A 56,676-nucleotide genomic window follows, 5' to 3' on the forward strand; every position below is an offset into this window, starting at 1 on the left:
TACAGGGAATTCGTATAGTGCCTCCCTAAGCACATTCATCACATCGCTGTCCCTCATGCTCTCGACACTCATTGCGAGGACAGGAATATCGTATTTTTCATTCAGCTGCTGCTTCAGCCTTTCTGTATCAGGATGATACGGCTGAACAGTGTTGATTACCATGATGAACGGTTTGCCGACTTCTTTGAGCTCGTCTATTACTCTTTCTTCTGCTTCGATGTAGTCCGCTCTCGGAATTTCTCCGATGGTTCCGTCTGTAGTCACTACAACACCGATTGTAGAATGCTCCTGAATCACTTTCCGCGTGCCGATTTCCGCGGCTTCATGGAATGGGATCGGTTCTTCATACCATGGAGTTGTAATCATTCTCGGTCCATTTTCATCTTCATATCCTTTGGCACCAGGCACAGTATAGCCTACACAATCGACAAGGCGGATGTTTACTTCCAGACCATCCTCCACATGAACGCTTACAGCCTGGTTCGGTACAAATTTAGGCTCTGTTGTCATGATCGTTCTTCCTGCTGCACTTTGAGGCAGTTCATCCTGGGCACGCGCTTTATCTGCCTCACTGCCGATGTTCGGAAGAACCACCAGTTCCATAAACTTCTTGATAAATGTGGATTTGCCTGTTCTCACTGCTCCGACAACACCCAGATAAATATCTCCGCCGGTGCGTTCTGCAATATCTTTAAAAATATCTACCTTTTCCAAGCGATCCCCTCCCGGTTCACCTATATTGGGATACCCCGATTTTTTTCACATTAGTAAGGACACTATATGTCTATGACGTTGTCCTAATTGTTTATGACTGCCAGGGAAAAATTTTATTGCTTTTAAGGCTGCCGCCGGCCAAATGTCATTCAGCCCATTTCTCCGAATTCGGCTCCTTGCAGCAAAAAACCCTTCCTATGAAGTTTATGGTTCACAGGAAGGGTTCATGACTTATTCATTCAGAAAAACAGGCTCGTTTTTCTCATTTACTGTGTATGCTTTTGAAAAAGCAGGAACGAATACAGAATCATCCGTTAAAAGCGTTCTGATATCCGTACCTTCTTCAGGTTTCGCACCCGTTTCCTTCAGTTTCAGGCTTAGATCAATCCGGTAATCCACAAAGATTTCCCCGCTGCTCCCGATCAGAAGCGGCAGCAGATGGTCTGTATAGGGGCTTTGAACGGAAGGAGCGTCCTTAAGCCCGAGTTTCCCGTAATCCAGTGTGAATACCCCAGGCTGCAGGACTTCTTTGTATGGAGGATACCGGTTTGACTCGAGGTAGGCCGTAAGCCTGATCCTGAGATCTCTTATTTTCTCGGCTGTTCTCAGATCAATCAGCTTTACTTCCGGTTTCTTTTCAGCATTAATGAGCACATACTGATAAATCCCGCCGCTTTCGTAGGCAGTGCCCGGGGCCTCAGGGAGAAGGGATGGAACCAGCTTTGAAAAATCTACAGGGTATTTTTCATAAACCGGTGTGTTCATGTCTTTATTCTTTATCGGAAGCAGTCCTCCTGAATCCTCTCTGAACCTGTCTACTGCATCCTGAACACTCTCCAGCTGCTGATCATAGGGAATAGCATTCTGGGCCAGCTTCGCTTCCGGATACAGGCAGCCGCTAAGGAGAAGAATCAGGAGCACCATTCCTGCTCCGGCAAGTTGTTTCATTGTTCTCACCTCTATTTAGATACCGGTCCGCTGAATACAACGAAAACCATCAGTAACCCGGCTGAAATCATAAAAACATAGGCAGCGGCTGAAACGATAAACTTAAGCACTCCGTTCCTGATCTTGTATCTGCTCAAGTAAATGGATAAAACGGCAATAAACATGAAAGCGATCGAAGAAAGGGCAATCCACATTTTGATAAGTCCCGGGGTCATCGGTTTACCTCCCATATAGGATGTGAGCGGTTACATAGGCTTGTCCAAAAAAAGCTGCGATTAAACTGAAGCAAAGAGGGGGCTTCTTTGCTTCAGCAGTCAAAAAGACTATCGATCCCAGCCAAGTAATACAACTCTGCAAATTGCTGCAGTTTATTTTATGTCTACCATCAGTCAGCGGCCTTCCTTAATGCCTATTTTGAAAAGATAAAGGGGATGGCCTTTGTGCTCCTTTGTATATCCTATGAGAGGAGCTCCCATTTGGAAGCATGACTACGTCAGCCGGTTTTCCATTATATTCACAAGGTCTTCCATTTCATGGGTTCTGCCCCTGCCCATCAGGGAATCAACCGCTGTTTTCGGATGCTGGTTATGGAAAAGCACCTGGTACAATGCTTCTGCAATCGGCATTTTCACCTCATATTTTTCAGCAAGCTGATGAGCCGCTTTTGCTGTCCGGACACCTTCTACCACCATTCCCATGCTGTCCAGTACTTCCTGGAGCTCATGGCCTTTTCCGAGCAGATTGCCGGCTCTCCAGTTGCGTGAATGGACACTTGTGCAGGTGACAATTAAATCGCCGATTCCGGTTAAGCCGGAAAAAGTCAGGGGATTTCCTCCCATTGCACTCCCGAGCCTTGCTATCTCAGCAAGACCGCGGGTAATGAGCGCTGCTTTTGCATTGTCTCCGTAACCTAGGCCGTCTGTAATTCCAGCAGCAAGAGCAATGACATTCTTCAGGGCTCCTCCCATTTCTACCCCGATTATATCAGGGTTTGTGTACACCCGGAAATGCTGGTTCATAAAAAGTTCCTGAACATATTCAGCCGCTTCCGGGTTCAGAGAAGAGGAAGTTACCGTTGTCGGGTGCCTCAAACTGACTTCCTCGGCATGGCTCGGCCCTGAGAGAACGACGAGATCTTTCATCAGCTCCTCAGGCATTTCTTCAGTGAGAATCTCGGATACTCTTTTTAAAGAATCGGGCTCGATGCCTTTGCACACATGAACAACGGTCACCGGCTCTTTCAAATGCTTCCGGACTTCTCCCATCACTTCGCGGATTGCTTTAGAAGGAACTGCCACTACAAGAACAGCAGCATCCTCTGCAGCTTCCTTCAGCTGATGAAAAGCCCGGATGCCATCAGGAAGACCGATATCCGGCAAGTATTTGCTGTTTTGCCTGCGCTCGTTAATCTCATCCGCAAGGCTTTTCCGGTGGCTCCAAAGCCTGACATCATGTCCATTATCTGCAAGCACTAAAGCGAGGGCCGTCCCCCAGCTTCCTGCACCTAAAATTGCGGCCTTTTTCATCCGTAATCCCCCATTTCAAAACCGGTTTATTTTCGGGCTCTGGCAAATATTTTAATCGGTGTCCCTTCAAAGCCGAAAGCTTCGCGGATCCTGTTTTCCAAAAACCGCTCATATGAAAAGTGCATCAGTTCCGGTTCGTTTACGAACACTGCGAAAGCCGGCGGTTTGACAGCAACCTGCGCAGCATAGAAAATTTTAAGCCTTTTCCCTTTGTCTGATGGCGTCGGGTTCATCGCGACAGCATCCATGATGACTTCATTGAGGATATTTGTCTGCACGCGCTGTGAATGGTTTTCACTTACTTTAATGATTTCCGGTACAAGCGTATGGATTCTTTTCTTTGTTTTAGCAGATAAAAAGACGACAGGTGCATAACTAAGGAACAAAAAGTGCTCGCGGATGTTCTGCTCGAACAACTTCATTGTTTTTTCGTCTTTTTCCACAACATCCCACTTATTCACGACGATGATGACTGCTTTGCCTGCTTCGTGGGCATAGCCGGCAATTTTTTTGTCCTGCTCGATGATTCCTTCTTCCCCATTGATGACGACCAAAACCACATCCGAGCGGTCAATTGCTTTCAGTGCACGCAGAACACTGTATTTTTCAGTTGTTTCATATACTTTGCCTTTTTTGCGCATTCCCGCGGTATCGATGATGACGTATTCCTGCCCGTTATGCTTAAAAGTTGTATCTACTGCATCTCTCGTCGTACCGGCGATATCACTGACGATGACACGTTCTTCTCCGAGCATGGCATTTACAAGCGAGGATTTCCCGACATTCGGTCTGCCGATCAAACTGAATTTAATGATTTCTTCATCATAATCCGTCTGGCTGATGCCGGCAAAGTGCTGAACTACATCATCCAGCATGTCACCGAGCCCGATGCCGTGTGAGCCCGAAATCGGGAACGGATTGCCGAAGCCCAATGAATAAAAATCATACATCGCTTCGCGCATATCCGGATTATCGATCTTGTTCACGGCCAGAACGACAGGTTTTTTGGTGCGGTAAAGAATTTTGGCCACTTCTTCATCAGCAGCCGTAACCCCTTCTCTTCCGTTCGTCATGAAGATGATCACATCGGCTTCATCTATGGCAATCTCAGCCTGATGACGGATTTGGGCGAGGAAAGGCTCATCTCCTATATCAATGCCGCCTGTGTCGATGATGTTAAACTCATAGTTGAGCCACTCACCTGTGTTATAAATTCGGTCTCTTGTTACTCCAGGGCGGTCTTCTACAATGGAGACTCTTTCCCCTACGATACGGTTAAAAATCGTGGATTTCCCGACGTTGGGGCGCCCCACGATCGCTACTACCGGTTTTGCCATTTGTAATTACATCCTTTCAGCACGATCCTGCATATAAGCCAGCTTCTATAGGCTTGTTTTTCTTGTATTTATAAATGTATTCATTCATTCAGGCTCCCGCCCGGTCCGCTTCGGGCCCATGAATAAGCGAAAGCCCGCTGATCATCTGTTCATACACGTGCATTCTCATGAAATAAACCCTTCCGTAAGAAGGGTGTCCAAACTTATCATATCAGCTTTTAACGGAATAAACAATTCATTGCGGAGCTCTTCTTTATACGATCCTGCTCTGTTTCACCTTCTGTTTAGGAAGGGACTGGCTGCCGGCCTTAGATAAACGCAGTGCAGCATTCCCTAGACAGCAGCCTGCAGCGCCAAGCATCATAAAGTCCAAAAATTCAGTCCGGCCGAGGAGTGCCTGTCCGGAGACCGGCAGAATAATCCACTCATAAAGCATTTCTCCGTAGCAGCTGCCCAGCACAAAGAGGGAGATTTTCGAACGATAATCCCTGCCGGCTGCAAAAGATGCTCCAAAAATGGCAATGAACAGCATGTAAAAAGGGCTCCATGCAAACCAGACCGGATCGAACATCTGCATCAGCTTTAATCCGGCATACCCCGCACTGATCCCGCCCGCTGCCAAAACGAACCGGAAGGAGCGGTGATTCCCGCTGTATACCGCCGTCCCTATTCCTGCAGCCCATAAAAGAAAAAAGGCTCCTGTCGCCTCACCAATCGGCAATACAGCATGGAATTCTGCACAAATCATTAAAATCAGCAAATAAAATGAGACAAGTGTTCTTAAAGATGATTTCCGCATGAAAAAGGCAGCGGAAATCCAAAGCGCCCAGCATACCCAATAAAAAATGATACCATCCATCCTCTTCTCCGCCTTTCTTTAGCAGTATGGTGGATGACGGTCATTTTTAAACACCGGTGCGATGCAGGATTTATTTTTTAATGGAAGCACAAACTAAACCATCGGAAGGAGGGTGTTAAGATGGGAAAAGACAGACAGGAAAAGAAACTAAAAGCAAGCAGACGGATAGAATCAGACAGAGATCAGTCCATAGAGAACAACGGTGCTACAGCACTTGAAGGAAGAAAGAGCAAAAAATAAAAAAAACCTTCTTCCTGACAGGAAGATTCATCCTGTCAGGAAGAAAGGCTAAGATCTGCGGCTGTACCGCGCAGTCGATATTCCCCGTTCAGTGAGCCAGTGATGAGTCGGGCCGGACAGGATGAGAGGCACTTGTTGAAGGTCCGTAACCGTCGCCGCTCCGAGCGCACACATGATCCACTTGAGTTCAAGGTGGAGAGCTTTCAGTTCTTCTTCGAGACCCTCTTCTCCCTTTTCTGTATAAGCAGAAAGGATGGTGCCCGCCATACCTGCAGCAGAAGCGCCAAGCGCGATTGCCTTCGCCGCATCGAGTGCATTCTGAATCCCTCCGGAACCTAAAATACTTGCTGCCTCTGATCCACTGCAGCCTTCTGCGATGGAAGCTGCAGAAGGAATACCCCAGGAGTTGAACATATCAAGCGTACGGCTCCGTCTGGCATTTTCTATCCTGGAAAAATTCGTTCCGCCATATCCCCCGATGTCAATGGCTGTTACCCCAATGCCTTCGAGCTTCGCCACGGTATGTGTATCCATTCCGAAGCCGGTTTCTTTCACGATAACAGGCACATCCACTTTACGGATGATCTGCTCAATGCGCCCGAGAGCCCCGGTGAAATCCCGGTCCCCTTCAGGCATAACCAGCTCCTGGATCACATTCAGGTGAATCTGGATGGCATCTGCTTCAATCATATCCACAGCCTGCTGTGCCTGATCAGGAGTCGCTTCACTCCCGAGATTGGCAAAGATAAGCCCTTTCGGATTGACCTTTCTGACCACTTCGTACGTGGAACGTTCTGACGGGTCTTTGACCGCTGCCATCTGCGAGCCAACTGCGACAGCCATCCCATATCGGGCCGCTGCAGCGGAAAGGGCGCCATTGATTTCTTCTGTTTTCTTTCCTCCGCCTCCGGTCATCGCGTTGATGAAAATAGGCGAACTTATTGAAAGTTCGCCTATCTTAGAAGAATAATCGATTTCTTCAACGGATGAATCCGGCAGACTGTTGTGTACAAAGACTATATCATCAAATCCGCTGTCCCTGCTTTGGCCCGTGGCCAAAGCGTGATCGATATGATCAAGTTTGCGTTTCGCTCTGCTCAACATTCATCACCAAAATCATTTAAGTTTTTTAAGCTGGTCGCCAATCATATCACCGAGAGAAAATCCGGAAGATTCCTCTTTAGGCTGATAATTTTTATAATCAGACTCGTCAGCTTTCTGCTTCGGTTCTTCGAGTTCTTTCATGCTCAGGCTGATGCGCTGTTCGTTTTCGTTCACATCAAGCACCTTAACCTGAACCTGCTGCCCTTCATCAAGCACTTCCTGAGGTGTGCCGATGTGCTTGTTTGAGATCTGCGAAATGTGGACAAGTCCCTCTACTCCAGGCAGAATTTCAACAAACGCTCCAAAGCTCACAAGCCTTTTAACAGTTCCTTCTTTCACATCTCCAGCTTTCACCTTCTCAGAGATGCTGGACCAAGGTCCCGGGAGTGTTTCTTTAATAGATAGAGAGATTCGTTCATTGTCCCTGTCCACTGACAGAACTTTAACAGAGACCTTCTGGCCTTCTTCCACTACATCTGACGGTTTATCAACATGTGTGTGGGAGAGCTGGGAGATATGCACCAGTCCATCAACACCGCCGATGTCCACAAATGCTCCGAAATCGGTCAGACGCTGGACTGTTCCTTCAAGAACCTGTTCTGCCTGAAGAGATTCAAGCAGCTCCTGCTTACGGTCTGTAGATTCCTTCTCAATAACAGCTCTGTGAGAGAGAATGACACGGTTTTTCTCCCGGTCAAGCTCCACTACCATTAAGGAGAGGGTCTTTCCTTTATAATCGGAGAAATCCTCTACAAAGTGTGTTTCTACTAAAGAAGCCGGAATAAAGCCGCGGACACCAAGATCTACTACAAGTCCGCCTTTAACCACATCTTTGATTTCGGCTTCGAATACGCTTTTTTCTTCATATTTCTTTTCAAGGTCATCCCATGCTCTGTCTGCATCGACAGCACGCTTGGAAAGAATGATGGCTTCATCTTCCACTTTAGATACCTTCAGTTCCAGTTCATCGTTTTCCTTCACAGCATCCGTGGCCTTTTCGATATGAAGGCTGGAAAGTTCACTGATTGGGATGATCCCAGTGTGCTTGCAGTTTTCAAGATCCACGATCACCTGTTTTTCTTCCACTTTTGTTACGGTACCCTTCACAATTTCCCCTACTTCAGGTACATTCACTTCGACGTCATTCATTTCCCCATTGTTCATTTCATCTACCATTCCATTTACCTCCTTGGTCAAAACCTGCGCAACTTTGATAATATGTATGGTATTCCATTCAATTTTAATGAATGAAATGAAAACCCCTCTTTATACTAACTTCTAATAAATGCTACTTTTTGTCAAGTTAAAAGGGTAATTTATCGATGTTTTTCGAGCAATTCCCCAATTTGATTCATTATGACCAGGGTCATCTCATCCGCTGAGACTTTCTTCTCCCGGTATTCATTTACATTCAGCGGTTTGCCGAAATAAATATGCACTCTCCTGAATGGTTTATACGGTCCGATCACCGCACACGGCATCACGACAGCATCTGAGCGGAGGGCGAAAAAGCCTGCACCCGCAAGCCCCTTGCCAAGCTTGCCGTCTTTACTCCTTGTTCCCTCCGGAAACAATCCTAAAACCTCTCCATCCTTCAAAACCTTTAATCCTTTTCTGAGTGCCTCGCGGTCGCTTAGACCCCGTTTGACGGGAAAAGCTCCTACATTATCCAGGATTTTCCCTAAAACCGGGATTTTAAAAAGCTCTTCCTTTGCCATGAAGTGAACCTTCCTCGGTGTGCATGCACCCACGATGGGAGGATCCAGATTATCAATATGATTGCTGCAGAGAAGGACAGCGCCTGTTTTCGGAAAATTTTCTTTTCCATGGACTTTCATCCTGTATACGGGTTTAAAAAGGGTAAGGATCAGCCCTTTCCCAAAGTTATATAATGACATTTTTATCAGAGCCTTTCTTCCATCAATTGTTTGATACGGACGACTACATCTTCGATCGAGAGGGAAGTTGTATCAATTTCTACAGCATCCTCTGCTTTTCTAAGGGGAGAAATCTCCCTCTCAGAATCCAGTTTATCTCTTCTTGCGATGTCCTTTTCAAGGAGGGATAAATCAGATTCATACCCACGGCTGAGATTTTCCTCATGTCTTCTTTTCGCACGCTCTTCTACTGAAGCGAGCAGAAAAACCTTTACATCTGCATGCGGGAGTACATGGGTCCCAATATCCCTTCCGTCCATTACGACCCCGCCTGAAGAGGCCATTTCCTGCTGTCTTTTGACCATTTCCGCACGGACCCTGCCATGCATGGATACGGCTGATACATGGTCCGTGACCGCACTTGTGCGGATTGCTTCCGAGACATCTTCACCGTTTACGAGTACCAGCTGCTGCGTACCTGAAGGAACGAGGGAAATTTCCATTTCCTGAAGCAGTTCCATCAAATCCTTCTCATTTTCAGGGTCTGCTCCTGACTGGATGGCTTTTAGCGTTAAAGCACGGTACATCGCTCCCGTATCAATATAAATATAAGAAAATTCCTTTGCTACTTGTTTTGCAACGGTGCTTTTGCCTGCTGCGGCAGGTCCATCTATTGCTACCGATAGTCTTTTATTCATGGTTTGTCTCCTTCTGAGAGTAATAGATTAGAATACAGTTCGCAGCAGTGAACAGGCTTTTAGCCTGCATGAAAGATTATTTGAACGTCTCCAGCCATTCAGGAACTGTCATCCTGTTGACCCCTTCATAGCGGATCGCTTTTGAAAGATAAGGCTTTATGCCTGTATGCTGGAGGACTGCCTGTGCTGCAATGAGGACAGCCAAATGAAAAATAATCAATCCCCATACCAGTTTTTCTGCCCGTTTCATAAATGCCAGCTCCCTGCCTGTTTAGTAAACCGTTTGAAGACCATTCCGGAAAATGGCCCGGCTCTACTAAAAAGTATGGCAGCGGATCGGGCTTCTTATTCAGCAGGCACTTCTTTTTTCCTGTTTAGAATCTGCTGATCGAAACAAAAGCGGACGATTTTCTGCTGTGCTGTTTCTGCTGCATCTGTGAATTTAATGGTTGCTTTACGGACTCCGGAAGAGTCTTCAAGGATCCGGATCAATTCGGACTCGACTGTTACATACTGAATGGCAGAGTCCTGCATCGGCAGTGCCATCCAGACCAGGAGCTTTTCCCCCTCAGGGATGGTCAGCCCATATGGCAGAACAATTCCCGCTCCCCCGGCGCTTATGTCTGATGTTACACTGACAAAAGGCTCAAATGATCCCCCGGGTGAATGGACAGCTACATTCACATCTGTTTCAATGCGGACGTACTGCCTTCTTTGGATCTTGACAATATCCCTTTCCATCGGTTTTTTAAGCAGGATAACGGGGATATTCTCCTTTTTCCTTCCCATGACGGCTGTATCGAACCGGTATGGATTCTGATCTGCTCCTGAAGCCAGACAGGAAAGAAGCATTCCATCAGTAAAAAAAGCGGTTTTCCCTGTTTTCTCATTTAAGGGATAGTCAATGGAAAAAGTATCATCATCTATGGAAACAATTCTGCATTTATATTGTTCACCCGGCTGATTCAGCGGTTCAAGTGTAAGAGTACTCCCGATTATAAGCATGCCATCACTCTTTCAATTTGCTTATTCTGTATAATTTCCCACTCCTAATTAAATCATGGAATAGGAAAAAGGAAAAGCCCCTGGCTTTCCCTTTTTCACGGTTACATCTTCTTAAAAATCGGTTCGGCATTTTTTAATTTTTCAACTTTTTCTTCCATGCCGCTGTCAGCATTGATAAACATTCTGAACGTGTCGTCTTCGATTGTTCCCAGGAACTCGTAGCACAGGACTTCTTCTCCAAGCTCATTCGTGATCAATGCCAGTCTGCTTTCCTGAATCATCACTTTCCGGCTGATCTTTTCCCGGGCTTGTTCTTCTTTCAGCTTAGGCTTCGGCATGTCACGTTTTCGATGGGCTGCCAGGAAGTCTTTTGCCGAGAAGCCGACAATCTGCCCATCATCCATCGCCACTTTGATTCTTACCGTATCCGGGTAAAGGAGAATGCCGTTTTCGTTCGGTACATAAGAGAAAACACCAGTCTGATCATACTGGGCACTTTCACTCAGCACCAAGTCTTCGGTTTCGAATCCATGCTCCTTCAAGAAAGATACGGCATTATTGGATGCATCATTTAAACTGATGTTTGCTTCTTTAATATCCCGGCTTTGAATCAGCCAGATCGGGTAGCCGCCCTTTTTGGTAATATCCATATTGAGCTCGGCTTTATGTTTTTTATCGTACATGCTTACACTGTAAAATTCGTAGCCTGCCCCTTTTCCGCTATTCGTTACCTTCAGCTTATCAACTTCTGTAGAAGCGAACTCCTTCGCTTTTTGCTTCGCCTGTTCCGGAGTAATATCTTCGCCTTTCAGATGTTCAAAGCCTTTCTTTTCAGTCTTGAGGGACGTGAAGCTCGGACCGAAATCGGTTTCTGAATAAGCACTGACGTTGTTTTCAACGGTCTTGAAGCCATCTACGATCGTATTGTCCTGCTGTTTTTCTCCTGAAGCTAATGCAAGTTCTACATCCATCCAGCGCAGGTTGTTATCAAGGACCATACTCTGGACGTTCCTCAATTCATTCTGGATATCTTCTGATTTTTGATAAAGAGCCTGCAGAGAAGCATATTCATCCTTGGAAAGCGGTTCGTTTTCCAGGTCTCTGATGGCTGCGCGGTAGCTGAAGTCTCCGATGCTTGCCAGGAACTCCTCCGTTTTATTAAATGGCAGAAGGGTCAGCGGCAGCTGTCCTACATCATTATGAGCTTCCGAAGTGATCCTCCACACCTCTGCAAGTGCCGGAGATAGAGATTCTCTTGAATTCATCGCGAGAGTTGTTCCTATTTTGTCATGCAGCTGATCCATCTGGTAGGAAAGATCATGAAAAGCACGCTGATAATTGTTTTCCGCATGAATGAGCACTGCATTTTTTTCCTGGTGCTCTTTGTAGCCCCAGTACCCGGTTCCAGCAACACCTATGGCCAGAAATGCGATTATTATGACTCGTATCATAAGCTATCCCCCCCTTTTAGTTGCAGAAAATATGCTTTCCGATTTTTTTGATTTGAGGTCTTCCCCAGATCCAGCCGCTCGTTGCCGTATCAGGGTTGAAGTAATATTGAGCATTTTCCGATGGATCCCAGCCATTGATTGCATCGAGAACTGCCTTTCTGGCCTGATCATTCGGTTCCAGCCAGATCTGCCCATCCGCTACAGCGGTGAAGGCACCCGGTTCAAAAATGACCCCTGAGGCCGTATCAGGGAAAGTAGGGCTCTCGACCCGATTTAATATGACAGCCGCCACGGCTACCTGGCCGATATACGGTTCTCCCCGCGCTTCCCCATAAACCGCATTGGACATCAGCTTAATATCATTTTGGGAAAAACCGGCCGGCATATTAACCGCTGTATTCTTCGATTTTCCGCCGCCTGCTTGATTTTGACCGCCTTCCGGCTTTTTGGCTCCGGCTTCCGGCTTTTTCTCTCCGCCTGCAGGGGCCTTGGCCGTTTTACGTTCTTTCTTTTCAAATTCGGTTCTCATTTTAGAGCGTCTTTCCTTTGACGGTCCCGTCTGCTTTTCGAGCGGCATTCCGCCGTAATGGGTAAAATCTTTTCCTTTTGCAAGCTGCAGGTGAACAAATCGGGCGTTAAAATCAGACTGTCCGGCAAGCTTTTTCTTTGTCGTGAATCCGACAAGCCCATCCACATTTTCCAATCCGTAGTCAGATTGAAAATTCTTCACTGCCCAGTATGTACTCCAGCCGTACACACCATCAATTTTCCCGTGGTAATACCCTATATACTGAAGACGGGCCTGCAATTCAATCACATCATCACCAATCGCTCCGCGCTGGATGACCTGCTGTGTGAATGCTTTTGCGGCCGGCTGGTTTGGACCGGCAACTAAGGCCGCGAAAATGAAGGTAATTGAGAAAAGTACCATCCATGCCATTCGATTCAATTTCATGATGCTGCCTCCCTAAGTTATGGATCAATTTTGCTAGTTGTATTTTTTGTAGAGGATGGCATTTTATTCATGCGGATTGTAAGAGAATAAAAAAAAGCCCGGAAATCCGGACAATTAAAGGGATCTGGCAAGACGCGCCTGTTTAGCTTTATGAAGGGCGAACCACCAAAGGCCAAGCATAAACGGCAGCATGATCAGCGGCCAGTATTTATAGGTGAAGAGGATGTAATCATACACCCCATGGAGAACGACAGGTATGAAAAGGCTGAGCATAAGCCACCTTTTTTTATCCTTTGAATCTTCGGTGAATTTGCTTCGGCCCAAATAATACCCCATAATTATCCCGAAAATCGCATGACTTGATACCGGAAACACCGCTCTTCCTATAGCGAATTCAAGACCATTCGCAAAAAGAAACAGAATATTCTCAAGCGTGGCAAACCCAAGGGAAATGGCACTTCCGTATACGATACCATCGTAGTGCTCATCAAAATGGACATGAGGATAGATGGCCACAATGAAAATAAACCATTTAAAGAATTCCTCCAGAAAACCGTAGGCAAAGAAGACGCGGAGGAATTCGCTGGAAATCAAATTCTCCACATCGATTATGTATTGGATAAACATAAGGGGAAACACAAGGATCATACCGAAAATAAAGGCTCTTAACACCATATAAACAGGCTCTGTGTCGAACTGATCCTTTAAATAGAAATAGCATAGTATGGCCAGCCCGGGAGCGATTCCTGCCGATACGGCTGCGATCATGAATAATGCCTCTTTTCACTTTTTGTCAATAGTATCCATTCTCATCGTAACATGAAATTCTGTTTCTGAACATGGTCTTGAGGCTTAGAACCGGTCAAAATCCTCCTGGCTGGCCATCCCTTTGCTTGAGAGAAGAACAGCGAGTTTAATCCGTGCTTTTTTGCTGTCATAATCTCCGCCGAGAAGGACACCCTTCCGCTGTAGATCCTCCGCACTGCCTGTATAGCTGTAAGTGGCATGCACTTTCCCTTCCTCTGCGCTGGTTGTGACTACGATAGTGACACCTGCTTTTACCGCCCTTTCAATTGCAGGAACCATCAACGGCGCCACCTGGCCGCGTCCCACTCCCTCGATAACAATTCCTTTTGCACCCGCCTGTACAGAGGCGTCAATAAACAAACCGTCCTGTCCCGTATGGGTTTTAATCAGATCTACACGCGGAACCGGATTCAATAATCGGTGCTGATCCCGTCTGATCGGTTTCTGGTAGACCGAAACTGTATCATTATCGATGATCCCCATATAGCCATATCCAAAAGACTCAAATCCCTGAAGATTGGATGCATGGACCTTTTTGACATATTTCGCAGAGTAAATTCTTTCATTGAATACCACGACAGCGCCTGCTTCAGCCAGTGCATCATCGGCCGCTGCATAAATGGAATTTCTGAGATTGGAATAGACATCTGTCCCTACATCATGCGGAGCTCTCTGTGAGCCGGTGATCACGACCGGCCGTTTATCTTCAATCGTTAAATCGAGAAAATAAGAGGTCTCCTCGAGACTGTCCGTACCATGGGTGACCACGATTCCGGAAACCGCCGGATCAAGGAATTCCTTTTCGATCACTTCTTTCAGACTGCACATTTTTTCCACCGTAATATGCATGCTTGGAACCTTCATGACATCGATGACCCGCACTTCAATTTCCTCAGGAAGCCTGCATAATGCCGCAAGCTCTTCCCCGGACAGCTCACCTGATGAAAGAAGTCCCTCTGCGATTTCTTTACTGGCAATCGTTCCGCCTGTTGTTAAAAGCAATACCTTTTTCTTCATTCACTTTTCTCCTTCCGGATTGCCTCAGCAATCATCCCTCCATGAAATCTCCCGTTTTCAATAAAGATTTCGTTGGCATTGTTTCCGGCAGCTATGACCCCTGCAATATAGATGCCCGAAACATTCGTCTCCATTGTCTGCGGATCAAACATTGGTCTTCCTGATTCTAGATCCGATTCAATGCCCATTTCCTTTAAAAAACGGTGATCCGGGTGATACCCGGTCATCGCGAACACAAAATCATTCGGAATTTTCTTCACTGTTTCACCGACTGTGTATTGAAGCTCTTTTTCAGTGATGGCTGATGCGCACGCTCCAAATTCCATCGTGACGGTTCCGTTCCTCACAAGTGCATCAAATTCCGGCAGGATCCATGGTTTCACGCTTTTGGAATACTCCGTTCCCCTGTACAGCACCGTAACCCTTGCCCCTGCCTTTACAAGTTCAAGCGCCGCATCTACGCTTGAATTTTTGCCGCCGATCACAGCTACATCCTGGTCAAAATAAGGGTGGCCTTCTTTGAAATAATGGAAAACTTTCGGAAGGTCCTCTCCCGGAATGCCCATGTAGTTCGGATGATCATAGTAGCCGGTCGCGATAATGACCCGCTCTGTAGAATAGATCCCCTTGGCTGTTTCTACAGTAAAGGAATCCGGACCCTGCTTCGTAACCTTGCCGACTTTTTCAAAAGAGCGGATGCGCAGGTTTTTTCGTTTTGCCACAGACCGGTAATAAGCAAGAGCCTGATTCCTGACAGGTTTGCGGTTTTCAGTTATGAATGCAACATCGCCGATCTCGAGCTTTTCACTTGAACTGAAAAACGTCTGGTGGGTTGGATAATGATAAATGGCATTTACAATGTTTCCTTTTTCAATGATCAGCGGATCGATGCCGGTATTCTTAAGAGCTATGGCAGCGGCAAGGCCGCACGGGCCGCCGCCAACAATAATCACTTCTTCTTTAGACATTTCCTTCACTCCTGTTTCAATTGATCCGCACATGTTTTAAAAGCCGTGCTTTATTTTCTGTGGTGCGTCCAATATTATGCAGTCTGCTGCCCGCTGAAGCTGGTCCCCTTAAAATGGCGGCAGCTGGTCCCCTTAAAATGACGGCAGCTGGTCCATTTTGAACAGGGCGGCAATCTCCTTCAGAAAATCGTTACAAACCGAATATAAAAATCTCCTATCTAATGATAGGAGATTTCCAGTCTGCTTGCAATGAATTAAATCCAGCCTCTGAACCTGCTTGCTTCAGCCGTTTTGCGTACGCCGACCATATAAGCGGCAAGCCTCATGTCCACTCTTCTGTTCTGGGAAGTTTCATAGATGCTGTTGAAAGACTTAACCATTACTTTTTCCAGCTTTTCTTCCACTTCTTCCTCAGTCCAGTAATAGCCCTGATTGTTCTGAACCCATTCAAAATAGGAAACCGTAACCCCTCCGGCACTTGCGAGCACATCCGGAACGAGCAGAATGCCTCTGTCATTCAATATCTGAGTCGCTTCAAGTGTTGTCGGGCCGTTCGCTGCCTCCACGACAATGGAAGCTCTGATATTGTGGGCGTTTTCCTCTGTAATCTGATTTTCAATCGCTGCAGGAACAAGAATATCACAGTCGAGCTCAAGAAGTTCCTGATTCGTAATCGTGTCATTAAACAGCTTCGTGACTGTTCCAAAACTGTCTCTGCGATCCAGAAGATAATCGATGTCAAGTCCGTTCGCATCATACAGTCCGCCATACGCATCCGAGATGCCTACCACTTTCGCTCCGGCATCATGCATAAATTTTGACAGGAAGCTTCCGGCATTTCCAAACCCCTGAACGACCACTCTCGCACCCTGAAGCTCTATCCCCTTCCGTTTGGCTGCTTCATGGATACAGATGGTCACTCCTTTGGCTGTTGCTGATTCCCTTCCGTGGGATCCTCCAAGCACGAGCGGTTTTCCTGTAATAAACCCGGGGGAGTTAAATTCATCGATCCTGCTGTATTCATCCATCATCCAGGCCATAATCTGTGAATTGGTGAACACGTCCGGAGCCGGAATATCTTTTGTAGGCCCTACAATCTGGCTGATTGCACGGACATAGCCCCGGCTGAGCCGCTCGAGCTCCCTGAACGACATGTCACGCGGATCGCAGACGATCCCGCCCTTACCGCCGCCGTATGGAAGATCCACAATCCCGCACTTAAGACTCATCCATATTGAAAGCGCTTTAACTTCTGTTTCTGTAACATTCGGGTGGAAGCGTATGCCGCCCTTCGTCGGTCCTACCGCATCATTATGCTGCGCTCTGTAGCCGGTGAAAATTTTAACGGATCCGTCATCCATTTTGACCGGAATTTTAACTGTCATCATTCGAATTGGTTCTTTAAGCAACTCATAAACTTCTTCAGGATAGCCCAGCTTTTCCAGGGCTTTATGTATCACCGTTTGGGTCGATTTCAAGACATCATGCTTTCCGTGATTACTCTCGGTGTTTTTCCCGGCTACCATAAGTAAACCTCCTAGTGTCAATCAATTGATATAGACGGCCTTTCAGACAATAGTATACACCTTCACTACTGTTATGCCTAGTGATATCGACGGTTTTGAGGGGAATTTTTGGCATCATTGTGCAAGCGGCTCCAAATGGTGAAATGTTTTGATTTTAAGCAATTTTCTGTCCAATTCCACCCTGATAATGTAAAGATTCCGCCGCCGGCACCCACCTCTTCTTTATGGAGGACTTGACGAACGGCACCGTCGTTCAGGACACTGCTATACAGCGGCAGCGAGCTTCTATTCACCTGGGCAGCCCACCTGGTTAGAAGGCAATTGAAAAACCCCCGGCCTGATGCGCGGGGGTCCATTCTATATACCGGACTGTGTGAACAGCCCTTTTTATCATTGAAAATAGTCATTCAGCTGGCGGACGGCTTCTTCAGCCATAATCTGCTTGCCATATTCCTGCAGCCGGTGGAGTGTTAAAGTAGTGGAGCTTCCATATTCAGCAAGGACGGCGATAACCGTTTCAATCTCAGCCGGTGCATAATCGTCCAAATGCAGAAAATATCTCTCCTGATAGTGATAAACAGCTCCCTGGGTAAGTCCTATTAAGTTCAATGCTTTTGATAATTGAATGAGGTCTTCAAAGGATTGGAGCTCATAGAGGATATCTATGCTCTCGTCCAGTTTGACCTGCATTTCAATGTAATCATCCGCATATTCTTCTTCCTCTTCTTCCACTTCTTCCGTGCTTTTTGTTACAATAACTACCATCCCTTGTGCCTGGAGAGAAAACACTTCCACAGCAAGAGATCCGTGAGCATCAAAGCCGAGTTCAAGACTTGCTTCATTCATCATATCCTTGAATAGCTGATGCACCTTGAATGAATCCTTCCACAGGTCTTCCTTCGTAAGACCGCGATCCATCAGATCGTCAATCGTAAGAAATATTTTGATTTTGTTGTAATTAAGGCGCTCCAATCGCATCTCTTTCCCTCCTGCCGTAAAACCCTTACCATGTAATTATTCTATGATATACAAGTAAGATGGTTCGTTATTTTGTTAACAGTTTACAACGGCAGCAAAAAATAGACAAGTTTATTCACCTTTACATAGCGAGCCTTGTTTTCAGCCACATTTCCCATTCATGATTGGAGTCTCCGAGCAGGGTTTCCGTATAATCCGCCCTTTTCGTTTCATCGATAAACTGAAAGGCTCCCCCTCCAAGACCGATCTGCAGATCCGGGAACCGGCCTCGCAGCTCATCTACAGCAGCGAACGTCCTGTCTGCATTTTGCGGAAGCGTACAGGACATGAACAGGAACTTAGGCTTTACTTCCTCAAGGACAACGGACAGGTCCTTCTCCGCTATGCTTGACCCTAAATAAATGACTTCAAAGCCTCTTCTTCTCAGGAAAAGAGTGAAAATGAGGAGTCCCATCTCGTGCCATTCCCCCGGACCGCATACCGCGATTACTTTTGGAAGAAGCCCGTTCACCGGCAGGGTATGAAGGATCATCCCTATTCTTGAGCGCAGAAATGATGTTGCGAAGTGTTCATGGGCAGTCGTTATTTTTCCTTGCTCCCATAGATCTCCAACCCTCATAAGCACCTTGCCGAGTATATCGATCATGACTTTATCAATGGAATAAAGACTGAATGCACGGTTCATCAATTCATGGGCAAGATTTTCATCAAATGACAGCAGTGCCTTCAGCAGATCATCCATCAATTCTGCTGAGCGGTCCGTTTCTTTTTCCAATTCAGGAACTCCATCATGTACAGGAAGACCGGTATCTTCAAGGAGATTGACCGCCTGACTGATTGAAAAGCCCTTATTCACTTTTTGTATAAGCCATTTAAGGATACGGACATGGTCTTCTGTATACAGACGGTGACCGGATTCATTCCGTACAGGGGCGATCATCTGATAGCGCCTTTCCCATGCACGCAAAGTGCCAGGCTGTATTCCAAGCATCTTTGAAACGGCTTTAATATTGTATTTACCTTCTTCTGGATTTGGCATTGTCAATCCTCCATCACAGCACAATGACACTTGTTCAGCATCACTTCTTCCTTTAAATTATATCCAACCGGGCTCCTTGTGTAAACTTTGTATAAGTATTGTTAATGATTTTTCTTTCCTGTGATGGTTATGAAGTGGGCTTCTGCCGGAGCATTGAGCCTCAAAGGGAGCTGGGTTGTCCCATATCCATTGCTGATCAGCTGATCACCGAAGGCCCGCCGGTGCAATTTGCCTTTTTCATATAATCCGAATCCGAAAAGCCTTATCTGTCCGCCGTGTGTGTGCCCGGATAGAACGAGACGGACATCGGACTGTTCATTCAGCTGCCGGTGAATGTCAGGATTGTGGCAGAGAACGATGCGGAAATCCGCCGGCTGCTTGAGGCAGGCCTCCAGACGATCCCACCCAAACTTCATTTCGTCGATTCCAGCGATATGTATTCTTTTCCCGGAAGCGGAAGGAACTTCGTAAGACTCGTTTCTGAGCAGAACAGTTTTTTCTTCAGCCAGAATCCTCTCCAGATTTGGCAGACCGGCCTCCGGGTCATTGTTTCCATACACCATCACCACTTGTCCAATCTTGCCTAATTTTTTCAGGTTATCCCTCGTTCTTTCGAGCGGGACCCCCTTTTCGGTGAGATCCCCTCCGATGCAAATAACGTCAGGCTTTTGAGGCAAGCCTCTGAGCAGTTTATCAGAAATGCTCCGCCTATGGATATCTGATATGAAAAGAATAGTCAAGGTTCCGTGCTCTGCCGGAAAATCAGCATATTCGAGGTTCAGCCTTCTAAGCCTGTTCCTGTGCGCCTCCCAAAACATATAGCATAAAAAAAGCAATGCAGCTATAGCTGCTGCTGCTGCAATCTTCATCGTTTCACCTGTCTTTGCTATCATTTGCTTTCATAAAACAGATTAATGCCGAACTCACTTTTCATTACTTGAAATACGGCTATCCTTTTTTTCCAATGATAAGGCTGAGGCCACAGTTCTCCGCTTTTCCGGATCACTTCACAGCGAAGCGTATGAAATTCCTTCTCTGCTTTTTCTTCCTTCTTTTTTAAAAAAAGTGCCGTTGCGTACGCTCCTGCAATCGCAGTGAGGAAGTAAAGATGAAGGGATTCATCGACAAAACGGGAAAGTACTGCAGGCAGACTGTTTCCGCTTGTGAGTACAACCGCATTATAAAAATACACCATAAAACCGATCATCAACCCGAAAGAGGCCAGCTGAAGCAGCAGGACTTTTCTTTTCAGATCATCGAATTTTCTTTTCTTGTCTACAAGTCCCTGAAGCATCCGCTTCGTCGGCTCATCTGTGACCGGCTCCAGAAGCTTTATTGTTTCTTCCATTTCATTCTCGCCCCCATCTGTCCTAAAGCCTATGCTGAATCATATTCACAAGGCAGACAGGGTATGAGGCCGGGAAGCTAAAAAAATCTCCGTTCACTTGAACGAAGATTATCACTGCCTGAGCGGGATTTCAAGTACTTGTCCGGTATAGACCTCATTTTCCTGCAGATGATTGTATTCTTTTATAATGGCTTCGCCTTCCCGGCTTTTATAATATTTTAATGAGATCCTGAACAGGTTTTCTTCAGGCTTGACGATATGCTTCACTACTTTTGCAGCTGAATCTGGCTTTTGCTTTGATTCAGGTTTTTGCTCTTCCGCAGCTTTCTTTTCCGCCTCTCTCTGCTGTTCCTCACGCTTTTGCTGAGCTTCTTTCTGCTCCTGCGCAAGTTTCTGCTGAGCTTCCTTCTCCTCCTGCTGCTGCTTCAGCTTCTTCTCTTCAGCTTCCTGCCGGCGGGTTTCTTCTTTTTGTTTTTGCTGCTCCATTGCTATACGGTTCTCGTCGTCTTTTTCTTCTGAAGAGGTGCCGGCGGAATCCCCTTTAGTGTCCTGCTCTGAATTAGATGATGATTCTTCCGGGGGAAGGTCTTCCTGCTGTATTTCGTCTTCTCTGTTGTTATCGATAATGATCGACTCGTAATCTTTTAATTTCTGGCCATCATCCAGCGTCGTTCCGTTTTTACCATAATAGTAAGTAAAAGACAGCAGAAAAATCGGGAGCAGGATAAAACAAAGAGCCAGAAGGCTGATGAGCGGGTATTTCAGCTTGATTTTCTTTCCGTCTTCTTTTTCCTGCCTTTTGTTCTTATGAATCTCGCTTCTGGAAGGGTAAGTGCCCGCTTCCTTTCTTTCAGCCCGCCTTTGAAGTCTTGATTTTTCCGCATGATCCGGAGGAGTTGTTTGTTTGTTCATGGCGATTTGGATTCACCTCTGCTTACATACTTTAATCGAATTTGGATCCCAAAGAAAAGGTCAATGATAAAATGGGCCGTCACAGCAGCAAGAAGGCTTCCTGTGTATTCAAACAGGATCCCGATGAACAGGCTGATTGCCGTGACCATTATAAACAGCAGCAGTTTCGACAAGTAGCGGATATGCAGCACTGAAAAAATGATCGCCGAAGCAGCAAGACCAAATTCAGACTGCAGGACCCCCCTGAAAAGCCACTCTTCCACGATGGAGATCATGGCAGTCATTGCCGCTATATGTGGAATGGTGCAGCTCCTGAAAAGTTTTTCGTTAATGCCCCCGTCATCGTATAAGCCGTCAGGAGCGATTTTCTCCACAGCCCTGTCTGCAAGAATCACAACAGCTGCAGCACAAATTCCGATGATTACAGAAGCCCAGGAAGGGTTCATCATTTCAGCAGGAACAAGCCATCCTCCGAGGAAAAAGAAGGATCCGAGAAGTCCGAGCACTGCCAATACGGCTTGTGTTATATACAGCTGACTGACCATTTCCCTGTCGGTCATGGCGTGGATGATGCGTTCATGGTTTTTGAACAATCGGTTCACTCACTTTAAACATCCTTCCAAGCTCACTTCTCCAATGATTTTCTTGATCGTGCTTATGCTGGTCTGTATGGCTGCTTTCAAAATAAAAGGATTCATCTGCTCCGCAGCTGCTGCAGCAATATTTGTCGAAGTCGGGGCGGAGTGTTCCTTCTCCAAAATAATTCAAAATACCGGTTCTTTTGCAAACATCTGTCGAATACCATTTTATCATATTCATTAATTTTTCGGTCTTATTTTGCTGCCGTTCGTTTATTTTCCTGCGGATGGCTTCTTCTTTCTCTTCCCTGGTCAAGTCATCCAAAAAACGCAGATGGTGAAGAATAAAGCGTTCATGCGTCTCTTCTATTACAAGCCTTGGCGACAAGCTGTCTTCCTCTGCTGACAGAAACGCCTTTAGCTCATCTTCTGCCGGAAACTCCTTTTCAATCATAAAAAGGGGAAGCTGGATGTCTTCGCGGTCATAAAGGGTGATCGCAGCGGCAGGCATTCCGTCTCTGCCTGCTCTGCCGATTTCCTGAAGATAAGCGTCCATCCTTGCCGCAAGGTGGAAATGGATAACATATCGGATATCCTGTTTGTTCACTCCCATTCCAAAAGCGCTCGTACAGCAGACAAGATCCAGCTGGCCGTTTAAATACTGCTGCTGAATCAGCATCCGCTGCTCCTTCTCCATTCCGCCATGGTAGTAGGCTGTCCTGCTGACCCCTTTCTCCTTAAGAAAAGCGGACAGCTTCTCCGTCCACTGGCGCCCTGAACAATAAATCAGACCGGGTCCCTTCAAACTTCGGACATAATAGGACAGCTGTCCGAGTTTTTCCTCAAGCCCCGAAACTTCTTTTACAAACATTGCGATATTTGGCCGGTTCACAGAATGCAAATGTTGGGCTGCATCCGGTATATGGAGCGATTCCTTTATATCGCTGACTACATCGCTCGTTGCCGTTGCAGTTAATGCCAGACACGGGGCTTCATTCATCATTTGCCGGGCTTCTCCGATCAGGGAATAATCCGGCCGGAAATCGTGCCCCCATTGAGAAATGCAATGGGCTTCATCAACTGCCAAAAGCCCCACACGGATTTGCTTTAGAGCCTTGATCACAGCCGCACTGTTCAAACTTTCCGGCGACAGGAAAATGAACCTGTAGTCTGAGAGCCGGCTGAGCGCTTTTTGCTTTTCTTCGTAATCAAGAAAGCTATTCAAGGCGATCACATTTTTTTCTCCATTCATTTTCAGCTGGGCAACCTGGTCCTCCATCAGTGCGAGCAGCGGAGAAATAATAACAGCTGCTCCCTTTAGCAGGTACGCCGGCAGCTGATAGCAAAGTGATTTTCCGCCACCGGTCGGAAGCATGGCAACCACATCCCTGCCTGAGACAAGATCTCTGATAATTTCCTCCTGTCCTTCACGGAAGGAGGTATAGCCTGTATATTTTTTCAGGGCATGCTCAAGCTCCATCCCGGTCACTCCTTTACTGATGCCATGCACAGCCTGATTTGAAAATAAGAGTATTTGCTGCCAAAATGCTCTTTGATCTTCTTAAGCTGCCGCGAATCGATTTCCCTTATAGCGTGAGCAATTTCTGCTTGATCCTGCTCGCTAATGTAGGGCTTAAAATCGAATTCCGGATCGTGTGTGGCAATTTCTACGATATGGTCCTCGATTGTACTGCCTTTCAAATTCCGGACTCTTCCTGCTGTTTCCTTATCTAATCCCTGCTTTAAAAGCCTGCGGGTCTTTTCAGCCGTCAATGTAAGGGGCAGCGAGCCGGATTCCCGGACTGAAAGCCCCGATAGAAGCGGATATCGGGACGGTTCCAGCTCGTTCAGGAGACTATGGACGATGCTCCAGAAGCAAAGCTCTGTATAAACCGGATCCATTCCCCTTTTTTCTCCGAGCTGAACATAGGTTAAGCCGGCCCGTTCAGGTGAAGTGAGCCGGTAAACAAAAAGTTCTGCACCAGAGTCCCCGTAAGCGGACAGAAATTGATCCAGTTCCCTGTAAAGCTGACGGGAAAGATCCTGTTTGCTCATGCGCAGTTTGGACAGCATCCCCTTGACCCATTGCTGTGTATCTTCATCAGATGTTACAGGCATGAATCTTGAGCTGCTGGTGACCAAGTGGGTAACCGTCTGCACAAGCAGGGAAAGCCTGCTCCATGCAGACCGGGCCTCACTTCCATACTTCCACCCGTTCAGCCCGGCCGGGACCGGCATCCGTAAAGCCGCATCTTTGAGAATGGCTTTTCCCCGCTCCGTAAGTGTGCAATCCCTTCTAATCCATTGATGGTCTTCCAGATAGCGGCTGGCCGTGTCAATCGTTTCCCGGGATACATGCGGAAAAAGGGAAAAGAAGGAGGACACACCGAAAAGATTCATATCCTGAAGAGTCTGCGAAGTTTTTTTGCCGCGAAGCAGATGATACACGGCGGAAACAGATCTTTCTCCGTTGAATTTATCCAGGCACAGCAATGTAATGTATGAATATCCTGTAACAGTCACTCTCGCTCACCAGCTCTTTTTAAAAAGTCAGTCATCTATTGACTATTTTAGCAGAAATGAATCGGTCCGTGGATGTTTAAAGCCTGCAGGGGAGGGTACCGTAAATATAGAAAACGCGGTTGTGATAAGGATTCTCAATGTTTTTTGTTATTGAAAAGTTTATGCAACATCTATACAATAGGTATAAGTTAAGGACTTCACATCCATCGCGGTGGGCAGCCGATGCCGATTCGCTGCCGTCCTAAGAATGATCAGGAGGTATTCATTTATGGCTAAATACACAATTGTTGATAAAGACACTTGCATTGCTTGCGGTGCCTGCGGAGCTGCTGCACCGGATATTTATGATTATGATGACGAAGGAATTGCGTTTGTAACTTTGGACGAGAACCAGGGGATTGTTGAAATTCCTGAAGTCTTGGAAGAAGATATGATGGATGCCTATGAAGGCTGCCCTACTGATTCCATTAAGATTGCAGATGAACCGTTCGAGGGCGACGCCCTGAAATTCGAATAGACTGCAGCAAAATCCCCCCTGCCAGATGCAGGGGGGATTTTTTTGCATTCTTCTATAATCAGCTGGTCTGGACGGATTTTTGGTCAAACCATGCTTTCATTCTTATATAAACCATTGTAAACACGGCAGAGATGAGGAAGCCTTTTATCAAGTTAAACGGCAGAATTCCAATCACGATAAATTGATAAATTTCTGCAGCATTCATCTTCGGCATTCCCATCAGGTACGTGTATACAGGAAGAGCAACAAAATAGTTGAAGACAGACATGAGAACTGCCATGCTGAGCGTTCCGGCTGCCAAGCCAGCCATGAGGCCCTTTACAGTCTGTGTTCTTTTATAAATAAACCATGCAGGCAGGATCAGCAGCGCTGCCGCAATAAAGTTGGAAAGCTGATCAATCGGCACCCCTGTTCCGCTGCCCTGAAGAAAATAATGCAGGACATTTTTGAGTGCTTCAACTGTAAGAGCTGCACCCGGTCCAAACAGGATCAAAGCAGCAAGTGCCGGGATATCACTAAAATCAATTTTCAAAAATGCACTTCCCGGATATGGAATCTCAAGAAGCATTAGCAAAAATGCCATACTGCTCAATACTGCTGTTGTGACCGTTCTAGTCAATTTGTTCTGAATCATGCTGAATCTCTCCTTTTCTGATCTCTCTCTTGAAAAGAAGGGCTGCTGACGGCTGCAAAAAACCCCCTGCTTAATAAGCAGAGGGAGTCGATGTGCAATCCGAATAGACACTGTAAACCGAAGTTTTCAGCGCTGAGCCACCATCTTCTCCCATCCAGACTATACTGTCGGCTCTGGATTCGCACCAGATCCTGCCCATTACAGGCTCGCGGGCTTAGAGGATGAAACCTCATCACCGCCGGTAGGGAATTTCACCCTGCCCCGAAGAATGATCATATTTTATTTTGTATTCCCAGTAATTATATAGGGTTTAAATCTGTTTGTATAGAAAAATGTTTTGAAGGACACTTCTTCAACTTTTTTATAAAAGTAACCGCTTTCACACTTTACCGCACTGATTCATATTGTTAAACTATTCTCAATATCATAAATTATCGAATAACAATAGGCCGGAGGAGATCAAATGTTTAAAATACTTGTTTCAGATCCAATCAGCAGAGATGGACTAGAACCATTATTGGAAGCAGACAACATTGAAATCGTTCAGAAAAAGGCATCAGAAGAAGAAGACCTCACCCAATATGATGCTCTTTTTGTAAGAAGTGCCACGAAAGTGACAGCAGAGCTCATGAACCAGATGCCGAATCTTAAAATTATCGCGAGGGCCGGGGTTGGGGTTGATAATATTGATGTGGAACAGGCAACGAGAAAAGGCATTATCGTCATCAATGCCCCGGACGGGAATACAATATCCACTGCAGAGCACACATTCGCAATGATTGCTTCACTGGTACGCCACATCCCGCAGGCGAACATGTCGGTTAAAAACCGTGAATGGAAGCGCACTGCCTTTGTCGGCAGTGAGCTGTACGGTAAAACACTGGGAATCGTCGGCCTGGGGAGAATTGGTACAGAACTCGCTGGCCGCGCGAAAGCTTTCGGGATGAGAGTGGCTGTATTTGATCCCTTCTTGACGAAGGAGCGCTCTGAAAAAATCGGAGTTGAAAAACACAGTTTGGACGAACTGCTTTCTAGTGCAGATATCATTACCGTTCATACCCCGCTCACGAAAGAAACGAAAGGCATTCTGAATCACGAAACAATCGGCAGGACTAAAGAGGGTGTATACCTCGTAAACTGCGCCCGGGGCGGAATCATCGATGAAGAGGCACTTTGTACATATCTTGAGAACGGCCATGTACGCGGGGTCGCACTCGATGTTTTTGAAGTAGAACCACCTGAGCATACGCGTCTGCTTGAGTTTGAACAGGTCATTGCAACCCCCCACCTCGGTGCGTCAACGAAGGAAGCACAGCTGAATGTAGCCTATCAGGTATCTCAGGAAGTACTGCTGTTTGTACAGGGAAAACAGGTGACGACCTCCATTAACCTGCCGGCGATGTCCGAGGAAGCTTACCGGAAGGTGGCGCCGTATGACGGACTTGCCCAGCGTATCGGAACATTTCTTTCCCAGCTGATGAATGAACCGATCCGGAGCATTGAGGTTGAGTATGAAGGAAGCGCGGCGGAAATCGAAACGTCTTATGTCACGAAAAGCCTGATCGCCTCTTTCCTCAAGCAGCGCATGGATATCAATATCAATACAGTGAACGCCGGTGTATTGGCAAGGGAACGTGGTATTCAATTTATTGAAAAAGTATCGGACCGCCATTCAGGCTACTCCAGCAGTATGACGGTCACGATTAACGGCGAGCATTCTTCATCTGAAATTAAAGGAACGTTCATTCCCCATTTCGGTGAACGAATCATCTCCATTAATGGTTTTTCCATTGATTTTCATCCATCAGGCCATCTGCTGTTCGTCCAGCATACGGATGTTCCCGGTGTTATTGGAAATGTCGGAAAAATCCTTGGAGACCATGCAGTGAACATTGCCACCATGCAGGTGGGCCGCAAGGAAAAAGGCGGAGAGGCCATCATGATGCTCTCCTTTGATAAGCCGCTGGAAGAGACCACCCTCTCCAGCCTGAAGGGGCTTGAAGAAATCGTCACGATCAAAGCGATCGAATTGTAAATCAAAAGCAGCAATAAAAAAACAGGGAGACGCCGCAGTGTGCGTTTCCCTGTTTTTTATTGAATGATTTCGTTTTATGTACAGGATCCCCTGCTTATCCGATTGGCACCGGCGTCCTCTCACCCTTCGAGAACGTCATGATCGTTTCATACCCGGTCTTCTTCGCAAGGGCAACTGCCTGGTCATAATCCGCTCCTACATCCTGCGGCTGATGCGCATCTGATGACAGAACGATCGGTACTCCCTTGTCGAAGCAAAGCTTTAGCAGCCTTTCATCCGGATACAGTTTGTTTACCGGCTTACGCAATCCGGCCGTGCTGATTTCTACGCATGTTTTACTCCGGGAGAGCGCCTCGGCAGCCCGTTCAAATTGCTGCATCAGAAATTCTTCATCTTCAGGAATGTAGTTAAAAATTTTCACAAGATCCAGGTGCCCGATTATATCAAACAGATTGGATTCCGCAAGCGTAACTACCTGGTCGTAATATTTCGTGTATGTATCATGCAGATCCCGTTTGTCCCATTCATGGATGTATTCCTTTAAGTCTATCCCGAAATCCTCCACCCAATGAATCGAGCCAATCACATAATCAAAATCATAGCTTTTAATAAACTGTTCCATTTCCCGGTGTTTTCCGGGTGTATAATCCATCTCAATCGACATTTTTACATCGATTCCTTCACTCCACGCCTTCTGGAACAGAGCTGTATAATCCTTCATATCATAAAACCGTCTTTCCTCCACCCAGGGGTTGCTCAGGATATCGGCTGTCTGATAGAAATGATACGCGTGCTCAGAAATGCCAAAATGATCAATGTTCTTCCGTCTTGCTTCGTCCGTAAAACGCTTCAGGTACTCCAGAGTCAATGTACCGCGTTCCAAGTGGTTATGATAATCCGTCAGCATGTCACTTCCTCCTTTTCTACACTTTACCATATTAAAGAGAAAGAGTGTATGGAAGAAGCAGATTTTTCAGGCTATTCCCCTGTATCCTCTGCTTCCACCTGGACGGGATTCGCTCCGTAAGGTACTTTAACAGGCTTTGTGACATCCATTGTTCCGACCTTTTCCAGGTTAAGCCCTTTAAAAGAGACGGATTCGTAATTAAATTCCTTAGCTGTAAGCAGCAGTGCTTCCAGCATAAATATCGTCTGCTCATTGTTTCCCAATTCATTTTCGGTAAAAGTAAGAATAAGTTCACTCTGCTGTTCGTCAATGGATGAAACTGCAGCCTGCTCTGCCATGACTGTTTTCATCGTTTCATTTTTATCTTTCGTCATATTGCTGTATGCCTCTTTAAACGTCTCATAGGATTCGTTGGATTCTGCAAAAAGCGGAGCAGAGGAGCCTTCAGCCGCATATTTGTAGATGGCTTTTTTGTTGGAAGCCTGTAAATCCAGCGAACGAGCGCTGCCGAGCGGACCGAGATCGATTTCCGGCTTTTCCCCTGTAAAGAGATCGGCTTTGCTGTATCCTTTTCCGCCAAAGGATTCTTTTACGATTTCAGCAAACATTGCCTCTGAAGAAGTGGAGATGGTTCTGCCCTCATCTATATGAATTTCAATAGCCTCTTTGTTTTCTGAGGCACGGATATCCGTATCCTGCAAAAAGCTCACTAAACCGAGCTTACTCTCATCGAAAGAAGCAATCAGTTCATTATACTGGTCTGCCTTTAAAGGCTCACTGCCGGAAATCAGCGTGACCGGGATCGTGTAGTTGACCGATTGATCCATGTAGGCTACAGTGAGTGACCGGTTTTTTTCCTGTTCGGTGTCTGCTGCCAAAAAGGAGACATTTACTTCTGGAGGAGCGGGAGGTTCCTGCTGTTCCGTTTTCCTTTCAGGTGATGCCGGCTGATCAGGTACTGCTTTATCTTCTGCTTTATCTTCTGCTTTTCCTTCTGGTGCACCTTCTGCTTCTTTACGCTCCGGTCCGGGTTCGGTTTGTTCCGTATCCGCTTCCCGGCTGGAATCCTGTTCACTGGACACACTGCTTTCTTCTTTGGCTCCCCCGGAGCCGCTCCCTCCCCCGGCTAAGGGAGCAGACTTATCTGCCTGAAAGGGAAACATGAGAAAAAGGAGAAACAAAGCAGCAGCGCTTGCCAGGACCGGACCGAACCAAATTCTCTTCGCCCGGCGCCGCCGCTCTGCCGGGATTTTTCTAAAGATTTCCTGCGGGGAGCGTTTGTCTTTAATTTCTGGAAGATTGTAAAGCATTTCTTCGATCTGTTTGTCGTTAAACCCTGATTTTTTCATGGATTGCTCCCTCCTTCTCGCCGAGATGAGCCATGCTCTTTTTTAATGCTTTAATCGCCCGGTGCTGGGTGGTTTTCACTTTACTCTCCGACCATGTAAGCGCTTCAGAAGTTTCCTGGATCGACAGACCTTGTATGTATCGCAAAATAATAACGGTACGCTGGTCAATGGTACAGGCATCCAAGGCCTCATAAATCCATTGGATCTGCTCATTTTGCAGTGCAATTTCATCCGGGAGAGGAGAATGGTCTCTCACCTGATTCTGATCCCAGTCGAACCGCTCGACGAGCCGCTGGCGGATGGTTTTCTGTTTACGGAACCAATCGATCGCCACATGTCTGGCTATTGAAAACAGCCACGTCTTTTCTGAGCTTCTGCCTTCGAACTTATCATAGGATTTCAGGACGCGAATGTAGACTTCCTGTACAAGATCCTCTGCCTGTCCGCGGTCTTTTACCATATAAAATAGAAATTGAAACAAGTCCTGGTGATACTTTTCATATATTTTATGAAAGGCTTCTTCCACGGAAACCCCTCCGTTCATCATTTTAGTCGCATAATTGCATTAAAGGTTACAGGTCCTGGAAAAATTGAGGCAGCCTGTTTAAAATTATACCTTTTGTGCATAAAAAAAAGGAAGGTGCTTCCTTCCTTTTTCACAAAAATTTACGAATCTTTATTTTTTCTCCCAAAAACAATCGCACTTCTTTCATATTCCACATCTTTCATGCCGGCTCTGAAATTGATCACGCGGGCAGCAGCAAAAAAATAATCTGAGAGCCGGTTCACGTACTTCAAAACGTGCAGATTGATCTCTTCATGCTTGTTCAAGGTCACAATTCGGCGTTCTGCTCTTCTGGCAACCGTTCTTGCCAGGTGAATAGCAGCGGCAGCCTGTGTTCCGCCGGGAAGAATAAACCGTTCAAGCGGAGGAGCCTCTTTGACATGAGCATCGATCCGCTCTTCAAGAAATTCCACCATCCCCGCATTTGTTTTATCCTTCCGCTTATCTGCACTGAGCACCGACGCAAGATCTCCGCCGCAGTCAAATAATTCATGCTGGATTTTTTCCAGTTCCCTGAAAAGATCTTCATACAGTTCTCCTTGAAGCAAAGCCATCGCCTGCCCGACTACAGCATTGAGTTCATCAAGGGTGCCGTAAGCTTCTACCCTGATATCATCCTTGTCCACACGTCCACCGATAAGGCTCGTCTGGCCTTTATCACCGGTTCTCGTATATAAATTCATTGTTCCCCATCCTCTCTATTTTCCATTTCAGGCAGATAAACTGTGAATGTGGTCCCCTCATGCATTTTACTGTGCACAGTGATGGAACCATGATGCGCTTCTACAATATTCCTGGCAATGGCAAGGCCCAAGCCTGTACCCGATCTTCCCCTTGTTCTTGCTTTGTCGGCCTTGTAAAACCTCTCAAAAACAAATGGCAGATCTTCCTCCGGTATCCCAAGGCCCGTGTCCTGTACATCGATGCGGAGCCCTTCATCTGCCAGACTGACTTTAAGCAGGACGGTCCCGTTTTCACCGGTGTGCCGGATCGCATTGTCAACCAGATTCGTTAAAACCTGCTCAACTTTATCCGGATCCAGCCAAAAGAATTCTTTCGTGAGCCGGATGTCCGTTTTCAGTTCGATCGCTTTTTCCCTGGCCATGCCCTGAAACTTCCGGGCTATTTTTTCTGCCAGTTCAGGAATAAGGACCTCTTCATACATCAAAGTGGTATGCCCGGCCTCCATCCTTGCCAAGTCGAGAAGCTCGTTTACAAGCCTCCCCATCCTTAATGATTCTTCATAAATGACCTTTGAAATCTCTTTTTTCTCTTCATCCGTACTGGCAATATCATCTACGATCGCTTCACTGTAGCCCTGCAGGAGAGCGATAGGGGTACGGAGTTCATGGGAAACATTGGCGATAAAGTCTTTTCTCAGCTTATCGTGGCGCCGTTCCTCGGTCATATCCCGGAGTACCGCTACGGCGCCCCGAACATAATCCTGATCATACAATGGACTCATGACCATCACCCATGTCCGTCCCTGAAGGGTCAGCTCGATAATCTGTTCCTTCTCTGCATGGACCACTCTCCGGAAAAGCTCTTGTGCTTCTGGAGGGAGCTCCTCTCCTGCCTTGATCTCCATCTCCTTTTCGTAATACCAGGCCTGCAGGAAACGTTCTGCAGGAGGATTGGTCACAAGTATCGCTCCATCTACGTTAAGCGTTATGACACCGTCCGCCATACTGCTCAAAATGCTGGTCAAATGCTCTTTTTCCTGATTCAGCGCATTAATGTTGTATTTCAGCTGTCTGCCCATCTGATTAAAGGCTGCTGCCAGTTCCCCGATCTCATCACCTGTAAGAATCGGCACTTTTTTATCAAACTTTCCTTTAGTGAGTTCGAGAGCTGCCTCCCTCATTTTCCGCAAAGGATAGGTAATGCGGGTTGAAAGAAAGAATGCGAACACTGTCGTCAAAATCAAGCCGACTGCTGCACCGATAAAAGTATACCGGGTTGTGCTGCCAGTGGCTTCCCTGATCGAGGAAAGAGATTTAGAGACGAACACCGCTCCATTTTTTCCTTCAGTGAGCCGGTAAGGCACTCCCTGCAGAAGAACCTTTTCTTCCCCGAACTCAGCATTCTCATCTGCTGTTATCGTTTTAATGGCTTCCCCTGATCCCTCAAGGACTCTTGAAAGCTCCGGATCTTTCTTAATGGTATCGAGAGAAATGTACGGCTGTTTAGAAGTTCCTTTTTCTGATGAATACCAGGTTTTCCCATTCTCATCTACAATCATGATCCCTGTTTCCTCATCCGACAGTTCAAGGGCAATTGATTTTGCGAGGGCAGGTGAATCTTTTACATCCTCATGGTTTTTCAAGATGCTCGATATTTTACCCGCGAATTGGGACAGCTCGATCTCCGTCTGGTTGGTTTGATAATTCTCGATAAATTCAAACCAAAGGATGGTCAATACGAGCAAAACAAAGGCTACGAGCAGGAGGATGGTTCCCCAGAGCTTGCCTACTACACTCCGCCAAAGCTTCATTCATTGCCGACCTCAAATTTATACCCGACTCCCCACACGGTTACGATCATTTTCGCTGCTTCCTGCGAAACTTTATTCAGCTTTTCGCGAAGTCTTTTCACGTGTGTATCCACCGTCCGCAAATCTCCAAAAAATTCATATTGCCATACTTCCTTCAGCAGCTGTTCCCGGTCATACACTTTATCCGGCGTTTTTGCCAGGAAGTACAGAAGCTCGTATTCTTTAGGAGTCAGACTGACCTCTTTTCCATCGGCTGTCACCCTGTGTGCATCATGATCGATTGTCAAATGGGCAAAAACGATCACATTTTTAGCTTTCGTTTCGGTTTTCAGGAAGCTTGTCGATGAAGAACGGCGCAGCAAAGCCTTTACCCTCAGAACGACTTCCCTCGGGCTGAAAGGCTTGATGATGTAATCATCTGTCCCGACTTCGAATCCCTGTACCCTGTTCGCTTCTTCCCCTTTAGCTGTGAGCATGATAACAGGCGTTGCTTTCTTCTCGCGGAGTCTCCGGCAGACCTCCACTCCATCGATGCCAGGCATCATCAAGTCAAGCAGGATCACTTCATAATCGTTGAGTAAAGCGAGCTCCAGGGCCTCATCCCCGTTTTCCGCTTCTTCTGTGGTGTACCCTTCTCTCTCCAAATACATTTTTAAAAGTCTTCTGATCCGGTCCTCATCATCCACAATTAAAATTCTTCCGTTTACCATTTCTTCCATTTTCGATTCCTCCCTGGTTAAAAGTTCGGTTATGTATACGTCCATCATACTAATTTACTTGCCGCTTCTGCAATAAACAGCGTGTCCAAAGGAAAAGAGGCCGGTACCAGCCCTGCCCCCTTTTATATATGATTATGATGTTAACACTAAACTACGCATAAGAATGAAGACCCGCGATGACCATGTTGACAAAAATCAGGTTGAACATTATGATCGCAAAACCGATGACTGCGAGCCATGCGGATTTTTCGCCATGCCATCCTTTTGAGAGTCGGAGATGGAGGTATGCCGCATAAAACAGCCAGGTAATAAGTGCCCAGACCTCTTTGGGATCCCAACCCCAAAAGCGGTTCCAGGCAATCTGCGCCCATATCATGGCAAAAATCAGGGCACCAAGCGTAAAAATCGGAAAGCCGATCGTCACAGACCGGTAGCCGATTTCATCCGTCAGATCCAGGTTCACCTTTTTAGTAAGCGGCTGAAGGACTGCCGCCACTCTTTTCCGTGCGATGAGACGGAACAGCACATACAGAATAGTTCCAGATATAACTGACCAGAGCACCGTGTTGAACTTGCTTCCATCGACAATAGCCGGCAGAGAGAACAGCGGTTTCATTGCTCCGTCTGTCATCAGCTTCCAATCATGCGGACCCGCTAGAGCAGGCAGATGATAAACCATGGACGCTTCTTTTCCTCGTTTATCCACCCAGGAAAATTCCGTCTCAAAGTTTGCAAGTCTGAAACCGGTCGTAATAAGAATGTATCCTACCGTTAAAATCAGGACAAACATGATCACTTCAAGCCAGAAGGTCTTTTTTGAAGGCTCGGACTGGTCAATATTCCTTACAAGGTATACGAGCCCGGCAATAAAGCTGATTGCAAGAATCGCCTGCCCAAGCGCAGCGGTTGTCACGTGAATATAAAGCCACTCACTCTGCAGGGCAGGGATCAACGGAGTGACATATCTTGGAAACATACTTCCATAAGCGATGATCAGAAGCACGACCGGCAGTGTAAAAAGCCCGATAATGGATACTTTATACATAAAATAAATAATGATAAATGCCAATACCATCATCATTCCAAAAAAGGTCGTAAACTCATACATGTTGCTGACAGGCGCGTGTCCTGAAGCAATCCAGCGTGTTATGAAAAAGCCAAGCTGTGCAGTGAACCCTGCGATTGTCACAGCTACCGCAGATTTTGCCCACCTGTTCGGACCAGCCGTTTTCTGGCGCTTGTCAGGGATGGATCCTCCGAATAAAAAAACGGCTGCCAAATACAAAATGAAAGCTGCATTAAGCAGCCCGCTGCTAATTTCCGCCAACTCCTACCCCTCCGGTCTGCATCTCGCTATTTTTTTGATCCCAAGGTGCCGGGAAGGATGTTCCCTCAACTGCATCCTCAACTTCCTTCTTTAAAGTAAACCAGTTCTTGTTTGTGTGCGCAGCAATATAAACCATGCCATTTTCCCGTTTCAGCCAGATTCTTCTGTGGTTCCAGTACATTCCCTGGCACACACCAATCATAAAAATCAATCCGCCGAGCGCAAGGATCCACAGCGTCAAATCTTTTTTCACAGATAGGAGAGACTGACTGACGGTTTCAACACCTGCAAATTTCATAGCCAGTTTGTTCTCGCCATTCGGCTCCAGGTTCATCTGAATTCCTACAAAACTCGTTTCCCCTTCAGGGTTGCCGGGCGACTTCATATTGAACACAAATGCCGGGTTGTTGGGAGCCCGCGATTTCGTATCAGGCCTGCCGTCTTCATTCATATAAAAATCCGGCAGGTAGCTTAAAATCGATACGTTATATCCTTCTCCCAAATCATACTCCGTTTCCGGCTCATCGAGGTTGACGGTAATCGGACCCATCGTTTTACCGGTTTCTTTAACGAGCAAATTAAACTTCAGCTCTTTCATGGCACCTGTGGAATAACTGTTCTGATACACACCGAAAGCCCCGAAGTGAAGCGGCTGGTTAACCTTGATTGAATCACGCTTTATTTCCTTCAGTTCAGGTTCTTCTCCAGGCAGGGACTGACCGTTTCTCTGATAGAGGACTACATCCGTCTGGAAATTTTTCGCCACATTTCCTTCACCGGCTTCACTGATCGCCTCTTTAAACACTTCTTTTTCGCTGCCGGATTCATACGATTCAACGATGAATCTCTCGTTTTTCAAAAAGTATTCGCCGCCCGTTCCCGGTATGGCGGATAGCTGCCCCTCTTTCAGCCATACCGTCTCATCCACATGCATCCCCGGCACAAATCTCAGCATGGCACCGATCAATACAATAATCAGCCCGACATGGTTAACGTAAGGACCCCATCTTGAAAACCGCCCTTTTTCAGCGAAAAGATTGCCGTCTTCTGTAAACACTTTGTATCTTTTTTTCTCGAGCCGCTGCTTCACTGTGTCCAGGCTGCTGTCTTTTTCCATCACTCTCTCACCGAACAGGCGCTGGCGCTTCATAAATCCTGTGTTTTTCGTAATGCCCTGCACATTAAGAGCCCTGTAGAGGGGAACCACCCTGTCCAGACTGGCTACGACAAGCGAGATCCCAAGTGCGGCCACGAGGGAAATATACCACCATGACCCGTACAGGTCATGAAACCCAAGCTGGTAATAAATCTCTCCCGGCACCCCGAATTCATCCTGATAATAGTCTTCAGGCAACACATTGGACGGTATATACTCCACCTGTGTAAAAATGGTTCCTACAGCTGAAGCTCCAAGCACCAGAACGATCAGCCAGATGCCCACTTTTACGGACGAAAAAAAATTCCAGACCTTATCGACCCACGTTTTCTGATACGTCTGTGATCTTCTGGCACTTCCATCATACCTCATATCCAGCAAGGGCCCTGAATGAGTGACCGGATTCTCATATTCCGCCAGCTGCTTGCCGCACGATTCGCAAAGCAGGGTTCCCGGAGGATTAACGTGTCCGCACTCGCATTTTACTTCTTCCATGCGCATGACTCCCTGTCTAAGGTTTAATTGATTCCATCATATCCCGTATATTCCGTTCAGTCAGCTGCCCTTTCACGATATCGGTAACCTTCCCGCTGCTGTCGATCAGATAGGTTGTAGGAAGCGGCTTAACCCCGTATTGGTCCAGAATCTGCCGGTCCTTATCGATGCCGATCGGAAACGATAGTCCATACTGCTTCGCAAAGCTTGAAACCGCAATATCCGACTCAGCAATGTTCACCGCAATAATTTCAACGCCTTGCTCTTTATAGTAGGAATATTGATTATCCATATACGGCATTTCTTTCTTGCATGGCTCGCACCATGTTCCCCAAAAATTCAGCAGTACACCCTTTCCTTTCAATTCTGACAGCTGAAGCCGTTCTCCCTTCAGATCCGTCAAAACAAAATCCGGAGCCGCACTCCCTACCTTCACTCTCTCCCGGTCCGCAAAAAAATTCGAATAGAGCGTATACGCCAGTGCCGCCGCAAGCACAAGAAGAATACTGCTCCTCAAAACAAGCCGCCTTCTTTTCCTCATATAAACTCCCCTGCTATGTATCTATTTCCTATTATTATATCACTACGAAAACGCTCCCAAAATCTTTTATTTGAAGGTTATGTGAAAAAAAGAAAAGCAGAGGGCGCTCGCTCATGCCGACTGGCACATTGGAGCACCCGACCGAGAGGGGTTTTTAATGGAAGTTCTGCTAAGGGCGCGGCGTCCTGCTGCAACGCAGAACTGACCCGCATCGTGCGGGCCCTCGACCGAGGGTGTGAAATGGGCCTGCGGCATAGCGCCCGGAGCTGGACAAAACTAGTGCGGAGACGGCTCAGATAAGGAAGTTCTGCTAAGGGCGCGACGTCCTGTCGCAACGCAGTACTGACCTGCATCGTGCAGGCCTCTGAAGGACGGTGGAGCTCTCGACCGAGGGGCGCTTTTTGCCCCGACCGAGAGAGCGAAGCGGCCGAAGAGCTAGCCGCCGGAGCCGGATGATGAGAAAAGCGGAGGGCGCTTCCAGTAAAGAAGTTCTGCTAAAGGCGCGGCATCCTGCCGCAACACAGAACTGACCCGCATCGTGCGGGCCTCCGACTGGCACATTGGAGCACCCGACCGAGAGGGGTTTTTAATGGAAGTTCTGCTAAGGGCGCGGCGTCCTGCCGCAACGCAGAACTGACCTGCATCGTGCGGGCCCTCGACCGAGTGTGTGAAATGGGCCTGCGGCATAGCGCCCGGAGCTGGACAAAACTAGTGCGGAGGCGGCTCAGATAAGGAAGTTCTGCTAAGGGCGCGACGTCCTGTCGCAACGCAGAACTGACCTGCATCGTGCAGGCCTCCGACCGAGAGGCATTTTAATGATGTTCTGCTAAGGGCGCGGCGTCCTGCCGCAGCTAAAAGCTGACATGCACCATGCAGGCCGATAAATAGAAAAAAAGAAATAAAACGGGGCTTTTCCAGGCTCCAAAGAGACATAAAATCAGTAAAGTTTAAATTTATGAAACAATGAATATTGAAAAGTCTTCGTATACTACAATAGCTTGCATGCCAGCAGCTTTATATCTCCGAAAAGAATGATTTATCTTCGAAAAAAATTTTTTATTTTCGAAATTTAGATTTTATCTTCGAAAGATAGGATATATCTCCGAAAATTTAGGTTTATCGATTATTCGCCTTCATTCGTCATTTTTTGCAGAAAAGAAGGCTTGTCTGTAGCTACTTGCTAAACTTACTGAATGATGTACACCCAGAAAACTCCTGCCAGTACAATTCTATAAATGGCGAAGGGAATCAAGCCCGCTTTTTTCAAGATGTTTAAGAAGGTAAGAACCGCGGCCATCGCTACGACGAATGCGGTCACGAAGCCTGCGGCGAACAATGGAATATCAGCCGCCTGCAGCACATTCAGGTTCTTGATCAGATCGAGTGATGCTGCACCAGCCATCAACGGGACGGCAATTAAAAAAGAAAATTCCGAGGCGGTTTTATAATCGGCCCTTGCGAGAAGGCCGCCTGAGATGGTGGAGCCGGCTCTTGAAAACCCCGGCCATACGGCCAGACATTGGAAGACCCCAATCGTCAGTGCCTGTTTGTACGTTAGTTCATCCAAAGTTGTGGCTTTCGGTTTCTTTTTCAGTTTTTCTGCTGCGATCATCAATACGGCACCGGCAATCAGTCCGGCCACCACATAGCTCCAGTGAAACATGGATTTAATGGTGCCGTAAAAAATCGCCCCAACAGCTACAGCAGGGAGAATCCCCAGTACAACATGAAGAGCATTAAACTTTTTTTCTTTTTTTATCAGGGGCTTCAGGTTAAACATAGACAGCAGCCTCCGCCAATAAAGGACAGCGATCGCCAGAATGGCCCCAAACTGGATGAACACTTCAAAGACCGGTTCGCGGGGATCCTCGCTGAAGCCGATGATTTCAGCTGTTAAAATAAGATGCCCTGTTGACGAAATAGGAAGAAATTCTGCAAGTCCTTCAATTAGTCCCATTATGATTCCGATAAGAATATCATTCATTTCCTGCACCTCATTTAATTTTTCCAGAATAATCCTCCCTTGCTAGTTATACAGGAAATAAACTCCAGCTTCAATACTGCAGAGGATTTTTTCAAAAAAAAGAAACGCCATCTGCGTTTCTCTGTTTTCCTGCTATATGAATTAGTACCTCTCGGAACCTACTTTACCGGTTTCCGCAAGTGCCCGCAGCTGTTTTACTTCATGCGGGCTGAGCTCTCTGGAGTCACCGGTGCCGAGTCCTCTCAGATCAAGAAAAGCGTAGGTCTCTCTTTTCAGCTTCAGGACCGGATAGCCCATCGCTTCAAACATGCGTCTTACCTGGCGGTTCCGGCCTTCATGGATGGTCAGTTCTACGATGCTTGTGTTTTTCTTTTTATCAAGGGACAGCAGTTTTGCTTTTGCAGGTGCTGTCGTGCCGTCCTCGAGCTTCACACCTTTTTCCAGTGTGCGCAGAATGCCCTTGTGCGGGATGCCCTTTACTTTTGCAACATACGTTTTGTTAATTTCGTATTTTGGGTGCATCAGCAGGTTGGCGAATTCGCCGTCATTTGTCATCAGAATCAATCCGGATGTATCATAGTCCAGCCTTCCGACAGGATAGATGCGCTCCTTAAATTCCGGGAAGAAGTCTCTGACTGTTTTTCTGTTTTTATCATCCTGTGCTGCAGATATGACACCTCTTGGCTTATATAATAAAAGATAAACCGGTACTTCCTTCTCTAAAGGAACCCCGTTTACTTCAACCTTGTCATTTCCGGATACTTTTACCCCGAGTTCTCTCACGGTTTTTCCATTTACTGTTACTCTTCCATCTAAAATCAGCTGCTCGGCATTCCTTCTGGAGGCAATGCCTGCGTGCGCAATTACTTTTTGCAATCGTTCCATGCTCTTCACCTCTTTGTACATCTTACTTGTTTCCATCCCATTAAACAAGCTTGCAAAAAAGAAAACCTGTGCAGACAGGTTTTCGGCAGTGGTTTATGAAAATAGGATCGAAACGACGACAATGGATGCTGCTACTCCGATCAGGTCCGCAAGCAGGCCGACTTTTAGTGCATCTCCCATTTTCCTGATCCCGACAGCGCCAAAGTAGACGGTCAGGATATAGAGGGTCGTATCTGTACTTCCCTGCATCACGGCAGCAAGCCTTCCTATAAACGAGTCAGGGCCGTTGCTGGCGATCAAATCAGTGGTCAGCCCGAGGGCCGCTGTACCGGAAATCGGCCGGATAAAAGCAAGCGGTACGATATCGGAGGGAACGCCGATTAACGAAAGAGCAGGCTTAAGCATATCCAGAAGGAATTCCATTGCGCCCGAAGCCCTGAAAATGGTGATGGCTACAAGCATTCCTACAAGGTAAGGAATGATGGAGAACGAAATCTCGATCCCCTCCTTCCCCCCTTCCACAAAGGCTTCATAAGTCTGAACTTTCCTGACTGTGCCCGCTATGAGAATCAGGGCAATGATCAGAGGAATTAGCCAGAGCGACAAGAGACTGATCCACTCCATCAGGCTTCACCCTTCCGCTTTCTTCTATAATAAAACCATCTGTCAATCAGCAATGCCCCTATAGCAGAGATGATGGTCGCGATCAGCGTAGGCATGACAATATCGGCCGGGTTTGATGATCCGTAGGAGATCCTGACTGCAATGACTGTTGTTGGAATGAGGGTGATGCTTGAGGTGTTGACGGCCAAAAAGGTAATCATGGACCGGCTGGCCGAATCCTTTCCCCCGTTCAGTTTTTTCAGCTCCTCCATCGCTTTAATTCCAAGAGGCGTTGCTGCATTCCCGAGTCCGAAGAGGTTGGCCATCGTATTCGAGAGGATGTACCCCATTGCAGGGTGATCCGGCGGCACTTCTGGGAAGATTCTCTTCACAGCAGGCCGGCACAGCTTTCCGAGAGCTTCAAGCAATCCTGCTTTTTCGGCGATCTTCATCAGCCCGAGCCAGAAAACGAGCACGCTGATCAAACCGAACGAGATCGTAACCGCATCCTTTGCCCCTTTAAATATCGCAGCATTCACCTGATCGATTGTGCCGTTGAATAAGGCGAATACAATGCCGATCACGATCATTGCCACCCAGATGTAATTAACCATCTGTATTTGCTCCAGACAGAGCAAAAAACATTTTTCTTAGTGAATCCCAAATGGACGCTTGCGGCTTTTTTACATTCCCGTTTTCATAATAAACCGGAACGTCCAGAATCTGCTCTTCAGCTGCAAATACCTTCAGCTGCCCGACGACTTGCGGAATTTTTTTGGCATCCTTCCAGCTCTTTAGCGGCTTTTGAAGAGTAACTTCTGTTTTCAGGGAATTTTTCTCGTCTTCTGTCAGAGGATAAAATACATCCCTTTGAATAAATGCTTTGCCTTTGTAAAAAGGATCCCCGAGAGAGCTTAACTCTCCCTTAGGCTTTATTTTAAACAAATCATAATGATCAAACCCATAGTTATACATTCCAATGTGATCGTTCCAATCATCTCCGGCATTGATTGTTACCGCGATCAAATCCAGACCGTCCCTGGATGCTGTTGTAACAAGTGTTCTTTTCGCTCTTTTTGTGTAGCCTGTTTTTCCGCCAGTACAGTAGGGATACAGCGCAGTCAGAAGTTTATTCTTATTCTTCCAGACGCGGTCCCACTTCTCAGAAGGATTGGGCGATTTATGTACCTCTGTACCGGATATCTCTTTAAATTCATCATTATGCATCGCATACTTCATGAGGTGCGCCATATCGTAGGCAGTAGAATAATGATTTTCGTGATCATCTAATCCGTGCGGGTTGGCAAACTCTGTCCCGCTCATCCCGATTTCTTCCGCTTTTTGGTTCATCTTTATTACGAAGCCTTCAAGACTCCCGCCTACATGCTCGGCAATCGCTACAGCAGCATCATTTCCGGAGCGGAGCATCAGGCCATAGACGAGCTCCCGCAGCTTGATTTTTTCTCCTGCCTGAAGGTAGATGGAGGACCCCTCTGTGTAGACCGCCCGTGAGCTTACGGTGACTTCTTCATCCATCTTTCCTGATTCAATGGCCAGGATCGCCGTCATGATCTTTGTGATACTCGCAATTCTTAATTTTTCATGTTCATTCTTTGATAGCAAAACCCTTCCGGTCGACTGTTCTATTAAAATCGCACTTTTCGCGCTGACGGCTGCTTCCTTTGAAACTTCGGCCTTTGCAGCTGCCGGGATCAGCAGGGCAAGTATCACTCCGGCTGCCAGTAGTCTTTTAATTGCTTTCATCCGCCTCCACGTCCCTTGTCCATATTTGTACAAGTGTATGCCGGGCAAAATCAAATATGCCAGAGCGCTATATCGGAAAATGGAAACAGAATCCTGCTTACAAACAAAAAAATAGAACCACTGGTATGAACTGAGAGGCTGAAGAAGAGGGAAAGCACGATCCGCTTTGATAGAAAAAGGGATTAGGAACGGATAAGCTGCCGGGTTAAGGGCGGCGCCGGAAGCCATCGGACAAAAAAAAACCCCTGCACCGGCAGGGATTTCTTTTATCTGGACTGCATCATTTTCGTCCTGTAGTCTGTTTCATAATATTCCAATTCTTCCCTCATCTGCTGGAATCGGCTTTCCAGATTGGCTACGAGACTGGACGCCGAAACGGGCACCTGCTGGCGGAATTTGATCGAGTTCTTCCCCGTGTAGGCTGAACGGCTGTCCTCATACCAGACATCATGTTTAGGCTGGAAAAATTCTTCTACACACTGATGATAGACTCTGTACAGAATTTTTTCCGCTGCGGCTTTTCTGAACGGCTCGGTTTGTGTGATGATGGTGCAGGCTTCAAGGCCTTCCTCGCAAAACACGGTAAGCCGGCGGAAGTTGCTCAGCAGTTCTTCGAAGAATTGCCGGTCTCCCGCTTCTTCCTCAAGCATGGATTGAATGGTAACGGCATTCAGGTACACAGTCAGATCTGCTACTGCCGAACTCAAGAATTCGGCTGTTTGTTCGGTTTGTACTTTCACCATTGAATTACCCAATTGATCCACTTCCTCTCAGAGCAATCATTTGAAGGGCGGCTCTTGTTTAAGTTTGTTTTCATCGTCCCTTTTCATACGGCACATTCTCTGTATGTATTCCCCGTTATGAAGGTTCTTTCAATTTAATAGTACCATATTTTCAGAAAATTTGATTCTTATTTTGCTTCTTCTATTGTCTGGCTGAACTTTTCAAAAAAGAGATCCGCTTCCTCCTGGACAGGCTCTTCACCGCCATCCGGAAGCGGAGGCAGATCATCCAGAGATTTCAGACCGAAATGTTCCAAAAACTCATCGGTTGTACCATATAAAATCGCTCTTCCCGTCCCTTCAGCTCTTCCGACTTCTTTAATCAGTGCTTTTGAGACGAGGGTCTGAAGCGGGCGTTCGGTTTTAACGCCTCTTATTTCTTCAATTTCAAGCCTTGTGAGAGGCTGTCTGTAGGCAATAATCGCCAGTGTTTCAAGGGCGGCCTGTGAAAGGGATTGATTCCCCGGTGATTCTACCAGTTTTTTGAGATAAGGGGCGTGCTCTTTTTTAGTAGTCAGCTGGTAAACGCCTGCGACCTCGGTCATGACAATTCCGCGGTCCTGGTGCTGGTAGCCCGCTTCCAAGTCACTGAGTATGTACCGGACTGTATGTTCCTCGGCTTCCAGGGCATTCATGAGCTGCTTTAAAGAAAGCCCCTCGTCGCCTGCAGCAAACAGCAGTGCTTCTGTGATGGACTTCCACTTGATGATTTCTGTCAATTGCTTTTTCCACTCCCTGTTATATATAAATCCTGAAAATTGCCTTCCTGCTGGATTGTTATTTTCTGTGATTTCATCAATTCCAGAACGGCGAGGAATGTAACGACGAGATATTCCTTTGAGGCTTCAGGAAAAAGATCCGTAAAGTTGCAGCGGCCGGTCCGGGATGCCAGATCTGCCAATATTTCATTCATTCTCTTTTCAATCGGGATCTCCTGGCGGGCAATTTTTGTCTGCAGCGGCTTTTGAAGCTTCTTTCTTCTCATTACCTTCTGAAATGCGCTGAGCATATCGTAAACCGAAATATCGAGCGGTGCTTTGTCAGGCATAGGCTCCTGTGCATACTCACTCAAATCACTCGGCGCTTTTGTATACACGAGTGCCCTCTCTTCTTCACGGGTTTTCAGCTCTCCTGCCGCTTCTTTGTACCTGCGGTAATCAATGAGCCTTCTCATCAGCTCATCACGCGGATCTTCCTCCTGCTCCAGGTTCAGTTCCTCATCAAAAAGCTCTTCCTCCTGCTTCGGAAGCAGCATTTTGCTTTTGATGGAAAGCAGAGTCGCTGCCATGACAAGGTACTCTGATGCCACATCGAGCTGCAGTTCCTTCATTGTATGAATATACAAAAGGTATTGCTCGGTAATCTGGGACACCGGGATATCATATATGTCAATTTCCAATCGGTTAATTAAGTGCAGAAGCAGGTCAAGCGGACCTTCAAATGCATCTATCTTCACTTGATATTCCAAACGTAAACTCACCAACATCCTTCTTTAAACTGGGCTATCCTTTAGTATAGAACAATGTGAACGGGAGTCCAATACAATTTTGCCTCACCGGCAGAAGGATTTTTTCCGGAAACCGGGCGGATGCCCAGACAAATGAGGCTGTTGCACATATGATACGAATGAAAACAGCATGATTTTGAAGGAGGGCAATCAAATGGGTGATGGTGGTTTCGGATACGGCGGAGGCTTTGCTCTGATCGTTGTACTTTTCATTTTGCTGATTATTGTCGGAGCAGCTTGGCTCTACTAAGAAAAGCCGGAAAGCGCCATACAGGGCGCTTTCTTTTTTATGAAGGCTCTTGTTCAGAAGACCTCTGTCGAACTTAGCTGTTGATGTTCGCTCAACGCTCCAATCAGCAGGTGTAAAAAATCAGCACGATGATTAAACAAAGCTCCAATCGGCATAATGCGCTAAAACAGCCTTTCCGCTGCACAGCAGCATTTCCTTTTTGGCCTGAAAGGCGATGTGATACAATCTGAATAACTGATCATTGGAGTGTGAAAAGATGTATCCAGATCCTTATATTGATTTTCTGATCCATTTTCACGGAGACCGTGACTATTTTGAGTGCCATGAAATTCTCGAGGAATACTGGAAAGAAGCACCGGCAGAAGAGCGGGATCCGGTTTGGGTCTGTCTGATCCAGATCGCTGTAAGCCTGTACCATCAGAGGCGGGGGAACTTTAAAGGAGCAGAGCGTCTCCTTGCAGGTTCTTTAAAGTTTATGACCGGGAATCCCGGGCGGATTGGAAAATTAGGGCTGCATGAAAATCGGCTAAGCACCGTTCTGTCTGAACGCCTGCAGGATATCCGGTCCGGAAAGCCTTATGAAAGCATGGATTTGCCGCTGGCCGATCAAGCCTTGGAGAATGCCTGCAAAAACGGAGCGGAAGAAAAAGGCATGGTCTGGCTCTCAGACAGTGATTTACAAAACCACGAGCTCGTTCACCGCCATATGCTTCGCGACCGGAGCGGGGTCATCGAAGAACGGCTGAGCCAGCTTGCTTCAAAGAAAAAGAATACATAAAAAGCAGAGGATGGCATCCTCTGCTTCTTTATTGTGAGCTGCCGGTTTCCCGGCATTTTTCAAAAAATGATTCTGTATGCTCGTTCGGAATGATTGTCTTATTACTGTAGATGTCCTTTAACGCAAAGACCATCTTTTTTCCGATTCCCTGTTGACGGTAAGACGGGTTCACGCTCACGTGCTGAATTTCCACTTCTTCATTCTCTTTCAGAAGAACGCCGAGTGCACCGATAATATCCTCTTCTTCTTTCCAAAGAAACAGCTGCCAGTCTTTCTCTGTTTCATAGGCTTTAATGGTTTGCTGAAGAGTTTTCAGTTCTTTTTCTGCAGGCATAAAGGAAAGCAGTCCCATCGCAATCTTCTCAAAGCTTTTCTTAAAGCGAATTAGCATAAGTACCCCTCAATTAGCGAATTGGCTCTGTTTAGAGCAATAGAGCAATACGGAATAAATAATGACTCCACATAACATTATAAACAGAAGTCACCGCTTTTTAAACACTTTTCGGTCAAATTAGCCGAATGCCTTTAGAAGATTAGCCATTTCAATCGCGGACACAGCGGCCTCCCAGCCCTTGTTTCCAGCTTTTGTACCTGCTCTCTCAATCGCCTGTTCAATGGTTTCTGTCGTCAGAACCCCAAAAATAACCGGTACGCCCGTCGCAGCGGATGCGTTGGCCACCCCTTTAGCTGCTTCACTGCATACATAATCGTAGTGAGTCGTGGACCCCCGGATCACGGTACCGAGTGTGATGACTGCATCATACTTGCCGGATTCAGCCATTTTCTTCGCGATAAGCGGAAGCTCGAACGCACCCGGAACCCAGGCGATTTCTACATTTTCTTCCTCTGCACCGTGCCTTTTCAGTGCATCCTGAGCGCCGCCAAGCAGTTTGCTTGTAATGAATTCATTAAAACGGCCAACTACGATCCCAATTCTTAACCCTGATGCGACTAAATTGCCTTCATATACTTTTGTCATTTTTTCCGCCTCCGTTTTGATATACTGTTTTCCGTCCCGGATCTTTTCACCTTAAAAGTTAAGCAGGTGCCCGAGCTTTTGATGTTTCGTTTTTAAGTATTTTTCGTTTTCGTCTTGATGCGGCATCTGGATTGGAACGCGGTCCGCGATCTTCAGGCCGTAACCCTCCAGCCCCTTAATTTTTTTCGGGTTATTTGTAAGCAGGCGCAGCTCTTTCAGCCCCAGATCTTTCAGGATTTGTGCGCCAATCCCGTAGTCTCTTAGATCTGCACCGAAGCCGAGCTTTTCATTCGCTTCGACCGTATCGTAGCCTTCTTCCTGAAGCTTATAGGCCCGTAATTTATTCAGCAGGCCGATCCCTCTGCCTTCCTGTCTCATATACAGCAGAATCCCGCTTCCTTCTTCCTCAATCTGCGCCAGAGCGGCATGCAGCTGCGGGCCGCAGTCACATCGGCAGGAGCCGAATACATCGCCGGTCAGGCATTCAGAGTGAACTCTCACAAGCACCGGGCTTTCCGGGTCAATCGTACCCTTCACGAGAGCGACATGCTCTTTGCCGTCAAGCAGATTGGAATACCCGATCGCTTTGAAGTTCCCGTATTCAGTAGGGAGCTTGATTTCCACTTCTCTTTGTACAAGCTTATCTGCGCGATTCCGGTACATGATCAAGTCCTCGATGGAAATAATTTTCAAGTCCATCGCTTCAGCAAGCTCAATCAGTTCCGGCAGACGGGCCATCGTTCCATCCCCGCTCATGATCTCGCAAATTACGCCGACCGGTTCGGAACCGCAAAGCTTCGCAAGATCAACCGCTGCTTCTGTATGACCGGCTCTTCTTAAAACTCCGCCTTCTTTTGCCACAAGCGGGAACACATGACCGGGACGCTTGAAATCCTGGGCAGCAGCATTCCGGTCCAGAAAAGCCTGTATCGTTTCAGAGCGCTCATATGCGCTGATCCCGGTTGTCGTCGTCTTATAGTCCACACTCACAGTAAATGCCGTTCCGTGCGGATCTGTATTGCGGTCGACCATCGGCTTCAGATTCAGCCTGTCAGCAAGCTCCTCTGTCATCGGTGTGCAGATGAGCCCCTTTCCGTGAGTAGCCATAAAGTTGATGACTTCAGGCGATGCCTTTTCTCCAAGCGCGATAAAATCCCCTTCATTTTCACGGTCTTCGTCGTCCACTACTATGACCGGTTTCCCAAGCTTCAAATCTTCAAGTGCTTCTTCGATTGAATGAAACATTCCATCAGCCTCCAGTCACATCAGCATTTATTTAAAACCATTCATTTCAAGAAACGCTTCGGTCATTCCGGAACCCTGTCCCTGAGCTTCACCGGCTTTCATAAATTTACGAACATATTTCCCGATCATATCGCATTCCAGGTTCACCAGATCTCCTGCCTTTTTCGAACCAAGCACAGTCTGGGATAAGGTGTGGGGAATGATGGAAACCTGGATGAAGCCGTCATTGAGCCCGAAAATGGTCAGGCTGATTCCATCGATTGCAATAGAGCCCTTCTTCACAAGGGTATCTGTGATTGTGTGATCCGTCACGATATCAAAATATATGGCATTCTGATCCTTTTTAATGGATTTGATCGAGCCGGTGCCGTCTATGTGGCCGCTCACCATATGACCGCCAAACCGCCCGCCTGCCGCCATCGCTCTTTCAAGGTTCACCGGCGTTCCGCGTTTCCAGTTTTTAATGCTGGATGCGTTCACGGTCTCTGGCATCACATCTACAGTAAAATGAGTACGGGTAAAGCGGGTCACCGTGAGGCAGACTCCGTTTACTGAAATACTGTCCCCGAGTTTCACATCTTCGAGAACCTCAGAAGCTTTTATCGTATAAGCCATCATGTTTCCGGATGATTCGATTCTTTCTACTGTACCGATTTCTTCTACAAGTCCTGTAAACATCTACCCGGTCTCCTTCCGCACTGCAGTAAGCTTTAGATCACTGCCGAGCCATTCACTGCCCGTGAACCGCAAATCTGTTGCTTCTTCCATCAATGAAAATCCCGGTCCGCCGGCAACAGTCAGGCTTTCTCTTCCGCCGAGCAGTTTTGGGGCAAGATACAAAACCATTTCATTAAAGCAGCCTTCTTTGATAAAAGAGCCATGAATCTCTGATCCTCCTTCAGCGAGGATGGAAGTTACCCCATTCGTACCGAGTACTTGAAGCACTTCTGCAAGAGACCTGCCGGATCCCATCCTGATCAGCCTTACCCCTTTTTCCTTAAGAGCGGAAGCATGTGCGCCTTCAGGATCGGCTTCAGTTACAATCCACGTATCAGCAAGTCCATCCTGTACGACTTTTGCATCCAGTGGGGTTCTCAGGCTCCTGTCCAGAATGATCCGGATTGGCTGCTTTTTCGGATGATCCAGCCTGCAAGTCAGACTCGGATCATCATAGAGAACTGTATTGACCCCAACCAGGATGGCATCATGAGTTTCCCGCAAACGGTGAACATCTCTTCTGGCAGACTCTCCTGTTATCCATTTGCTGTCCATCGTTTTGGAAGCAGTTTTGCCATCCAGTGTAGCAGCTGATTTTAACGTCACGTACGGGAGGCCGGTTTGTATGAAATGGAAGAAAAAGCGGTTTAATGCGGCTGCCTCCTCTTCCATCAAGCCTGTCACAACCTCGATCCCCGCCTGTCTCAACCGCTCAGCTCCGTTTCCTGCTACAAGCGGATTTGGATCGAGCACAGCGATCACCGCTCTTTTGATTCCGGCTTCCACTAAAAGCTCTGCACATGGCGGCGTTCTCCCGTGATGGCTGCATGGCTCGAGCGTTACAAATACATCCGCTCCTTTTGCCTCAGCACCGGCCATCCGGATTGCGTGAACCTCTGCATGGGGTTCCCCTGCTTTTAAATGGACTCCAACACCCGCAACCTTCCCATCCTTCACAACGACTGCCCCCACATGAGGATTAGGAGAAGTCTGCCCGATTCCCTGGCTTGCGAGGTCCAGTGCAAGCTTCATATAGTCCTGATCCTGCACTTCCACCCCTCCTTTATAGACAAAAATACAAAAAAGCCCCGGAGAATTTTCCGGAGCTTGGATAAGTCACGAAGGCATATCAAATAAGAGTACAGCAACCCGGTTTTTCCGAATTTGCAATACCCGCCTGAAAACGCACGTTCGATCCTTCTCCCATCCAGACTTTAACTGTCGGCTCCAGAATTTCACTGGATCCACCGCTGGCAATTGCCACCGGGTCACGGACTTTGGGATGCATCATCCCATCACCGCCGGTAGGGAATTTCACCCTGCCCCGAAGGATATTATGCAATTGTCTTGAACCCATTTTATCTTTTTAAAAGAATTTTTGCAATTTTATCGATTATTATCCTTTAAATCCTTTCTTTCACCATGCAAAAAAAAGCTCCTCAGAGGAGCTTTTTTATTATTTGCTGATAAACTGCTGGGTCCAGTAATTCCCATCCTTAACATATCCGACACCGATATGCGTATAGGAGGATTGAAGAATGTTGGCGCGGTGGCCCGGGCTGTTCATCCACGCTTTCATCACTTCTTCTGGTGTTTTCTGGCCTTGTGCGATGTTTTCACCGGCCGTTTTATATGTAACCCCGAAATTTTTCATCATGTTGAATGGTGAGCCGTATACAGGACTGTTATGATCAAAATACCGGTTGTCATGCATATCCTGTGACTTGTACTTTGCTACTCTGGCAAGCTCCCAATCTGAAGCTAAAGGCTTTACCCCTGCTTTTGCTCTCTCTTTATTTACGAGCTGGACAACCTGCTGTTCGGCAGCAGACTCGGCATTGCCCGGAATGTTGATTTTCTGGCCCGGCGCAATCCGGTCAGGGTTTTTCAGCTGAGGATTTGCCTGAATCATCTCAGACAATCCTGTCTTCGTCTTAACAGAGATCTTCCAAAGAGTATCTCCCTTCACGACGGTATATGTACTTGCAGCAGAAGCGGCGCCGGGCACGATGAGACTGATTGCCAGAGCAGCAGATACGGCTTTCTTAAACATATGAATCCCTCCAGATAATGTTTTGCACAATCCAATAGACTGCTATTTTATTAAAGAGGATTCTGAAAACTTTATCTATAATAAAAATTTGGGAATGGAGGGAGAAAACGCTTGTTGGAGGGATTCGTATAACCGGAGAAGTTTCCATACCTGAGGCGTTTGTTCATACTCGGGGAGGTTTCGCAAATATCCTGGTGAATTTCGCTGATATATCGAGATTATCGCAAATATAGCGGGTGCACATGCCCCCCCGTCCAATACAAGTAAAATCAGTCTAAAATAAAAAAACTGCCGGGTTTCCGGCAGTTTTTCCTGCATTATGCGTCGAATACTTCTACTTTTTCCATAACATCGCCGTTTTTCATTGCTTTAGCTGCAGCAATGTTGGATGTAACGATGCCGAAAACAGTGTGAACACCGTTCAAGTGAGGCTGGGGCTCATGGACGATGAAGAACTGGCTGCCGCCTGTGTTTTTGCCGGCATGCGCCATAGACAGGCTGCCTTCTTCATGTCTGTGAGGGTTTCCTTCTGTTTCGCAATCGATGGAGTAGCCTGGACCACCCGCTCCGGTTCCCGTAGGATCTCCGCCTTGTGAAACGAAGCCCGGAATCACGCGGTGGAAGTTAACACCGTTATAGAAGCCTTCGTTTGCAAGCTTTTCAAAGTTCGCAACTGTGTTCGGAGCTTCGTTCGGGAAAAGATCAAATTCGATTTTTTCTCCGTTTTTCATAAGTATGTATCCTTTTTTAGCCATTGTAAGCATCTCCTTTAATTCAAATTCACACCATTATACCATATCTGCCTTCATTCGTTAAAAAGAAGCACCTTTATGATTGTGTTGCTTTTTACATAATGTCTGCGAAACTTTCCTCCGTCCTCTGCCGTCTAACAGTTTTAAGGTGCGGTTTTTCCCCCGCATCCGGTCATTTGGCATAATTTATGCTATGACACTTATAAAAAAGCGGCTATAATGGTGTGGTGGCCCGCGAGATTTGTCACCTTTAAAGGAGGGTATTCACTTGAAGAAAGCAGTTGCCGCGATGATTGCAGCGTGCATGATTGCCATTCCCCAGATTGGACTGGCAGACGCAGCAGTCGGTGATGTTATCGTAACACTCGGAGAAAACTTAACTCCACAGCAGAAAGAAACCGTTTTGCAGGATTTGAATGCACCTGAAAATGCACAGACGGTTACGGTATCAAACGAGGAAGAACACAAATATCTTGGCCAATATATTCCGAAAAGCCAGATTGGAACAAAAGCCTTATCCTCCTCATCCATTACGATTGAAAAGTCCGGTTCCGGCCTTGAGGTCCAAACCAAAAACATTACGGCCATCACAGATGAAATGTATTTGAACGCCTTAATGACAGCAGGTGTTAAAGATGCGACCGTCCAGGTTACAGCACCGTTTGAAGTTTCCGGAACAGCAGCATTGACCGGTTTGATCAAAGCCTATGAAGTCAGCTCCGATCAAGTTATACCGGAAGACGTGAAGCAGGTGGCAAACGAAGAGCTTGTTACCACTTCTGAACTCGGCCAAAAGCACGGAGAGGAAAACGCTGCAGCACTGATGGCGAAAGTTAAGGAACAAGTTGCCCAAAACGGAGTGCCGGCGAACGATGAAGAACTGAGAACGATGATCGAAAACGCTGCAAAAGAGCTGGGAATCACCCTTACCGAGGAAGAAATCAACAGCCTGATTTCCCTGTTCAACAAAATGAAAGACGCAAACATTGACTGGAATCAGGTAAGCCAGCAGCTGGACCAGGCAAAAGAAAAAATCACGAAATTTATCGAATCTGAAGAAGGCCAGAACTTTATTGATCAAGTCATCCAATTTTTTGCGGCCATCTGGAATGCCATCGTTTCTCTATTTAACGGCGGCGGACAGAATGCTGCAGGCCTTAAATAATTAATCAAACAGATTGCTGCCCCCGAATTGTTGTGATTCGGGGGTTTTTTTGTCCTAAGGATCCGTTAAAAAGGACAGCCGGTATAATTTTCTCTGAAGTCGTTTTAGAGGTGGACCTTTTACGTGCCAATCCAGTCCGTTTTCGTGCCGGCTGGACCCTTTTTCGTGCCGAAACACTTCTATTACGTGCCGTCCTCATGCATTCACGTGCCAAACTTTTTTCACGTGCCGATCCAGTCCGTTCTCGTGCCGGCTGAACTCTTTTTCGTGCCCGAACCCTTCTTTTACATGCCAGCCTGATGCATTTACGTGCCAAACTTTTTTTACGTGCCGATCCAGTCCGTTCTCGTGCCGGCTGGACGCTTTTATGTGCCGGAACCGTTCTTTTACGTGCCGTCCTCATGCATTCACGTGCCAAACTTTTTTTACGTGCCGATCCAGTCCGTTCTCGTGCCGGCTGGACGCTTTTATGTGCCGGAACACTTCTATTACGTGCCGTCCTCATGCATTCACGTGCCAAACTTTTTTTTCGTGCCGATCCAGTATGTTCTCGTGCCGGCTGAACTCTTTTTCGTGCCCGAACCGTTCTTTTACGTGCCAGCCTGATGCATTTACGTGCCAAACTTTTTTTTCGTGCCGATCCAGTCCGTTCTCGTGCCGGCTGGACGCTTTTATGTGCCGGAACCGTTCTTTTACGTGCCAGCCTGATGCATTTAGGTGCCAAACTTTTTTTACGTGCCGATCCAGTATGTTCTCGTGCCGGCTGGACCCTTTTTCGTGCCGGAACCCTTCTTTTACGTGCCAGCCTGATGCATTTACGTGCCAAACTTTTTTTACGTGCCGATCCAGTATGTTCTCTTGCCGGCTGGACCCTTTTATGTGCCAATCCAGGCCGTTTCCATTCTCCCCCCGTCCCTGCCGATCTAAATCACCCGCTCCCCCACAAAAATCAAAACCCCCGAGTCACAAGGATTCGGGGGTTTACCGTTATCTGACTTTTGCTTTCAGCGGAAGATCCAGTTTCAGCATATCTTCGTATGTTTCCCTTTTGATGACGAGCTGCGCTTCTCCGTTTTCTGCAAATACGACCGGCGGTCTTGCGATGCGGTTGTAGTTGTTGGCCATGGAGTATCCGTAGGCACCTGTACAGAATACAGCGAGGATGTCACCTGCAGCTGTTTCGGGAAGTTCGATGTCCCAAAGCAGCATATCTCCGCTTTCGCAGCACTTCCCTGCAATGGAGACTTCTTTGTTGCAGGCATCGTTCATCCGGTTTGCGAGGGCCGCTTCGTATTTAGCCTGATAGAGGGCCGGCCGGATGTTGTCGCTCATACCGCCGTCGACGGCGATGTATTCCCTGATGTTCGGGACTTCTTTGCGGGAACCGATTGTGTACAGGGTTGTTCCTGCATCCCCTACCAGTGAGCGGCCCGGCTCAATCCAAATTTCAGGTAGATTGATTCCGAGCAGCTGCGATTGCGTTTTGACAGCCTGAATCATCTGTTCCACATAGGAAGCCGGATGAAGAGGTTCGTCTTCAGAAGTGTAGCGGATGCCGAATCCGCCGCCCAGATTGACGACTGTCGGGACGAAGCCGAATGACTCTTTCCATTCTTTAATTTTCTTGAAGATTTTTTCTGCTGCGAGGACAAAGCCGGCTCCGTCAAAAATCTGGGAGCCGATGTGGCAATGCACACCAAGCAGATGAAAGCCTTTATCTCCAAGCACCATTTCGATTGCTCGCTCGATCTGGCCGTTCTGCAGGTCAAAGCCAAATTTGGAATCTTCCTGGCCTGTTGTTATGTAATCGTGGGTGTGGGCTTCTACTCCCGGAGTGACGCGCAGGAGGACCGGTACTGACTGATTGGCTTCTTTTGCAATACCAGAGATGAGATGGATTTCATAGAAGTTGTCAATGACGATGCATCCAATTCCCGCTTCGAGTGCAAGCTTCAGCTCTTCTTCGCTTTTATTGTTTCCGTGAAAATGAATTTTCTCAGGCGGAAATCCTGCTTTCAGAGCTGTGTAAAGTTCACCGGCGGATACGACATCCAGTGAAAGGCCTTCCTCTTCAACAAGCTGAAACATGGCTACTGAGGAAAACGCTTTGCTCGCGTAAGCAACCTGGGCTTTTACATTTTCATTTTGAAAAGCCTGTTTAAACTGCCGGGCTCTTTTACGGATCAGTTCTACATCGTATACGTAAACCGGTGTGCCATATTGCGAGACGATATCTGCTGTGTCCACCCCGCCAATTTCGAGGTGTCCTGCCTGATTAATTCTGCTTGTGCCATGGAGATACACGTTACATTCCCTCTTTCTGTGTGCTTTGAGGTAATTCATTGAACCTGGCAGCTGCAGTCTCAAGCTGTCTGTCAGCCACATGAGATATAAGAAAAAGCAGCCAACAACATGCGGTTATTAACTGCTTTCTTTGGATAATTAAACATACATTATCACAAGTAATGCCAGGTTTCAATCATCATTTTTATTTACGCTGCCGGAAAATGTCCTGAGGGTGGACAATGCTCGGACGCAGTTTCGCTCCCGGTACAGATGTCCGGATCACAATCTGCTTGAACGCTGCTGGATTAAAAGGCAGAAGCGGCCACAGGTAAGGAGTGTTAAGTGTTCTTGTTGAAGCGAGGTAAAGGATAAAAGCAGTTACGCCTATCACAAACCCCTTCACATGGAAAATTGCTGTAACAGCAAGCAGCAGCAGTCTGACGATTTTGTTCGCGACACTCAGTTCATAGCTTGGCGTTGTAAAACTGCCGATCGCTGCAATGGATACATAAAGGATGACTTCCGGGACGAACAGCCCTACGTCTATCGCAATCTGCCCGATCAGTACAGCGGCTATGAGTCCCATCGCCGTTGAAAGGGCTGTCGGGGTGTGTATCGCGGCCATTCTCAAAAATTCAATCCCGAAGTCAGCTAGGAAGATCTGTGCGACAGCCGGAATATTCGTCTGTTCATTTGGACCGATAAATGAGAGGCTTTTCGGCAGCAGAGACGGTTCAAGGATAAACAAAAACCAGAATGGGAGCAAAAAGGTGGATGACAGAATTCCAAGGAAACGCACCCAGCGCAGAAAGGTTCCGATTGCAGGAGCCTGGCGGTATTCTTCTGCGTGCTGTACATGATGGAACAGCGTCGTCGGGGTGATAATGACACTTGGTGAGGTGTCCACAATAATGATGACATGGCCTTCAACAATGTGATTGGCCGCAACATCCGCTCTTTCGGTATAGCGGACCATCGGGAACGGGTTGAACCCCTGTTTGACGAGAAACTCTTCTACTGTTTTATCACCCATTGTAATTCCGTCAACCTTTATTTCCTTTAATTCCTTTTTGATCAAGTCCACTAAGTCCTTGCTGGCTATGTCTTCAATATAGGCTACACATACATCGGTCTTTGACCGCTCCCCCACTTTCATCAATTCATAGCGGAGACGCTCATCTCGCACCCTTCTGCGAATTAGAGCGGTATTGACTATGATGTTCTCAACGAAACCGTCTCTTGCTCCACGCACCACTTTTTCCGTATCCGGCTCTTCAGGATTGCGTCCGGGATAGCTTCTTACATCTACGACAAGTGCGTAGTTTGCATCTTCCATCATGATGGCAACGAGACCCGATAGGACCTCTGTTACCGCCTTTTGGATGGTCATAACTTTCATGACCTGCTGGTGGACGAGACGATTTTCGATAATTTCCTTAAACTTGTCTATGTCCTGGCCGCTGTCATTGACTTCAGCGAGAGCAGAAAGGATTAAAATGAGATACTGCGAATCGCAAAGGCCCGTTACATAATAAAGGTGGACCCCTTTGCCCATTACCGTAAATTTGCGAACCCCGAGGTCAAAACTCGTTCCCATCCCAACACGGTCTTTGAAGTACTTTTCGTTTTCGTAAAGCTTTGGTGAAATAGGGGATTCATTCTTTACGTTTGCCGACATGCATTCCATTCCTTTCCAATATGATCTCTGCTGCTTTCATCGTTATAGGCGCGCCGTTTCTGGCATCATCTCTTCTGGCCATTTTTCCAATGTCGCCGA

General features: G+C 46.9%; 61 protein-coding genes and 2 riboswitches (2 of these 63 running past the window's edge). Of the genes, 7 read left to right on the forward strand and 54 right to left on the reverse strand.

Annotated elements, in window-relative coordinates:
• The 6 genes from spoIVA to GKZ89_RS02135 all read right to left on the reverse strand — a co-directional run.
• A protein-coding gene (gene spoIVA, locus GKZ89_RS02110; RefSeq protein WP_155110710.1) for a stage IV sporulation protein A crosses the window boundary here: on the reverse strand, positions 1–714 show its beginning. 765 nt of this gene lie to the left of the window's left edge; only the first 714 of its 1,479 coding nucleotides appear in the window; it begins with the start codon at positions 712–714; the stop codon falls past the left edge of the window.
• Positions 715–945: 231 nt separating this feature from the next.
• The gene (locus GKZ89_RS02115) at positions 946–1,662 is read right to left on the reverse strand and encodes a hypothetical protein (RefSeq protein WP_155110711.1); all 717 of its coding nucleotides are present in this window, start codon (positions 1,660–1,662) and stop codon (positions 946–948) included.
• Between the two features lie 11 nt (positions 1,663–1,673).
• The gene (locus GKZ89_RS02120; protein WP_155110712.1) at positions 1,674–1,877 is read right to left on the reverse strand and encodes a DUF2768 domain-containing protein; all 204 of its coding nucleotides are present in this window, start codon (positions 1,875–1,877) and stop codon (positions 1,674–1,676) included.
• Positions 1,878–2,150: 273 nt separating this feature from the next.
• Positions 2,151–3,188, reverse strand: a complete 1,038-nt coding sequence (locus GKZ89_RS02125) for an NAD(P)H-dependent glycerol-3-phosphate dehydrogenase (protein WP_155110713.1) — start codon at positions 3,186–3,188, stop codon at positions 2,151–2,153.
• Positions 3,189–3,214: 26 nt separating this feature from the next.
• Entirely contained in the window at positions 3,215–4,525 is a 1,311-nt protein-coding gene (gene der / locus GKZ89_RS02130) for a ribosome biogenesis GTPase Der (RefSeq protein WP_155110714.1), read from the reverse strand.
• A gap of 253 nt (positions 4,526–4,778) precedes the next feature.
• Positions 4,779–5,384 (reverse strand): YphA family membrane protein, encoded by a 606-nt coding sequence (locus tag GKZ89_RS02135; RefSeq protein WP_155110715.1) that lies wholly within the window; start codon positions 5,382–5,384, stop codon positions 4,779–4,781.
• A 120-nt stretch (positions 5,385–5,504) separates the two neighbouring features.
• On the opposite strand from GKZ89_RS02135, the gene GKZ89_RS02140 reads away from it, so the two are divergent.
• Positions 5,505–5,624: a YpzI family protein gene (locus GKZ89_RS02140; protein WP_155110716.1), complete on the forward strand. Its 120-nt coding sequence runs from the start codon at positions 5,505–5,507 to the stop codon at positions 5,622–5,624.
• A 48-nt stretch (positions 5,625–5,672) separates the two neighbouring features.
• On the opposite strand, the gene fni is transcribed toward GKZ89_RS02140, so the two are convergent.
• From fni to GKZ89_RS21465, 20 genes are all read right to left on the reverse strand, one after another.
• Positions 5,673–6,725 (reverse strand): type 2 isopentenyl-diphosphate Delta-isomerase, encoded by a 1,053-nt coding sequence (gene fni / locus GKZ89_RS02145; protein WP_155110717.1) that lies wholly within the window; start codon positions 6,723–6,725, stop codon positions 5,673–5,675.
• Between the two features lie 15 nt (positions 6,726–6,740).
• Positions 6,741–7,892, reverse strand: a complete 1,152-nt coding sequence (gene rpsA / locus GKZ89_RS02150; protein WP_155111087.1) for a 30S ribosomal protein S1 — start codon at positions 7,890–7,892, stop codon at positions 6,741–6,743.
• A gap of 152 nt (positions 7,893–8,044) precedes the next feature.
• Positions 8,045–8,626, reverse strand: a complete 582-nt coding sequence (locus GKZ89_RS02155; RefSeq protein ID WP_155110718.1) for a lysophospholipid acyltransferase family protein — start codon at positions 8,624–8,626, stop codon at positions 8,045–8,047.
• A gap of 5 nt (positions 8,627–8,631) precedes the next feature.
• Positions 8,632–9,303, reverse strand: coding sequence for a (d)CMP kinase (cmk, locus tag GKZ89_RS02160; RefSeq protein WP_155110719.1), 672 nt, complete (start codon positions 9,301–9,303; stop codon positions 8,632–8,634).
• Between the two features lie 76 nt (positions 9,304–9,379).
• Complete coding sequence (locus GKZ89_RS02165; protein WP_155110720.1) at positions 9,380–9,553, reverse strand: DUF5359 family protein; 174 nt, start codon at positions 9,551–9,553, stop codon at positions 9,380–9,382.
• A 95-nt stretch (positions 9,554–9,648) separates the two neighbouring features.
• The gene (locus GKZ89_RS02170; RefSeq protein ID WP_155110721.1) at positions 9,649–10,308 is read right to left on the reverse strand and encodes a flagellar brake protein; all 660 of its coding nucleotides are present in this window, start codon (positions 10,306–10,308) and stop codon (positions 9,649–9,651) included.
• Positions 10,309–10,409: 101 nt separating this feature from the next.
• The gene (ypeB, locus tag GKZ89_RS02175) at positions 10,410–11,759 is read right to left on the reverse strand and encodes a germination protein YpeB (RefSeq protein ID WP_155110722.1); all 1,350 of its coding nucleotides are present in this window, start codon (positions 11,757–11,759) and stop codon (positions 10,410–10,412) included.
• 16 nt (positions 11,760–11,775) lie between these two features.
• A complete protein-coding gene (gene sleB / locus GKZ89_RS02180; protein WP_155110723.1) occupies positions 11,776–12,714 on the reverse strand; it encodes a spore cortex-lytic enzyme in 939 nt (312 codons plus the stop codon).
• Positions 12,715–12,828: 114 nt separating this feature from the next.
• On the reverse strand, positions 12,829–13,482 hold the full coding sequence (prsW, locus tag GKZ89_RS02185) for a glutamic-type intramembrane protease PrsW (RefSeq protein WP_155110724.1): 654 nt from the start codon (positions 13,480–13,482) through the stop codon (positions 12,829–12,831).
• 84 nt (positions 13,483–13,566) lie between these two features.
• Positions 13,567–14,538, reverse strand: a complete 972-nt coding sequence (locus GKZ89_RS02190; RefSeq protein ID WP_155110725.1) for an asparaginase — start codon at positions 14,536–14,538, stop codon at positions 13,567–13,569.
• The gene (locus GKZ89_RS02195; protein ID WP_155110726.1) at positions 14,535–15,506 is read right to left on the reverse strand and encodes a YpdA family putative bacillithiol disulfide reductase; all 972 of its coding nucleotides are present in this window, start codon (positions 15,504–15,506) and stop codon (positions 14,535–14,537) included. The genes GKZ89_RS02190 and GKZ89_RS02195 overlap by 4 nt, the downstream gene beginning before the upstream one ends.
• A 254-nt stretch (positions 15,507–15,760) precedes the next feature.
• The gene (locus tag GKZ89_RS02200) at positions 15,761–17,032 is read right to left on the reverse strand and encodes a Glu/Leu/Phe/Val family dehydrogenase (RefSeq protein WP_155110727.1); all 1,272 of its coding nucleotides are present in this window, start codon (positions 17,030–17,032) and stop codon (positions 15,761–15,763) included.
• Positions 17,033–17,422: 390 nt separating this feature from the next.
• Positions 17,423–18,010 (reverse strand): genetic competence negative regulator, encoded by a 588-nt coding sequence (locus GKZ89_RS02205; RefSeq protein WP_155110728.1) that lies wholly within the window; start codon positions 18,008–18,010, stop codon positions 17,423–17,425.
• Positions 18,011–18,131: 121 nt separating this feature from the next.
• Entirely contained in the window at positions 18,132–19,049 is a 918-nt protein-coding gene (locus tag GKZ89_RS02210; RefSeq protein WP_155110729.1) for a MerR family transcriptional regulator, read from the reverse strand.
• A gap of 101 nt (positions 19,050–19,150) precedes the next feature.
• The gene (locus tag GKZ89_RS02215) at positions 19,151–19,918 is read right to left on the reverse strand and encodes a metallophosphoesterase (protein WP_162356374.1); all 768 of its coding nucleotides are present in this window, start codon (positions 19,916–19,918) and stop codon (positions 19,151–19,153) included.
• Between the two features lie 20 nt (positions 19,919–19,938).
• The gene (locus GKZ89_RS02220) at positions 19,939–20,397 is read right to left on the reverse strand and encodes a DUF2663 family protein (RefSeq protein WP_155110731.1); all 459 of its coding nucleotides are present in this window, start codon (positions 20,395–20,397) and stop codon (positions 19,939–19,941) included.
• A gap of 111 nt (positions 20,398–20,508) precedes the next feature.
• A complete protein-coding gene (locus tag GKZ89_RS02225) occupies positions 20,509–21,309 on the reverse strand; it encodes a LysM peptidoglycan-binding domain-containing protein (RefSeq protein WP_155110732.1) in 801 nt (266 codons plus the stop codon).
• Entirely contained in the window at positions 21,306–21,911 is a 606-nt protein-coding gene (locus GKZ89_RS02230; protein WP_338324878.1) for a CPBP family intramembrane glutamic endopeptidase, read from the reverse strand. The genes GKZ89_RS02225 and GKZ89_RS02230 overlap by 4 nt, the downstream gene beginning before the upstream one ends.
• A complete protein-coding gene (locus tag GKZ89_RS02235; protein WP_155110733.1) occupies positions 21,886–23,367 on the reverse strand; it encodes a RecQ family ATP-dependent DNA helicase in 1,482 nt (493 codons plus the stop codon). Before GKZ89_RS02235 ends, GKZ89_RS02230 begins: the two co-directional genes overlap by 26 nt.
• 5 nt (positions 23,368–23,372) lie before the next feature.
• Positions 23,373–24,410 (reverse strand): helix-turn-helix domain-containing protein, encoded by a 1,038-nt coding sequence (locus tag GKZ89_RS21465; protein ID WP_155110734.1) that lies wholly within the window; start codon positions 24,408–24,410, stop codon positions 23,373–23,375.
• Between the two features lie 268 nt (positions 24,411–24,678).
• On the opposite strand from GKZ89_RS21465, the gene GKZ89_RS02245 reads away from it, so the two are divergent.
• Positions 24,679–24,927: a ferredoxin gene (locus tag GKZ89_RS02245; protein ID WP_155110735.1), complete on the forward strand. Its 249-nt coding sequence runs from the start codon at positions 24,679–24,681 to the stop codon at positions 24,925–24,927.
• 58 nt (positions 24,928–24,985) lie between these two features.
• Here the strand turns inward: GKZ89_RS02245 and GKZ89_RS02250 are convergent, their stop codons facing one another.
• On the reverse strand, positions 24,986–25,561 hold the full coding sequence (locus GKZ89_RS02250) for an ECF transporter S component (RefSeq protein WP_155110736.1): 576 nt from the start codon (positions 25,559–25,561) through the stop codon (positions 24,986–24,988).
• Between the two features lie 138 nt (positions 25,562–25,699).
• Positions 25,700–25,834, reverse strand: a riboswitch (FMN riboswitch).
• Positions 25,835–26,024: 190 nt separating this feature from the next.
• Between GKZ89_RS02250 and serA the strand changes: the two genes are divergently transcribed.
• On the forward strand, positions 26,025–27,596 hold the full coding sequence (serA, locus tag GKZ89_RS02255; RefSeq protein WP_155110737.1) for a phosphoglycerate dehydrogenase: 1,572 nt from the start codon (positions 26,025–26,027) through the stop codon (positions 27,594–27,596).
• A gap of 94 nt (positions 27,597–27,690) precedes the next feature.
• On the opposite strand, the gene GKZ89_RS02260 is transcribed toward serA, so the two are convergent.
• The 17 genes from GKZ89_RS02260 to GKZ89_RS02340 form a co-directional block, all read right to left on the reverse strand.
• Complete coding sequence (locus GKZ89_RS02260; protein WP_155110738.1) at positions 27,691–28,503, reverse strand: histidinol-phosphatase; 813 nt, start codon at positions 28,501–28,503, stop codon at positions 27,691–27,693.
• 71 nt (positions 28,504–28,574) lie between these two features.
• Entirely contained in the window at positions 28,575–29,852 is a 1,278-nt protein-coding gene (locus tag GKZ89_RS02265; RefSeq protein WP_155110739.1) for a hypothetical protein, read from the reverse strand.
• Positions 29,833–30,378: an RNA polymerase sigma factor SigX gene (gene sigX, locus GKZ89_RS02270; protein WP_162356376.1), complete on the reverse strand. Its 546-nt coding sequence runs from the start codon at positions 30,376–30,378 to the stop codon at positions 29,833–29,835. Before sigX ends, GKZ89_RS02265 begins: the two co-directional genes overlap by 20 nt.
• A 140-nt stretch (positions 30,379–30,518) precedes the next feature.
• A complete protein-coding gene (locus GKZ89_RS02275) occupies positions 30,519–31,100 on the reverse strand; it encodes a cob(I)yrinic acid a,c-diamide adenosyltransferase (RefSeq protein ID WP_155110740.1) in 582 nt (193 codons plus the stop codon).
• Positions 31,097–32,911 carry an ATP-binding protein gene (locus tag GKZ89_RS02280; RefSeq protein ID WP_155110741.1) on the reverse strand — a complete coding sequence of 605 codons (1,815 nt, stop codon included), beginning with the start codon at positions 32,909–32,911 and terminating at the stop codon, positions 31,097–31,099. The genes GKZ89_RS02275 and GKZ89_RS02280 overlap by 4 nt, the downstream gene beginning before the upstream one ends.
• Positions 32,908–33,630, reverse strand: coding sequence for a response regulator transcription factor (locus GKZ89_RS02285; protein WP_155110742.1), 723 nt, complete (start codon positions 33,628–33,630; stop codon positions 32,908–32,910). Before GKZ89_RS02285 ends, GKZ89_RS02280 begins: the two co-directional genes overlap by 4 nt.
• A gap of 151 nt (positions 33,631–33,781) precedes the next feature.
• Positions 33,782–34,957, reverse strand: coding sequence for a c-type cytochrome biogenesis protein CcsB (ccsB, locus tag GKZ89_RS02290; protein ID WP_155110743.1), 1,176 nt, complete (start codon positions 34,955–34,957; stop codon positions 33,782–33,784).
• Positions 34,944–36,608 carry a cytochrome c biogenesis protein ResB gene (resB, locus tag GKZ89_RS02295; RefSeq protein ID WP_155110744.1) on the reverse strand — a complete coding sequence of 555 codons (1,665 nt, stop codon included), beginning with the start codon at positions 36,606–36,608 and terminating at the stop codon, positions 34,944–34,946. The genes ccsB and resB overlap by 14 nt, the downstream gene beginning before the upstream one ends.
• A 16-nt stretch (positions 36,609–36,624) precedes the next feature.
• Positions 36,625–37,149, reverse strand: coding sequence for a thiol-disulfide oxidoreductase ResA (gene resA, locus GKZ89_RS02300; RefSeq protein ID WP_155110745.1), 525 nt, complete (start codon positions 37,147–37,149; stop codon positions 36,625–36,627).
• 1,186 nt (positions 37,150–38,335) lie between these two features.
• On the reverse strand, positions 38,336–39,133 hold the full coding sequence (locus GKZ89_RS02305) for an undecaprenyl-diphosphate phosphatase (protein ID WP_155110746.1): 798 nt from the start codon (positions 39,131–39,133) through the stop codon (positions 38,336–38,338).
• A gap of 141 nt (positions 39,134–39,274) precedes the next feature.
• Positions 39,275–40,018 carry a 23S rRNA pseudouridine(2605) synthase RluB gene (gene rluB / locus GKZ89_RS02310; RefSeq protein WP_155110747.1) on the reverse strand — a complete coding sequence of 248 codons (744 nt, stop codon included), beginning with the start codon at positions 40,016–40,018 and terminating at the stop codon, positions 39,275–39,277.
• 93 nt (positions 40,019–40,111) lie between these two features.
• Positions 40,112–40,642, reverse strand: coding sequence for a spore maturation protein (locus GKZ89_RS02315; protein ID WP_155110748.1), 531 nt, complete (start codon positions 40,640–40,642; stop codon positions 40,112–40,114).
• A complete protein-coding gene (locus tag GKZ89_RS02320) occupies positions 40,642–41,235 on the reverse strand; it encodes a nucleoside recognition domain-containing protein (RefSeq protein ID WP_155110749.1) in 594 nt (197 codons plus the stop codon). Before GKZ89_RS02320 ends, GKZ89_RS02315 begins: the two co-directional genes overlap by 1 nt.
• Positions 41,228–42,385: a D-alanyl-D-alanine carboxypeptidase family protein gene (locus GKZ89_RS02325; RefSeq protein ID WP_155110750.1), complete on the reverse strand. Its 1,158-nt coding sequence runs from the start codon at positions 42,383–42,385 to the stop codon at positions 41,228–41,230. The genes GKZ89_RS02320 and GKZ89_RS02325 overlap by 8 nt, the downstream gene beginning before the upstream one ends.
• 266 nt (positions 42,386–42,651) lie before the next feature.
• The gene (locus GKZ89_RS02330; RefSeq protein ID WP_155110751.1) at positions 42,652–43,140 is read right to left on the reverse strand and encodes a YpuI family protein; all 489 of its coding nucleotides are present in this window, start codon (positions 43,138–43,140) and stop codon (positions 42,652–42,654) included.
• Between the two features lie 155 nt (positions 43,141–43,295).
• Positions 43,296–43,886 carry an SMC-Scp complex subunit ScpB gene (scpB, locus tag GKZ89_RS02335; RefSeq protein ID WP_155110752.1) on the reverse strand — a complete coding sequence of 197 codons (591 nt, stop codon included), beginning with the start codon at positions 43,884–43,886 and terminating at the stop codon, positions 43,296–43,298.
• Positions 43,883–44,635 carry a segregation/condensation protein A gene (locus GKZ89_RS02340; RefSeq protein WP_430696672.1) on the reverse strand — a complete coding sequence of 251 codons (753 nt, stop codon included), beginning with the start codon at positions 44,633–44,635 and terminating at the stop codon, positions 43,883–43,885. Before GKZ89_RS02340 ends, scpB begins: the two co-directional genes overlap by 4 nt.
• Positions 44,636–44,828: 193 nt before the next feature.
• On the opposite strand from GKZ89_RS02340, the gene GKZ89_RS02345 reads away from it, so the two are divergent.
• Together GKZ89_RS02345 and GKZ89_RS02350 are read left to right on the forward strand one after the other, a co-directional pair.
• Entirely contained in the window at positions 44,829–44,924 is a 96-nt protein-coding gene (locus tag GKZ89_RS02345; RefSeq protein WP_155110754.1) for a YjcZ family sporulation protein, read from the forward strand.
• A gap of 256 nt (positions 44,925–45,180) precedes the next feature.
• Entirely contained in the window at positions 45,181–45,702 is a 522-nt protein-coding gene (locus GKZ89_RS02350; RefSeq protein ID WP_155110755.1) for a DUF309 domain-containing protein, read from the forward strand.
• 28 nt (positions 45,703–45,730) lie between these two features.
• Here the strand turns inward: GKZ89_RS02350 and GKZ89_RS02355 are convergent, their stop codons facing one another.
• The 7 genes from GKZ89_RS02355 to GKZ89_RS02385 all read right to left on the reverse strand — a co-directional run bounded on the left by GKZ89_RS02355 (position 45,731) and on the right by GKZ89_RS02385 (position 51,451).
• Positions 45,731–46,093 carry a GNAT family N-acetyltransferase gene (locus GKZ89_RS02355; protein WP_155110756.1) on the reverse strand — a complete coding sequence of 121 codons (363 nt, stop codon included), beginning with the start codon at positions 46,091–46,093 and terminating at the stop codon, positions 45,731–45,733.
• Between the two features lie 120 nt (positions 46,094–46,213).
• On the reverse strand, positions 46,214–46,681 hold the full coding sequence (gene ribH, locus GKZ89_RS02360; protein WP_155110757.1) for a 6,7-dimethyl-8-ribityllumazine synthase: 468 nt from the start codon (positions 46,679–46,681) through the stop codon (positions 46,214–46,216).
• 51 nt (positions 46,682–46,732) lie between these two features.
• A complete protein-coding gene (locus tag GKZ89_RS02365; RefSeq protein ID WP_155110758.1) occupies positions 46,733–47,926 on the reverse strand; it encodes a bifunctional 3,4-dihydroxy-2-butanone-4-phosphate synthase/GTP cyclohydrolase II in 1,194 nt (397 codons plus the stop codon).
• A gap of 27 nt (positions 47,927–47,953) precedes the next feature.
• Positions 47,954–48,604 (reverse strand): riboflavin synthase, encoded by a 651-nt coding sequence (ribE, locus tag GKZ89_RS02370; protein WP_155110759.1) that lies wholly within the window; start codon positions 48,602–48,604, stop codon positions 47,954–47,956.
• Entirely contained in the window at positions 48,605–49,693 is a 1,089-nt protein-coding gene (ribD, locus tag GKZ89_RS02375; RefSeq protein ID WP_338324880.1) for a bifunctional diaminohydroxyphosphoribosylaminopyrimidine deaminase/5-amino-6-(5-phosphoribosylamino)uracil reductase RibD, read from the reverse strand.
• A 141-nt stretch (positions 49,694–49,834) separates the two neighbouring features.
• Positions 49,835–49,979: riboswitch (FMN riboswitch) on the reverse strand.
• A gap of 120 nt (positions 49,980–50,099) precedes the next feature.
• Positions 50,100–50,696 carry a SafA/ExsA family spore coat assembly protein gene (gene safA, locus GKZ89_RS02380; protein ID WP_155110760.1) on the reverse strand — a complete coding sequence of 199 codons (597 nt, stop codon included), beginning with the start codon at positions 50,694–50,696 and terminating at the stop codon, positions 50,100–50,102.
• Positions 50,697–51,013: 317 nt separating this feature from the next.
• Entirely contained in the window at positions 51,014–51,451 is a 438-nt protein-coding gene (locus tag GKZ89_RS02385; protein WP_155110761.1) for a peptidylprolyl isomerase, read from the reverse strand.
• A gap of 265 nt (positions 51,452–51,716) precedes the next feature.
• Here GKZ89_RS02385 and GKZ89_RS02390 point away from each other — a divergent pair, with 265 nt between their 5' ends.
• Together GKZ89_RS02390 and GKZ89_RS02395 are read left to right on the forward strand one after the other, a co-directional pair.
• Entirely contained in the window at positions 51,717–52,613 is an 897-nt protein-coding gene (locus GKZ89_RS02390; protein ID WP_430696546.1) for a DUF1002 domain-containing protein, read from the forward strand.
• Between the two features lie 309 nt (positions 52,614–52,922).
• Entirely contained in the window at positions 52,923–53,219 is a 297-nt protein-coding gene (locus tag GKZ89_RS02395; RefSeq protein ID WP_155110762.1) for a hypothetical protein, read from the forward strand.
• Between the two features lie 381 nt (positions 53,220–53,600).
• Here the strand turns inward: GKZ89_RS02395 and lysA are convergent, their stop codons facing one another.
• The 3 genes from lysA to spoVAEA form a co-directional block, all read right to left on the reverse strand.
• The gene (lysA, locus tag GKZ89_RS02400; protein ID WP_162356378.1) at positions 53,601–54,917 is read right to left on the reverse strand and encodes a diaminopimelate decarboxylase; all 1,317 of its coding nucleotides are present in this window, start codon (positions 54,915–54,917) and stop codon (positions 53,601–53,603) included.
• A 184-nt stretch (positions 54,918–55,101) separates the two neighbouring features.
• Positions 55,102–56,577, reverse strand: a complete 1,476-nt coding sequence (locus tag GKZ89_RS02405; RefSeq protein ID WP_155110764.1) for a spore germination protein — start codon at positions 56,575–56,577, stop codon at positions 55,102–55,104.
• Positions 56,555–56,676, reverse strand: partial view of a stage V sporulation protein SpoVABEA gene (gene spoVAEA, locus GKZ89_RS02410; RefSeq protein WP_155110765.1) — the end only. It continues 457 nt past the right edge of the window; the window shows 122 of its 579 coding nt (coding positions 458–579); the start codon falls outside the window, past its right edge — the gene reads right to left on this strand; it ends in the stop codon at positions 56,555–56,557. Before spoVAEA ends, GKZ89_RS02405 begins: the two co-directional genes overlap by 23 nt.

Source organism: Metabacillus mangrovi (assembly GCF_009711125.1).
In the GTDB taxonomy this organism is placed as follows: Bacteria; Bacillota; Bacilli; order Bacillales; family Bacillaceae; genus Metabacillus_B; species Metabacillus_B mangrovi.

Excerpts from the sequence above, each read along its gene's own strand:
- GKZ89_RS02115 (WP_155110711.1), bottom strand. The coding sequence starts at position 1,662 with ATGAAACAACTTGCCGGAGCAGGAATGGTGCTCCTGATTCTTCTCCTT.
- GKZ89_RS02120 (WP_155110712.1), bottom strand. The coding sequence starts at position 1,877 with ATGACCCCGGGACTTATCAAAATGTGGATTGCCCTTTCTTCGATCGCT.
- GKZ89_RS02125 (WP_155110713.1), bottom strand. The coding sequence starts at position 3,188 with ATGAAAAAGGCCGCAATTTTAGGTGCAGGAAGCTGGGGGACGGCCCTC.
- der (WP_155110714.1), bottom strand. The coding sequence starts at position 4,525 with ATGGCAAAACCGGTAGTAGCGATCGTGGGGCGCCCCAACGTCGGGAAA.
- GKZ89_RS02135 (WP_155110715.1), bottom strand. The coding sequence starts at position 5,384 with ATGGATGGTATCATTTTTTATTGGGTATGCTGGGCGCTTTGGATTTCC.
- GKZ89_RS02140 (WP_155110716.1), top strand. The coding sequence starts at position 5,505 with ATGGGAAAAGACAGACAGGAAAAGAAACTAAAAGCAAGCAGACGGATA.
- rpsA (WP_155111087.1), bottom strand. The coding sequence starts at position 7,892 with ATGAACAATGGGGAAATGAATGACGTCGAAGTGAATGTACCTGAAGTA.
- GKZ89_RS02155 (WP_155110718.1), bottom strand. The coding sequence starts at position 8,626 with ATGTCATTATATAACTTTGGGAAAGGGCTGATCCTTACCCTTTTTAAA.
- cmk (WP_155110719.1), bottom strand. The coding sequence starts at position 9,303 with ATGAATAAAAGACTATCGGTAGCAATAGATGGACCTGCCGCAGCAGGC.
- GKZ89_RS02165 (WP_155110720.1), bottom strand. The coding sequence starts at position 9,553 with ATGAAACGGGCAGAAAAACTGGTATGGGGATTGATTATTTTTCATTTG.
- GKZ89_RS02170 (WP_155110721.1), bottom strand. The coding sequence starts at position 10,308 with ATGCTTATAATCGGGAGTACTCTTACACTTGAACCGCTGAATCAGCCG.
- ypeB (WP_155110722.1), bottom strand. The coding sequence starts at position 11,759 with ATGATACGAGTCATAATAATCGCATTTCTGGCCATAGGTGTTGCTGGA.
- sleB (WP_155110723.1), bottom strand. The coding sequence starts at position 12,714 with ATGAAATTGAATCGAATGGCATGGATGGTACTTTTCTCAATTACCTTC.
- prsW (WP_155110724.1), bottom strand. The coding sequence starts at position 13,482 with ATGATCGCAGCCGTATCGGCAGGAATCGCTCCCGGGCTGGCCATACTA.
- GKZ89_RS02190 (WP_155110725.1), bottom strand. The coding sequence starts at position 14,538 with ATGAAGAAAAAGGTATTGCTTTTAACAACAGGCGGAACGATTGCCAGT.
- GKZ89_RS02195 (WP_155110726.1), bottom strand. The coding sequence starts at position 15,506 with ATGTCTAAAGAAGAAGTGATTATTGTTGGCGGCGGCCCGTGCGGCCTT.
- GKZ89_RS02200 (WP_155110727.1), bottom strand. The coding sequence starts at position 17,032 with ATGGTAGCCGGGAAAAACACCGAGAGTAATCACGGAAAGCATGATGTC.
- GKZ89_RS02205 (WP_155110728.1), bottom strand. The coding sequence starts at position 18,010 with ATGCGATTGGAGCGCCTTAATTACAACAAAATCAAAATATTTCTTACG.
- GKZ89_RS02210 (WP_155110729.1), bottom strand. The coding sequence starts at position 19,049 with ATGCCAAATCCAGAAGAAGGTAAATACAATATTAAAGCCGTTTCAAAG.
- GKZ89_RS02215 (WP_162356374.1), bottom strand. The coding sequence starts at position 19,918 with ATGAAGATTGCAGCAGCAGCAGCTATAGCTGCATTGCTTTTTTTATGC.
- GKZ89_RS02220 (WP_155110731.1), bottom strand. The coding sequence starts at position 20,397 with ATGGAAGAAACAATAAAGCTTCTGGAGCCGGTCACAGATGAGCCGACG.
- GKZ89_RS02225 (WP_155110732.1), bottom strand. The coding sequence starts at position 21,309 with ATGAACAAACAAACAACTCCTCCGGATCATGCGGAAAAATCAAGACTT.
- GKZ89_RS02235 (WP_155110733.1), bottom strand. The coding sequence starts at position 23,367 with ATGGAGCTTGAGCATGCCCTGAAAAAATATACAGGCTATACCTCCTTC.
- GKZ89_RS02245 (WP_155110735.1), top strand. The coding sequence starts at position 24,679 with ATGGCTAAATACACAATTGTTGATAAAGACACTTGCATTGCTTGCGGT.
- GKZ89_RS02250 (WP_155110736.1), bottom strand. The coding sequence starts at position 25,561 with ATGATTCAGAACAAATTGACTAGAACGGTCACAACAGCAGTATTGAGC.
- serA (WP_155110737.1), top strand. The coding sequence starts at position 26,025 with ATGTTTAAAATACTTGTTTCAGATCCAATCAGCAGAGATGGACTAGAA.
- GKZ89_RS02260 (WP_155110738.1), bottom strand. The coding sequence starts at position 28,503 with ATGCTGACGGATTATCATAACCACTTGGAACGCGGTACATTGACTCTG.
- GKZ89_RS02265 (WP_155110739.1), bottom strand. The coding sequence starts at position 29,852 with ATGAAAAAATCAGGGTTTAACGACAAACAGATCGAAGAAATGCTTTAC.
- GKZ89_RS02275 (WP_155110740.1), bottom strand. The coding sequence starts at position 31,100 with ATGAATTTATATACGAGAACCGGTGATAAAGGCCAGACGAGCCTTATC.
- GKZ89_RS02280 (WP_155110741.1), bottom strand. The coding sequence starts at position 32,911 with ATGAAGCTTTGGCGGAGTGTAGTAGGCAAGCTCTGGGGAACCATCCTC.
- GKZ89_RS02285 (WP_155110742.1), bottom strand. The coding sequence starts at position 33,630 with ATGGAAGAAATGGTAAACGGAAGAATTTTAATTGTGGATGATGAGGAC.
- resB (WP_155110744.1), bottom strand. The coding sequence starts at position 36,608 with ATGGAAGAAGTAAAATGCGAGTGCGGACACGTTAATCCTCCGGGAACC.
- resA (WP_155110745.1), bottom strand. The coding sequence starts at position 37,149 with ATGAGGAAAAGAAGGCGGCTTGTTTTGAGGAGCAGTATTCTTCTTGTG.
- GKZ89_RS02305 (WP_155110746.1), bottom strand. The coding sequence starts at position 39,133 with ATGAATGATATTCTTATCGGAATCATAATGGGACTAATTGAAGGACTT.
- rluB (WP_155110747.1), bottom strand. The coding sequence starts at position 40,018 with ATGGAACGATTGCAAAAAGTAATTGCGCACGCAGGCATTGCCTCCAGA.
- GKZ89_RS02315 (WP_155110748.1), bottom strand. The coding sequence starts at position 40,642 with ATGGAGTGGATCAGTCTCTTGTCGCTCTGGCTAATTCCTCTGATCATT.
- GKZ89_RS02320 (WP_155110749.1), bottom strand. The coding sequence starts at position 41,235 with ATGGTTAATTACATCTGGGTGGCAATGATCGTGATCGGCATTGTATTC.
- GKZ89_RS02325 (WP_155110750.1), bottom strand. The coding sequence starts at position 42,385 with ATGAAAGCAATTAAAAGACTACTGGCAGCCGGAGTGATACTTGCCCTG.
- GKZ89_RS02345 (WP_155110754.1), top strand. The coding sequence starts at position 44,829 with ATGGGTGATGGTGGTTTCGGATACGGCGGAGGCTTTGCTCTGATCGTT.
- GKZ89_RS02350 (WP_155110755.1), top strand. The coding sequence starts at position 45,181 with ATGTATCCAGATCCTTATATTGATTTTCTGATCCATTTTCACGGAGAC.
- GKZ89_RS02355 (WP_155110756.1), bottom strand. The coding sequence starts at position 46,093 with ATGCTAATTCGCTTTAAGAAAAGCTTTGAGAAGATTGCGATGGGACTG.
- ribH (WP_155110757.1), bottom strand. The coding sequence starts at position 46,681 with ATGACAAAAGTATATGAAGGCAATTTAGTCGCATCAGGGTTAAGAATT.
- GKZ89_RS02365 (WP_155110758.1), bottom strand. The coding sequence starts at position 47,926 with ATGTTTCATTCAATCGAAGAAGCACTTGAAGATTTGAAGCTTGGGAAA.
- ribE (WP_155110759.1), bottom strand. The coding sequence starts at position 48,604 with ATGTTTACAGGACTTGTAGAAGAAATCGGTACAGTAGAAAGAATCGAA.
- safA (WP_155110760.1), bottom strand. The coding sequence starts at position 50,696 with ATGTTTAAGAAAGCCGTATCTGCTGCTCTGGCAATCAGTCTCATCGTG.
- GKZ89_RS02385 (WP_155110761.1), bottom strand. The coding sequence starts at position 51,451 with ATGGCTAAAAAAGGATACATACTTATGAAAAACGGAGAAAAAATCGAA.
- GKZ89_RS02405 (WP_155110764.1), bottom strand. The coding sequence starts at position 56,577 with ATGTCGGCAAACGTAAAGAATGAATCCCCTATTTCACCAAAGCTTTAC.